Genomic DNA, 57072 nt, shown 5'->3' with positions numbered 1-57072 from the left:
AGGGCCGACGTCCGGGGCGGGGGTCGGGTCAGACGACCGTGACGCCGAGCGACCGCCCCGCGAGCCCGCGCGGACGGCGCGCGAGGCCGGTCGCGACGTCGCGCAGCGCGGCCGCGGCGGGAGAACCCGGGTCGGAGAGCACGACCGGGGTGCCGCCGTCGCCCGCCTCGCGCAGCGACACGTCGAGCGGGACCTGGCCGAGGAGGGGGACCGTGGTCCCCGTCGCGCGCGACAGGTTCGCCGCGACGCGCTCGCCGCCGCCCGCCCCGAACACCTCGAGGCGCGACCCGTCGGGCTGCTCGAGCCACGACATGTTCTCGACCACGCCGACGACGCCCTGCTGGGTCTGCGTCGCGACCGACCCGGCCCGCTCCGCGACCTCCGCGGCGGCGACCTGCGGCGTCGTGACGACGACGATCTCGCTGCCGGGCAGGAGCTGCGCGACCGAGATGGCGATGTCGCCCGTGCCGGGCGGCAGGTCGAGGAGCAGCACGTCGAGGTCGCCCCAGAACACGTCCGCGAGGAACTGCTGGAGGGCGCGGTGCAGCATCGGTCCCCGCCACACGACGGGCTGGCCCGGGGGCACGAACATGCCGATCGAGACGACCTTCACCCCGTGCGCGATCGGCGGCAGGAGCATGTTGTCGACGCGCGTGGGCTGCCGGTCGACGCCGAGCATGCGCGGGATCGAGAACCCGTAGATGTCCGCGTCGACGACGCCGACCTCGAGGCCCTGCGCGGCGAGCGCGACCGCGAGGTTCGCCGTGACCGACGACTTGCCCACCCCGCCCTTGCCCGACGCGATCGCGTACACCTTCGTCAGCGACCCCGGCTTGGCGAAGGGGATCTCGGGCTCGCCCACGCCGCCGCGCAGCATCGTGCGCAGCTCGGCCCGCTGCTCCGCGCTCATCACGCCGAGGTCGACCCGGACGTCCGCCACGCCGTCGACCGCGCGCACCGCGGCGTCGACGTCGCGCGCGAGCGTGTCGCGCATCGGGCACGTGGCGACCGTGAGGTCGACGCCGACCGTCACGACGGCGCCCGGCGCACCGGGCTCGACCTCGACCGAGCGGATCATGCCGAGGTCCGTGACGGGGCGGCGGATCTCCGGGTCCAGGACCGTGGTGAGGGCCTGCCGGACGGCGTGCTCGAGCAGGTCTGCGGCGGGGTCGGGCATGCCCCCATCGTAGGCGGGGCCGACACCCGGTCGGCCGGGCCGTAGGTCCCGGGCCGGACGTGAGCCCCGTCGCACGACGAGCGTCGCGGATCGGGGCTACCGTGCACGGATGGACGCCCTGGCCTCCCTCGCGCGGGACAGCGAGCTGTTCGGCGACGCCGTGCGCAGCGCCCCGCCCGACGCGCGCGTCCCCGCGTGCCCCGAGTGGACGGGCGCCGACCTGCTCTACCACCTCGCCGAGGTGCAGGACTTCTGGGCGCGCGTCGTCGGCCCGGCTCCCGGGGAGGGGGTCGACGGCGACGAGGTCGAGCCGCTCGCGCGGCCGGCGTCCGACGCCGAGCTGCCCGCGCTGCTCCAGCGCTCGACGAGCCGGCTCGTCGCGGCGCTCACCGGTCGCGACCCCGACGAGCCGTGCTGGTCGTGGCACGACGACGGCCGGCACGTCGGCTGGGTGCTGCGACGCCAGGCGCACGAGGCGCTCGTCCACCGCGCCGACGCGGAGCTCACGGCCGGTCGCGACGTCACGCCCGCCGACCCGGCCGTCGCGGCGGACGGCGTCGACGAGGTGCTGTCCGTCATGGTGGACGGGGCGCCTGGCTGGGGCGTCTTCACGCCCGACGGCGCGACGGTGTCGGTCGTCGTCGACGGCCCGGGGGAGCGCCCGCGGAGCTGGGAGCTCGCGTTCGGGCGCTTCACGGGGACCGGTCCGGAGTCGGGGACGGCGTACGACCTCGACGTCGCGCAGCTCGTCGACCTGCCCGGCTCGACGACGACGCAGGTCTTCGGCCCGGCCTGGGCGCTCGACCTGTGGCTCTGGGGCCGTGGCCCGGCGGACGGGCTCGCCGTGGCGGGCGATCCCGCCCTCGCCGAGCGGCTGCGCCGGATCGCGGCGGAGGGCACGCAGTAGCGCTCGCGACGTCGACCCGAGCGGCCGAGGTCGGCCCTCGGGAGGTCGACGCGGGGACGGGCGGGCCGATCTCGGCTCAGCGGTCGGCGACCTCGTCGTCGGGCTGACGGGCCGTCTTCTCCTCCAGCTCCTCGAGCAGGTTGCGGATCTCGGACCGCACGAAGTCGCGCGTGGCGACCTCGCTCAGCGCGATGCGCAGCGCGGCCATCTCGCGCGCGAGGTACTCGGTGTCCGCGAGGTTGCGCTCCGCGCGCTGACGGTCCTGCTCCGCGGTGACGCGGTCGCGGTCGTCCTGACGGTTCTGGGCGAGCAGGATGAGCGGCGCGGCGTAAGACGCCTGGAGCGAGAGCATGAGCGTGAGCGCGGTGAACCCGAACTCGGCGGAGTCGAACCGCAACCCCTCCGGGCCCCACGAGTTCCACGCGATCCACAGCGCGCAGAACACGGTGAGGTAGACGAGGAACCGCGGCGTGCCGAGGAAGCGTGCGATGCCCTCCGTCGAGCGGCCGACGGCGTCCTGGTCGACCCTGACCCGCGGGAAGAAGCTGCGGCGCGCGGTCTTCGGCGTGTCGAGGCGGTCAGCCACGGGCCACCCCCGTGGTGCCCGGCCGTCCGGGCGCGGCGGTGCGCGCGCGCCCGCTCGCGACGGCACGGCGCGCGGCCTCGGTGTCCTCGTCGTCGGTCTCGCGCCAGTCGTCGGGCAGCATGTGGTCGAGCACGTCGTCCACGCTGATCGCGCCGAGCAGGCGTTTCTCCGCGTCGAGCACGGGCACGCACAGCAGGTCGTAGGTCGCGAGGATGCGGGTCACGCGCCCGAGCGGCGCATCGGGCGTCACGCCCTCGACGTCGGAGTCGAGCACCGAGCCGACGGCCGCGTGCGGGGGCTCGCGCAGCAGGCGCTGGAAGTGCGCGACGCCGAGGAACCGGCCCGTGGGCGTCTCGAGCGGCGGGCGCGCGACGAACACCATCGACGCGAGCGCGGGCGCGAGGTCCTTGCGGCGGATCTGCGCGAGCGCGGTCGCGATGGTGGTCTCCGGGCCGAGCACGACCGGGTCGGACGTCATGAGGCCGCCCGCGGTGTCCTCCGCGTAGGAGAGGAGGCGGCGCACGTCGCGCGCCTCGTCGGGCTCCATGAGCTCGAGGAGCTGGGCGGCCTGGGCCTCGGGGAGCTCGTGCAGGAGGTCGGCCGCGTCGTCGGGCTGCATCGCCTCCAGGACGTCGGCGGCGCGGTCGGTGTCGAGCCCGGAGAGGATCGCGACCTGGTCGTCCTCGGGCAGCTCCTCCAGGACGTCGGCGAGCCGCTCGTTGTCGAGCGCGCCCGCGACCTCGAGCCGGCGCGTGTCGCCGAGGTCGTGGATGACGTCGGCGAGGTCGGCGGGCTTGAGGTCGTCGTACGCGGCGAGGAGCATCGCGGCGCCCTGCGCCTCCGTGCTCCCGGCGAGCCCGGTCACGGCGTCGACGTCGACGACGAGCGCGTCGCCCCGCCGGCGCAGCCCGAGCGTGCCCTTGTGCTGCGCCTGGCGGCGCACGTACAGCTTGGTGACGAGCCAGTCGCCGGTCCGCTGGCGCTCGATCGCGAGGTCCTCGACCGTCGCCGAGCCCGACCCGTCGACGAACTGCACCGTGCGCTCCAGGAGCTCGCTCACGGCCAGCGTCTCCATGGCGCGCTGCTCGAACCGCCGCATGTTGACGAGCCCGGTGGAGATGACCTGGCCCGCGTCGATGCTCGTCACGCGCGTCAGGGGCAGGAAGACACGGCGTCGGCCGGGCACCTCGACCACGAGGCCCACCGCGCGCGGCGCCCCCTTCGGCCTGATGAGCACGACGACGTCCCGCACCCGCCCGACCTGGTCGCCGATGGGGTCGAACACGCTGGTCCCGGCCAGGCGCGCGACGAAGACGGTGGTGGCTGCACTCACGCCGCCAGCCTACGCACGCGCCCCGGTCGCCGCGCTCCGTCCCGACAGGTGGCGGGCGTCCCGAGCCGTCTCCCGGCCGCCTCCCCGTCGTCGTCGGCCGGTCGGGGCGGGGAGCGGCCCTCGCGCGCTCCGCCCGGGTAGGACAGACTGGGCGAATGAGCATGTCACGCCCGGGTGCCGTCCCCCGTGTCCCCACCCCGCCGCGCGGCGAGGAGGTGGCGTCGTACGCGACCTACCTCGAGGCGCAGAAGGCGGTCGACTTCCTCTCGGACAACAAGTTCGCGGTCGAGCTCGTGACGATCGTCGGCACCGACCTCAAGATGGTCGAGCGCGTGACGGGCCGCCTCACCTACGGTCGCGTCGCGATCGCGGGCGCCGCGTCCGGCGCGTGGTTCGGCCTCTTCGTCGGCCTGCTGCTCTTCATGTTCTCCGGCCAGGGCGGGTTCGTGCTCACCGCCGTCGGGATCGGTGCCGGGTTCGGCCTGCTCTTCTCGGTCCTGTCGTACGCGCTGACGCAGGGCAAGCGCGACTTCACGTCGCAGAGCCAGATCGTCGCCTCGTCCTACGGCATCCTCTGCGCGCCCGAGCGCGCGGGCGAGGCACGCCAGCTCCTGGGCCGCATGCCCGAGGGCGCGGGCGGCGTCCGCGCGCCCGCCGCGCCGGCCAACCCCGGCTGGGGCACCCCCGGCACCACGCCCCCCGCCGCGCCGCCCGCCTCGGTCCCGGAGCCCTCGGCGGGAGCCCCTGCCCCGGCCCCTCCGGCCGCGCCCCCGGCCCGCACGCCCGACCCGCGCTGGACGACGCCGACCGGCGAGCCGCGCTACGGCGCCATGCGTCCGACGTCGGACCAGCCGACCGACGCGCCGGCACCCGACGCGGGCCCCGGGTCGGCGCCCGCCCCCGGCACGCACCCGGACCAGCCCGAGCGCCCTGCCTGACCGAGCAGGCGTCCCCGGACCGGTGGGACGACGAAGGCCGACCGTCGGACGTCGTCGTCCGTCGGCCGGCCCTCGGCGGAAGCGCCGCTAGCGCTTCCGCGACTTCACCGCGGTCTCGGCAGCCCTCTCGCGCTTCTGGGCGCGCTTCTCCTTGATGGACATCGACGCTTCCTTCTTGATGCTCTTCGCCACGTGAGTTCACCTCCCCTCACCGGTGGATGAACGGGCCACCATAGCCCAGTTCCTCCGCCGGTGAGCCGGGCGCGACTCAGCCGCGCAGCCGCGCCATCCAGGCCTCGACGTCCTCGGGCCGACGGGGCAGCGCGGCCGACAGGTTCTCGTTGCCGTCGGCCGTGACGAGGACGTCGTCCTCGATGCGGACGCCGATGCCGCGGTACTCCGCCGGGACGGCCAGGTCGTCCGCCTTGAAGTACAGACCCGGCTCGATCGTGAAGACCATGCCCGGCTCGAGCACCCCGTCGAGGTAGAGCTCGCGCCGCGCCTGCGCGCAGTCGTGCACGTCGAGGCCGAGGTGGTGGCTCGTGCCGTGCACCATCCAGCGGCGGTGCTGCTGCCCCTCGGGGGAGAGCGACTCGGCGGCGCTCACCGGGAGCAGACCCCACTCCTCGAGGCGCGCGGCGATGACCTCCATCGCGGCGGCGTGCACGTCGCGGAAGCGCGCGCCCGGCACCGCGACGGCGAACGCGGCGTCCGCGGCGTCGAGCACGGCCTGGTACACGCGGCGCTGGACGTCGGTGAACTCGCCGTCGACGGGCAGCGTGCGCGTCACGTCGGCCGTGTAGAGCGAGTCGACCTCGACGCCCGCGTCGAGCAGCACGAGCTCGCCGGTCCGCACGACGCCGTCGTTGCGGATCCAGTGCAGCGTCGTCGCGTGCTCGCCGGCTGCGGCGATCGTCTCGTAGCCGACCGTGTTGCCCTCGAGGCGCGCGTGGGCGTCGAACGTCGTCTCGATGACGCGCTCGCCGCGACGGTGCCCGACGGCGCGCGGCAGGCTCCGCACGACCTCCTCGAAGCCCGCGATCGTCGCCGCGACGGCCTCGCGCATCTGCTCGACCTCGTGCGCGTCCTTGACCAGGCGCAGCTCGGAGACCGCCTCGACGAGCGCGGCGTCCGTGCGGCGGTACGCGGCCTCGGCGCGCGCGAGCCACTCGGCCTCGCTGAGCTGCTGGTCCTCGGCGGCCCCGGCGGCCTCGTCGACGCCCGCCTCCGCGCGGATCGCCTCGACGAGCGCCTCGACGGCCTCGTCCGCGCCCGCGACGACGAGGAGCATCACCCCGCCGGCGCCGACGTCCTTCGCGAGCGCGTCACGCAGCTCGTCGACGTGCCGCGCCTCCACGCCGGTCGCGGTCGTGACGTCGTCGAGCGACGGACGCGCGCCGACCCAGAACTCGCCGTACCGCGCGTCCGCGTAGAACTCCTCGGTGTCGCGCGCCGCGAGCGGGCGGACGTAGAGCACGGCGTGGTGGTCGGACCCGGCGTCCCCGGTGCCCGGCTCCACGGGGTGCAGCACGAGCACCGCGTCGGGCTCCTGGTCCGTGCCGTAGCCCGTGAGGTGCGCGAACGCCGAGTGCGGGCGGAAGCGGTAGTCCGTGTCGTTCGACCGCGTCTTGAGCGGGCCGGCGGGCACGACGAGGCGCGCGCCCGGGAACCGGGCCGACAGCGCGGCGCGGCGCGCGACGGTGAACGGGGCGGCCGGCAGCGGCTCGACGTCGAGCGCGGCGCGCGGCGCCCAGCCGCTCGTGATGAAGGCCTTGAACGCGTCGGAGTCCGGGCGCTGGGAGCGGTTGCTCCCGCGCGCGGCCAGGTCCTGGGTCTCGCCGGGACCGGCGTGCTCGGTGGCCTGGTCGGGCGTCTCGGACGGGGGCGCGGGCGTGACGGGGGTGGCGTCGGTCATGCCCCCAGTCTCGCACCGCGCACGCGGCCGAAGTCCGCGAGCGCGCGCCCGAGCACGCGGTTGAAGGCCTCGGGGGCCTCGCTGTTGACGTCGTGGCCGGCGCGCGGCACGACGACGAGCGCCGCGTCCGCGGCCGCCGCGAGGTAGCGCTGCTCGTCGAGGCGCATGTGGTCGCGCGCGCCGTTGACGAGCCACACCGGGACGTCGACGTCGCGCACGTGGGCGAGCCACGAGCGGCCCGCGAGCTGGGTGAGCGCGTCGGTGACGACGTGCCAGCCGGGCGCGACCGGCGTGGGGGGCCCGGCGTCGGCCGGCCCGGCCAGCGCGTACGAGGACGCGGCACCGCCCGGCAGGCCGCGCCCGCCGCGGGCGATCGTGCCCCACGCGGTCGCGGTCGTGCGCGCGGCCCAGCGGGCGCCGCGGCCGACGGCGCCGCCCCCGGCGACGACGAGGCGCGCGACGTCGCGGTACAGCGCGACCGGCTTGCCCTTGGGGTCGGACGTGCAGGCCGCGGCGACCACACCCGCGAGGTTGGCGGGGCGGCGGGCCGCCCAGGCGAGCGACGTGTAGCCGCCGAGCGAGAGGCCGACGAGCGCGACGCGGCGGTCGGGGCCGAACGACGCGGCCGCCTCGTCGAGCACCTCGAAGGAGCGGTCGAGCGTGAAGCGCTCGTGCGCGCGGGCGCCGTGCGCGGGCAGGTCGACCGCGACGGTGTCGTGGCCGAGTGCGCGCACGTGCTCGACCTGGTGGTCCCAGATCGCGCCCGAGGTGCGCATGCCGTGGACGAAGACCACCGCGGGCGGAGCCTGCGCGGGGTCGGGGGACGTCGGCGTCGAGGGGGTCGTGGGGGAGGTCGTCGCGGGGGCTGCCGTGGGGGGCGTCGTGAGGGTCATCGCTCCTGACCATGGCACCCGAGCCTGGGACGGCCGTGGTGAGGCGCCGGGCCCCGTGTGGACATCGTGTGGGGGTCCGGTGCCGTCCTGCCCGGGCGTCGTCACTATCCTGGACCCGTGCGCATCGACCTCCACACCCACTCGACCGTGTCCGACGGCACGGACGCACCGGGAGGGGTCGTCGAGGCCGCCGCCGCGGCCGGTCTCGACGTCGTCGCGCTCACCGACCACGACACGACGGCGGGCTGGGCGCAGGCGACGGACGCGGCGCTCGCGCACGGGGTCGCGCTCGTGCGCGGTGCGGAGATCTCGGCCCGCTCCGGCGGCATCAGCGTGCACGTGCTGTCCTACCTGCACGACCCGGCGCACGCCGCCCTCCTGGCCGAGCTCGACCGCACGCGCGACGCGCGCACGAGCCGGGCCCGGCGGATGGTCGACCTCATCGCCGAGGACTACCCGATCACGTGGGAGGATGTGCTCGCCCAGACCGTCGCGGGGACGACGATCGGGCGACCGCACATCGCCGACGCGCTCGTCGCGGCCGGGCTCGCGCCCGACCGCTCCGCCGCGTTCGCGACCATCCTCGCCACGGACACCCCGTACTACGTGCCCCACTACGCGCCCGACGCCGTCGTGGCCGTGCGCGGGATCCGCGCCGCGGGCGGCGTGCCCGTCTTCGCCCACCCGGGCGCGGACGGTCGCGGCCGCGTCGTGGCCGACGCCGTGATCGAGGAGATGGCCGAGGCGGGGCTCGCCGGGCTCGAGGTGTTCCACCGCGACCACGACGAGCGTCAGCGTGCACGGCTCGAGGACCTGGCCCGGACCCTGGGCCTGTTCGTCACCGGGTCGAGCGACTACCACGGGGCCGGCAAACCGAACCGGCTCGGGGAGAACACGACAGCACCGACCGTGCTGGAGCAGATCGAGGAGCTGGGACAGTTGGACGTGATCCGATGATCGGACGATGAGCGAGTTCTTCGACGTCCGGCTCTTCACGGAGGTCTTCGTCACCCTGTTCGTCATCATGGACCCGCCCGGCACGGTGCCGGTGTTCCTGGGCCTGACGAGCGCGATGGGTGCCAAGCAGCGCAACCAGGCGGCGCGCACCGCGATCCTCGTGGCGTTCGGCGTGATCGTCGCGTTCGCGGTGTTCGGCCAGCAGATCCTCAACTACATGCACATCTCGCTGCCCGCGCTCCAGACGGCGGGCGGCCTGCTGCTGCTCCTCGTGGCGATGGAGCTGCTCACCGGGAAGATGGAGGAGCCGCAGCCGTCGGGCAACAAGGGCGTCAACGTCGCGCTCGTGCCGCTCGGGACGCCGCTGCTCGCCGGCCCGGGTGCGATCGTCGCGACGATGGTCTTCGTGCAGCGCGCGGGGGAGCGCGGCGGGGGCGTCGCCGAGTGGGTCGCCATCGCAGCGGGCGTCGTCGCGGTGCACGTGTGCCTGTGGCTCTCGATGCGCTTCGCGAACGTCATCAACCGCGTCCTCGGCGACTCGGGCACGATCCTCGTGACGCGGATCGCCGGTCTGCTCCTCGCGGCCATCGCCGTCCAGCTCGTGGCCGACGCCGTCATCGAGTTCGTCCAGACCGCCTGACCCGCGGCCCGTCGTCGCGGACGACCGGCGTCCGGGGCGGTGGCCCCGGACGCCGGTCGCCGTTCGCGGTCGCGCGCTCGTGGTCGGTCAGGGCCAGTACGCGTCGAAGGCCCGGGAGAACTCTCCGCCGTTGAAGCGGTCCCAGTTGATCGACCACGTCATGAGGCCGCGCAGCCCCGGCCAGCGCCCGTGGGTCCGGTACGACCCGCAGCCCGTGCCCTTCGTGAGGCAGTCCAGGGCCTGGGTGACCTGCGCGGGCGGGGTGTGGCCGTTGCCCGCCTGCGTGCTGGCCGGCAGGCCGATCGCGACCTGGTCGGGGCGGAGCGGGGGGAACATCTTCGTCGTGTCGCGCGCGACCGGGAAGCCGGTGAGCAGCATGTCCGTCAGCGCGACGTGGAAGTCCGCCCCGCCCATCGAGTGGTACTGGTCGTCGAGCCCCATGATCGGCCCCGAGTTGTAGTGCTGGACGTGGAGCAGCGTCAGGTCGTCGCGCAGGGCGTGGATCACCGGCAGGTAGGCGCCGCAGCGCGGGTCCTGGCCGCCCCACGGGCCGGAGCCGTAGAACTGGTAGCCGTTCTGGACGAAGAAGGTCTCCGGCGCCATCGTCAGCACGAAGTCGTCGCCGTAGCGCGCGGTGAGCGACTTGAGCGCGGAGACGAGGTTGACGATCACGGGGGTGGTCGGGGCGCGGAAGTCCGTGTCGCCCGGGTTCAGGTACAGCGAGTGCCCCTCGAAGTCGATGTCGACCCCGTCCAGCCCGTAGGTGTCGATGATCGAGCTCACGGAGGCGACGAACGCGTCGCGCGCGGCGGTCGTCGTGAGCTGGACCTGGCCGTTCTGCCCGCCGATCGAGAGGAGCACCTTCTTCCCGGCCGCGCGCTTCGCGGCGACGGCGGCCTTGAACTCCGCGACCGACTCCACGTTCGGGCACTCGGTCCGCGGGCAGAGGCTGAACCGGATGTCGCCGGACGTGACGCTCGTCGGCTCGCCGAACGCGAGGTTGATGACGTCCCACGAGTCCGGGACGTCCGCCATGCGGACGTAGCCCGACCCGTTGGCGAACGACGTGTGCAGGTAGCCGACGAGCGCGTGCGCCGGCAGCCCGGCGCCGGGTCCGCCACCGGTGCCGCCGGTCGCCGTGGTGACGGCGACGGCGGCGGAGCGGGGTGACTCGCCCGCGGCGTTGGTCGCGGTGACCTGGAAGGAGTAGGCGGTGGCGGCGGTGAGCCCGGAGACGGTGGTGGACGGGGCCGCGGTCGCGGCGACGCGGGTGCCGTCGCGGTAGACGGCGTAGCCGGTGGCGCCGGCCACGGCACCCCAGGTGAGGGGCACGCTCGTGGCGGTGGGCGTCCCGGCGGTCAGACCGGTGGGGGTCGCGGGCGGCTGCGCCGTGCCGCCGCCCGGACCCACGAGGCTGACGTCGTCCACGAGGTGGGCGGGCTGGCCGTACCAGCCGTGCACGAAGACCGTCGCGGTCGTCGCCGTCGCGGTCGTCGTGAAGGTCACGCTGAGCCGTTGCCAGGTCGGGGCCGAGGGCGTCCAGGTGGTGACGTCCTGCGCCGTCGCGCCGCTCGCCCCGAGGTACGCGTAGGAGCCCTGGACCCACGCGCTGAGCGTGTAAGTCGACGAGGGTCGGACGGCGACGGTCTGCGAGCAGCGCGCGTTGTCCGTCCCGGCGGGCGTGGCCCGGAGCGCCCCGCCGCCGGTGCGGACCGGGCTCGTGGCCGGCTGCCCCGTGGAGCCGGAGCAGGTCCACCCGGACAGCCCGGACTCGAACCCGCCGTTGACGGCGAGCTCGGTGTCCGCGGCCGCGGCGGTCGTGGTGCCGGTGAGGAGCGTCCCGACGAGCGTGGCGGAGGCGACCAGGGCGAGGAGGCTGCGCAGCCGTCGTCGGGGTCGTGACGCGGTGGGGTCCATGGTGGTCTCGCTTTCGTCGTCGAAGGAGCGGTCGTGTCGCAAGGTCCTCGCGGTGCCGCGCGCTGGTCAACCCCCGTACGCGGGACCCCGTACGCCCGCTGCGCCGCCCGCGCCAAACAGGGGATGTTAGGTTCTTTCGGTGAACCAGCCGATCATGCCTCCCCGCAAGGTGTCGGAGCTCGTCGTCGAACGGCTCATGGAACGCGTCGAGCGCGGGGAGTGGCCCGTCGGCACCCGTATCCCGCCGGAGCCCGAGCTCGTCGCCGAGCTCGGCGTCGGGCGCAACACGGTGCGCGAGGCCGTGCGCGCGCTCGAGCACGCCGGGATCCTCGAGCCGCGCCGCGGCGACGGCACCTACGTGCGCGCGGCCGACGGGCTCGACGCCGCACTGACCCGACGGGCCCGGACCACGGACGCGCTCCACGTGCTCGAGGTGCGCGAGATCCTCGAGCGCGGTGCGGCGCGCGCCGCTGCCGGGCGGGCCGACGCCGTCGCCCTCCGCCGCCTCGACGCGGCCCTCGCCGCCCAGGTCGCGGCACGCGACGGGGACGAGCAGGCCTTCCAGGCCGCCGACGTCGCCTTCCACGGCGAGGTCGTGCGCGCCGGGGGCAACCCCCTGCTCGCCGACCTCTACGGAGGCCTCGACCACGCGCTCGTCCGCACGCTCCCCTCCGGCGGGCAGCGTCGGCACCACCGCGACGTCCCCGGTCACGAGGAGGTCGTCGCGGCGATCCGGGCGGCCGACGCCGACGCGGCCGAGGCCGCCGTCGTCGCGACGATCGACGCCGTGCGGGCGCAGCTCGTCGAGGCCGCCGCGGACCGTCCCGGTCGCAGCGACGCCGGGGAGGCCGAGGCGTGAGCGGGCTGCGCAGGCCGCTGGGGCTGGCCGCCGTCGTCGCGATCGTCCTCGCGGCGCTCAACCTCCGCCCCGCCGTCGTCGCGATCTCGCCCGTGCTCGGCGAGATCCGCACGGACCTGGGCCTCAGCGCGACGGCGGCGGGCGTGCTCACGACGCTCCCCGTCCTGTGCTTCGGGCTCCTCGCGCCGCTCGCGCCCGTGCTCGCGCGGCGCTGGGGGCTCGAGCGGGCGCTCTTCGTGAGCCTCGTCCTGCTGTGCGTCGGGTTCGCGCTGCGTCTCGTGCCCTCGACCGCGGGGCTGTTCGCCGGGACGGTGGTCGCCGGGTGCGCGATCGGGCTCGGGAACGTGCTGCTGCCCGCGCTCATCAAGCGCGACTTCGCCGACCGCATCGGCCTCATGACCGGCCTCTACTCGATGGCGCTCTCCGGCGGGGCGGCGCTCGCGGCGGGCCTGACCCTGCCGGTCGCGTCGGCGGCCGGTCTCGACTGGCGCGGCGCGCTCGCGACCTGGGGCGTCCTCGCCGTGCTCGGGGCGCTCGTGTGGGTGCCGCGCGCGCTGCGGCCCGACCCCTCCGGCACGGTGGCGTTCGGACCCGGCGCGGGGCCGGCCGCCGCGCGGTCGGCGGTGTGGCGCAGCCCGCTCGCCTGGGCGGTCACCGTCGTCATGGGCATGCAGTCGCTGTCGTTCTACGCGGTCAACGCCTGGCTGCCCGAGATCATGGTCGCGCTCGGCCGGACGCCGGAGGTGGGCGGCTGGCTCCTCGCGCTGTGCAACCTCGCGGGGATCGTCGGCTCGTTCGTCACCCCGGTCCTCGCCGGGCGCATGCCGCGCCAGCGCGGCATCGGCCTCGTGCTCGTGGTCCTCGTCGGCTCAGGGCTGCTCGGGCTCGCCGTCGCGCCCGGCGGCGCGGCGCTCTGGGTCCTGCTGGTCGGCCTCGGGCAGGGTGGCGGGATCAGCCTCGCGCTCACTCTCATGGCGCTGCGGGCGCGCGACGCCGCGCACACGTCCGAGCTCTCCGGCATGGCGCAGAGCGCCGGCTACCTGCTCGCCGCGACCGGTCCGCTCGGCCTCGGGCTCGCGCACGACGTCACGGGCGCGTGGACGCTCCCGCTCCTGCTCCTCGTCGCCGCGGCGGCCGTCCAGGGCGTCGCGGTGTGGTTCGCCGGGCGTGACGCGCACGTGCACTGACCCGGACGCGACGAACCCCGGGCCGCGTCCCCACGGCCTGGTGACCGTGGGGCGCGACCCGGGGTTCGTCGTCGGGCTCGGGAACCGCCGGGAGCGACTACTCCGCGGGCTGGGCGGTCGCCTCGGCGGCGCCGCCCTGCTGCTCGACCGGACGGCCGCCGCGCGTGCGGCGGCGGCTGCGGGACCGACGACGGCGCTCGCCGCCCTCGGTCGCCGGGGCGCCCTCGGTCGCCTCGGTGCGCTCGCCCTCGGCACGAGCGCTCGTGCGCTCGGTCTCGCCGCGACGCCCGCCGGAGCGGCCCTGGCCGCCGGACCGGCCCCGCTCGCCGTCGGACCGGCCGCGGCCGCCGTCGGACCGGTCGCCCTGGCGCCCGCGCGACCCGCCCGCGGGCGTGTGCCGCTTGCCGGTCTCGCCGAGGTCCTCGATCTCCTCCGCCTCGAGCCCGGCGAGCGTGCGCCGCTCCTTGGGGAGACGGCCCTTCGTGCCCTCGGGGATGTGCAGGTCGGTGTACAGGTGCGGCGAGCTCGAGTACGTCTCGACCGGCTCGGGGATGCCGAGGTCGAGGGCCTTGTCGATGAGCGACCAGCGGGGGATGTCGTCCCAGTCGACGAACGTCACCGCGGTGCCCTTGTTGCCCGCGCGGCCGGTGCGGCCGGTGCGGTGCAGGTACGTCTTCTCGTCCTCCGGGCACTGGTAGTTCACGACGTGGGTGACGTCCTCGACGTCGATGCCGCGCGCCGCGACGTCCGTCGCGACGAGCACGTCGATCTTGCCGTTGCGGAACGCGCGCAGCGCCTGCTCGCGCGCGCCCTGCCCGAGGTCGCCGTGGATCGAGCCGGCCGCGAACCCGCGGTCGACGAGCTCGTCCGCCACCTTCGCGGCGGTCCGCTTGGTCCGGGCGAACACGATGGTGCGCCCGCGGCCCTCGGCCTGGAGGATGCGCGCGAGCATCTCGACCTTGTCCAGCGCGTGCGCGCGGTAGACGACCTGCTCGATGTTCTTGACCGTCTGGCCGCCGTCGTCGGGGTCGTTCGCGCGGATGTGCGTCGGCTGCTTCATGTAGCGGCGCGCCATCGAGACGACGGCGCCCGGCATGGTCGCCGAGAAGAGCATCGTGTGGCGCTGCGCGGGCGTGCGCGCCAGGATCTTCTCGACGTCCGGGAGGAACCCGAGGTCGAGCATCTCGTCCGCCTCGTCGAGGACCACGGTCGCGGCGCGCGTGAGGTTGAGGTGGCCCTGGTTCATCAGGTCGATCATGCGGCCGGGCGTGCCGACGACGACCTCGACGCCGCGCGTCAGCGCCTCGACCTGCGGCTCGTAGGCGCGACCGCCGTAGAGCTGGACGATGCGCACCGAGCGGCGCTTCGAGGCCGTGGTGAGGTCGTTCGCGACCTGGACGGCGAGCTCGCGCGTCGGGACGACGACGAGCGCCTGCGGCTTGCCGGGGGAGGGCAGCTCGTCGAAGCCTGGCTCGCCCGGGGCGACGACGCGGTGCAGCAGCGGCACGCCGAAGCCGAGGGTCTTGCCGGTACCGGTCTTGGCCTGGCCGATGATGTCGTGGCCGGACATGGCGACCGGGAGGGTCATCGCCTGGATGGGGAACGGCTGGACGATGCCCGCGTCGGAGAGCGCGTCGACGATCTCCTGGCGGACGCCGAAGTCCGCGAAGGTCGTGTTGTCCGCGTGGACGCTGGCGGCGACGGACGTCGCGTCCGCGCTCACGTCCGGCGTCGCGTCGGTGGTGGCGTCTGTGGTGGTCACTGGTGCCTCTGTCTCGTTCGGGCACGCGCGACCGTCGGCGGGCCCGTCGGGGCCCGGAGCCGGGGAGGTTCCCGGTCGCGGTCGTGCGCACCTCGTGGCCGGCAGCCGATCGTGGGATGTCGTGGCCAGGCCCGCGCTGCGGACCGTGCCGTGCCGTCGTCGTACGCGTGACGAGCGTGAGGTCTGGACGACCGGGCAACCGATGTACGTCGGCCATGATATCGGAGAACTATCCTGGCCCGATGAGCGACGCCGAGCACGCGAGCCCCACGACCCTGCCCCCGGCGGACCACACCGACGCGGTGGAGCTGCTCGGCCTCGTCGCGTACACCGAGCTCGCGAGCTTCGGGCGCCTCGCGGGCGACGCCGCGCACGCCCCCACGCTGCGCCAGCGCCAGGCCCTGTCCCGCCTCGCGGCCGCGATGCTCGACCGGCAGGAGCGCGTGCTCGTGCGCGTCGAGGAGCTGGGCGGTGACCCGGCGGACTGCATGACCCCGTTCGACGGCCTGTTCGACGACTTCGACGCGCGCACGAAGCCCAGCACGTGGTGGGAGGGCATCCTCAAGGGCTACGTGGGCCAGGGCGTCGCGGACGACTTCTGCCTCCTCGCGGCCCAGGGTCTCGACGAGCGCTCGCGCGACGTCGTCGTGGAGGCGCTCACGCACGACACCCCCTCGCAGCGCTACGCCCCGGTCATCGCCGAGGTCGCCGCCGAGGACCCGGTGCTCGCGTCGCGCCTCGCGCTGTGGGGGCGGCGGCTCGTCGGCGAGGCGCTTGGCGTCGTCGGCGACGTGCTGTCGCGGCGTCCCGCGCTCGCCCGGCTCGTGGCGGCGGGGGCCGAGCCGGTCGCCGCGGGCGGCGGCAGCGGGCCCGCGCCCGCGACCCAGTCCTGGGTGTTCGCGCGCCTCACGGCGGAGCACTCCCGGCGGATGGACCGGCTGGGCCTGGCGGCATGACGAGACCGCCGCCGCGCCCAGGGGGCGCGGCGGCGGCACGTGGCGGTCGGGTCCCGACGCTCGGGGCCCGGCGCTCAGACCTTGCGGCTCAGAGGGAGCCGAAACCGACCCGGCGCTGCTCCTCGGTGCCGATCTCGACGTAGCCGAGCGACGCCGTCGGGACGATCACGCGGCGACCGCGCGAGTCGGTGAGCTCGAGGGCGGGGGCGCCGCCAAGCGCGTCGGCGACCGCGGTGGCCACGGCCTCGGCGGTCAGGTCCGTGTCGACGACGATCTCACGGGCCAGGTTCTGCACACCGATCGTGACTTCCACTCAGCTCTCCTCACAGCGGCTGCGCCAGGCGCAGCGACGACGGGCCTCGGGCCGCCGGTGGGCGTCCCACCGGCGACAACGCGATCGATAGTAGTCAGATTCCCGTCGCCGACCCGTCGGGCGCGCTGAGGGAGCCCGACGGTGGCCGCCGCAGCATGCCGCGCACCCCGCGCCACACGAGGCGCGGCACGAGCCGGGTGACGTCGTCGGCCGTCGCGCCGCCGTCGGGGCGTACGACCTCCGTCGCGGCGGCCCGCCCGACGGCGGTGCACGTCCGGGCGACGACGAGCGCCTCGTCGGCGTCGAGGTCCGTGATGCGCACGAGGACGTCGGCGAACGCGCCGGCGATCGTCGTGTCGGGCGCGAGCACGCGCGCCCGGACGACCGGGTCCCGCATGACGTCGGACTCGAAGAGCAGCGCGGCCGAGCGGCCCGCCGCGCGCGCGTACGCGACGTAGGCCCGCACGATGCCCTCGATCACGGCGAGGCCGTCGACCGCCAGGGCGTCGGGGTCGCCCGCGGGCGTCCCGGGCGCCGGGTCGCGGAAGGGGTCCAGGGTCGCGTGCACGGCGCCCACGAGGCGGTCGCCCTGGTCGTCGACGATCGCGAGGTAGAGGTCGAGCTTCGACGGGAAGTGCCGGTACAGCACGGGCTTGCCGACCCCGGCGCGGTCGGCGATGTCGTCCATCGAGATGTGGTGGTAGCCGTGGGAGGCGAAGAGCTCCTCGGCGATGGTGAGGAGCTGCGCGCGGCGCTCGTCGCGCGGCATCCGGGTGCGCAGCCCGGGGGGAGCCGCGGCCGCGCCGCGCGTGCGTCCCTCGGTGGCTCCCATGGGGGGAGGATACGGAAACCGCGCTTCGTGTCGACCGTGCGTCACGAGGAGTGGGACGATGGGCGGGTGCCCGACAGACATACCCCCCCGAACCGCCTCTCGAGCGCCCGTGCGGGGCGCCGTACGACGGGTCTGCGGCACGGCGCCGCCGTGGCCGCGTGCCTCGTCGTCGGCCTGGGCGGCGGTGCGGCGACGGCGGAGGTCTGGGACCTGGGCGGGGCGGCGAGCACCGAGGCCGCTCCCGCCGCCGACGCCCGGGTGGATCCACCGGTCCCCGAGCGCGACGAGACCGCGGCGGTGAGCCGGTCGTCCGTGGAGCGCGCGGGCGCCGTCGAGCAGGGCCCGGGCCTCCTCGGCCCGATCGCGCCGCGCCCGGACGCGATCACCGCGCCCGAGCCCGCGCCCGCCCCGACGACCACGCCGGAGCCCGTCGTGGAACCGGCACCGGTCGAGGCGCCCGAGGCTCCGGTCGCGGAGCCCGGCTCCGGTCTGCTCGGGACGGTCGTCGTCGCGCCGGACCTCGGCGGCTCGCTCGTCGTCGTGCCGGGGGAGAGCCCGGCGCCCGGGAGCGGCACGGTCCGCTCCGTCCGGGTGGAGGTCGAGGCCGGGCTCCCCGTCGACGGCGAGGTGTTCGCCGCCGCGGTGCTCGCCACGCTCAACGACCCGCGCGGCTGGTCGGTCCCCGACGGCGTGACGTTCTCCCGGACGGCCGCCGACGACGCGTCCATCCGGGTCGTGCTCGCGAGCCCCGCCACGACCGACCGCCTGTGCGCCCCGCTCGCGACCGAGGGCCGCTACTCGTGCGGGAACTCGGTCACGGGTGCTGCCGTGCTGAACTTCGAGCGCTGGGTCCTCGGGGCGCCGGACTTCGGCGACGACCTCGCCACGTACCGGCAGTACCTCGTCAACCACGAGGTCGGGCACGTGCTCGGCCACGGCCACGAGGACTGCCCCGCGCCGGGCGCCGTGGCCCCGGTGATGGTCCAGCAGTCCATCTCGGCCCAGGGCTGCCTGACCAACGGCTGGCCCGTCCCGTAGTCCCGCGCGTCGCGCGCCCGCCCGGCGGTGTGGGTGGCGCGTGATGGGATCGGGTCCGTGCCCCGGACGACGACCGCCCCCCGCCTCGTCGCGCGGCCTCGCGAGCTCGAGGCCGACGCGGTGCTCGACGACTCCCAGCGCGCGGCGATCACCGCCGCGGCCGGGCCCGGGGCGACCCTCGTGGTGGGCGCGCCGGGCACGGGCAAGACCCTCGTCGCGCAGGAGGTCGTGCTCGCGGCCCTGCGCGACGGCGTCGCGCCCGAGCGCGTGCTCCTCCTCGCCGCGTCGCGCCGTGCCGCGGCCGCGCTCCGCGACCGCCTGTCGGACCGCGCGCGCCGCACCGTCGGCGCGCCCCTCGTGCGCACCGCCGCGTCCGCGGCCTTCGCCGTCCTGCGGGAGCGCGCGGCCGCGCTCGGCGAGCCCGTCCCGACGCTGATCTCCGGGCCGGAGCAGGACCTCGTGCTCGCCGAGCTCCTGGAGGGCCACCTCGACGGCGGGCTCGCGCACCTCGGCACCCCGCTCGCGCTGCCCGCGGGCCTGCCGGAGGAGGCGCTCGGCCTCCGCGGGCTGCGCCAGGAGCTCCGCGACCTCCTCATGCGCGCGGCGGAGCGCGGCCTGACCCCGGCCGACCTCGCCGCGCTCGGCGAGCGCTACGAGCGCCCGGAGTGGTCGCTCGGTGCCCAGCTCTACGCGGAGTACCTCGACGTCACCGCGCTGCGCACCGGGACACCCGACTCCGGGTCGCGGTTCGACCCGGCGATCGTGGTCGACGAGGCGGCGGAGGCGCTGCTCGCGTGGGACGACGAGGTGCCCGACGCCGCCCGGCCGCGCTGGGACCTCGTCGTCGTCGACGACTACCAGGAGGCGACGGTCGCCACCGCGCGCCTCCTGCACGTGCTGCACGACGACGGCGCGCGCCTCGTGCTGCTCGGGGACCCGGACGCGGCGGTGCAGACGTTCCGCGGCGCGAGCCCGGGGCTCGTGGGCCGCGCGTCCGCCCCCGCCCGCCGGGACGGCGCGCGCCGGGGCGAGCTGGGCGCGCGCGTCGCCGTCCTGGGCACGGCGTGGCGCCAGGGCGCTGCGCTGCGCGAGGTGACGCGGCGCGTGACCGCGCAGGTCGGCACCGTCGCCGGGGCCGTGCACCGTGGTGCCGCACCGCGGGACGCCGGCGAGCAGGTGGGCGAGGAGGCCGACGGCGGTCCCGGTGCCCCGCCCGTGCAGGTGGCGGTGCTCTCGGCCGTCGCGCAGGAGGCAGCGTTCGTCGCTCGGGAGCTGCGCGCGGAGCACCTGCTGCACGGCACTCCCTGGCACCGGATGGCCGTCGTCGCGCGCACGGGGACGCGGCTCGCGGCGCTGCGCCGCGAGCTCGTCGCCGCCTCGGTCCCCGTGACGCTGCTCGGCTCCGACGTCCCGCTGCGCGACGAGCCGGCGGTCGCGCCGCTCCTCGCCGCGGTCCGCGTGTGCGTCGCCGACGCGGAGGACCCCGAGGCCCTCGACCCGTTCACGGCGGCGGCGCTGCTCACGTCGCCCGTCGGCGCGCTCGACGTCGTCGCGCTGCGTCGCCTGCGCCGGGCGCTGCGGGCCGAGGAGCTCGAGGGCGGGGGCGGGCGCTCGTCCGACGCGCTGCTCGTCGAGCTGCTCCTCGACCCGGCGCGCGCCGCGACGCTGCCGCCCACGGTGCGCCGCGGGCCGGTCGCGGTCGCGCGCGCTCTCGCCGCAGGACGCGCGGCGGCCGCCGAGCCCGGCGCGACCGCGCAGACGGTGCTGTGGGCGGTGTGGGCCGCGACCGGTCTCGCGGAGCGGTGGCGGTCGGCGGCGCTCGACGGCGGTCCCGCCGGGGCGCGCGCGGACCGTGACCTCGACGCGGTGCTCGCGCTGTTCCGCGCCGCGGAGACGTTCGTCGACCGCATGCCGGGCGCCCCCGCCGGAGCGTTCGTCGAGTACCTCGCCTCGCAGGACCTGCCCGCCGACTCGCTCGCGGCGAGCGCGAGCGGGGCCGACGCCGTGGCGGCGCTCACCCCCGCCGGTGCTGCCGGGCGCGAGTGGGACGTCGTCGTGGTGGCGGGCGTCCAGGACGGCGTGTGGCCCGACCTCCGGCTGCGCGACTCGCTACTCGGCTCGCAGGCGCTCGTCGAGCTCCTCGCCGGCCGCGCGCAGGACGCGCACGGGGTCGGCTCGCAGGCGCGCGCCCAGGTGCTCGCGGACGAGCTGCGGGCGTTCGTCGTCGCGACGTCGCGCGCGACGCGTCGCCTCGTCGTGACGGCCGTGCAGGACGCGGAGGAGGCGCCGTCGGTGTTCTGCGACCTCGTCGTGCCGCCGTCGGCACCCGAGGGTCCCGGGGGCACGGACGGCTCGGGAGGCCCGGACGGCGCCGACGGTCCCGGCGGGCGTGGTGGTCCGCAGGACGGGCCGGTCGAGCCCGCCGAGCGGCGGCACGTGCGCGTCGGTGCCCCGCTCGACCTGCGCGGGCTGGTCGCCGCGGCCCGTGGCGTCCTCGTCGAGACGGCGGCGCGCGAGGCAGGCGGGGCCGGGGCCCCCGGGCCGGACGAGCGCGCGGTCGCGGCGGCGACGCTCCTGGCGGACCTCGGGGCGCTCGGCGTCGCGGAGGCCCGCCCGGAGACGTGGTACGGCGTCGCGGGGGTGTCGAGCACGGCACCGCTGCGCGGTGCGGAGGAGACGGTCACCGTGTCGCCGTCGAAGGTCGAGACGGTCTCGACGTGCCCGCTGCGCTGGTCGCTCGAGGCGGCCGGCGGGACGGCGCCCGACGCGACGCACCAGAGCCTCGGCACGCTCGTCCACTCCATCGCCGAGAGCCACCCGTCCGGGTCGCTCGCCGAGCTGCGCGCGGAGCTCGACCGCCGGTGGGCGGAGCTCGCGCTGCCCGACGGCTGGCCCGCGCGCCAGCTCCGTCGCCGCGCCGAGCGCATGGTCGAGAAGCTCGCGGCCTACGTCGCGCAGGCGGGCGAGCCGCTCCTCGTCGAGCCGTCGTTCGACGTCACCGTCGGCCGCGCCCGGCTGCGCGGCACGATCGACCGCGTCGAGGCGGCGGGGGACGGCAAGGTCCGCGTCGTCGACCTCAAGACCGGTCGGCGCACCGCGACGAAGGCGGAGGGCGCGGAGCACCCCCAGCTCGGGGCCTACCAGCTCGCGGTCGAGGCGGGTGCGCTCGACGTGCCGGAGGGCACGCGCAGCGCGGGCGCGCAGCTCGTGTACGTCGGGAGCACCCACGTGGGCCCGGCCGTCGTGGCGCAGCCGGCGCTCGAGCCGGAGCCCGACGGGTCGAGCTGGGCGCGCGACCTCGTCGACGAGGCCGCCGGCACCATGTCGGCGGCGACGTTCACCGCCCGCCAGAACGGGCTGTGCGAGATGTGCCCCGTGCGCCGGGCGTGCCCGGTGCAGCCCGAGGGCAGGAGGGTGGTGGCGTGAGCAGCGAGCTGTTCGAGCTCCCGGAGGCGGGCGCGAGCGGGTCGACGGTGCGCCTGGTCGCGGCCGACGGGCTCCCGGTCGAGAGCGAGGACGCGGGGGGCGACGAGCACCGGGCGGCGGAGCCGCCACGGCCGACGCTCTCCGCGACCCGGATCGCCGACCTCCTCGGACGTCCCCGCCCGACCCCGGAGCAGGTCGAGGTGATCGAGGCGCCGCTCGAGCCGACGCTCGTCGTCGCCGGGGCCGGCTCGGGCAAGACGGAGACGATGGCGGCGCGCGTCGTCTGGCTCATCGCGAACGAGCTCGTCCCCCCGGACGCGGTGCTGGGCCTCACGTTCACGCGCAAGGCGGCGGGCGAGCTCGCGGAGCGCGTCCAGGTGCGGCTCGCCCAGCTCGCGCGCGCCCGGGGCGGCGCGGCCTCGGCGCTCTCGCTGCTCGACCGGCCGACCGTCGCGACGTACAACGCGTACGCCGCGTCGCTCGTCGGCGACCACGGGCTGCGCGTCGGCGTCGAGCCGGGGGCCCGCCTGCTCGGTGAGGCGCAGCAGTGGCAGCTCGCGTCGGAGGTCGTGGAGTCCTGGGACGACGACCTGGGCACCGACCGCGCCCTGAGCACGGTCGTCGCGGCGGTGCTCGGGCTCTCCGGCGCGCTCGGCGAGCACCTCCTCGACCCCGCCGAGGCGCGGGACCGCCTGGCCGAGATCGTCGAGCAGCTCGACGCGCTCCCGCTCGGGCCGCGGCAGAGGGCCCGGACGAAGGAGGTCGAGAAGCTCGTCGGCGACGTCGCGGAACGGGTCCGGCTGCTCGACGTCGTCGCGGAGTACCGCCGCCGCAAGCGCGCGACCGACTCCCTCGACTTCGGCGACCAGGTGGCGCTCGCGGCGCGGCTCGCGCGCGAGGTGCCGGTCGTGGGGGAGACCGAGCGGGCCCGGTTCCGCGTCGTGCTCCTCGACGAGTACCAGGACACGTCGCACGCGCAGGTCGAGCTCCTCGCGGGGCTGTTCGGCGGCGGGCACCCCGTGACGGCCGTGGGCGACCCGCACCAGTCGATCTACGGGTGGCGCGGCGCGAGCGCGGGCGGCCTCGCGCGGTTCCCCGACCGCTTCCCGCGCGCGGGGGGCGACCGCTCGGCCGTGCGCTTCCTCTCGACGTCGTGGCGCAACGACGCCGCCGTCCTCGCGGCGGCGAACGTCACCGCCGGCCCGCTGCGCGGTGCCGTCGCGGGTGGGCGGGGCGACCGGGTCGAGGTGCCGCCGCTCGCGCTGCGCCCTGACGCGGGCCCGGGCGCGGTGGCTGCGCACGTGGCGGCCACCGCCGAGGAGGAGGCCGCGGCCGTGGCCGAACGCGTCGCCGCGCGGTGGCGCCCGGCGAGCGCGCCCGGGGGACGCGTCACCGCGGCCGTGCTGTGCCGCAAGCGCAGCCAGTTCGCGGCGGTCGAGGTCGCGCTGCGGCGGCGCGGGCTGCCCGTGGAGGTCGTCGGCCTCGGTGGGCTGCTCACGACGCCCGAGGTCGTCGACGTCGTCGCTCTGCTCGAGGCCGTGCACGACCCCTCGCGCGGCGACGCGCTCGTGCGGCTCCTCACCGGGCCGCGGCTCAACCTCGGTGCGGCCGACCTGCACGCGCTCGGGAGCCGCGCGGCGGACCTCGCGCGGCTCGAGGGCGCGCTGGGCTCGCGCCGTCGCGCCTCCGCCGCGGAGGACACCGAGTCGGGGCTCGTGGTGGTCGAGGGGGACGTCGCCGACCACCGCTCGATCGTCGACGCGCTCGACGACCTGCCGGACCCGGGCGAGCCTGCCGCGGACGGGCGCACGCTCTCCGCCCAGGGTCACGCACGGCTCTCGGCGCTCTCGCGGACCCTGCGCGCGCTGCGCGGTCTCACGTACCTGTCGCTCCCGGAGCTCGTCGTCGAGGCGGAGCGGGCCCTCGGCCTCGACGTCGAGGCCGTGACGAACGAGGCGTTGCTCGCGTCGCGGCGGCTCGTCGACCCGGAGGCCGTGAGCGACCGGGCCCGCGAGCACCTCGACGCGTTCCGCGACGTCGCCGCGACGTTCACGCAGACGGCGGACGTCGTGACGCTCGGGGCGTTCCTCGCGTGGCTCGGGGTCGCCTCGACGCGGGAGAACGGCCTCGACCTGCCCGTGCGGGAACCCGACCCGGACGCGGTGCAGGTCATCACCGCGCACGCCGCGAAGGGCCTCGAGTGGGACGTCGTCGTCGTGCCCGGTCTCGTGGACGGCGTGTTCCCCACGACGGCCGAGTCGTCGTCGGGCGTGCGCGCGGACAGCGGCTGGCTCACCGACGTGAGCCAGCTCCCGTACCCGCTGCGCGGCGACGCCGCCGACCTGCCCGGTTTCCGCTTCGACCTCGCGGCGGACACGAAGGAGCTCGTGGCGCGGCGCGACGAGTTCCGCGCGGCGAGCGGCGAGCACCAGCTCGCCGAGGAGCGACGCCTCGCCTACGTGGCCTTCACGCGGGCGCGCCGCGAGCTGTACCTCACGGCGTCCTGGTGGCAGACGGGGTCGCGCCCGCGCGCGCTGTCGCCGTTCCTCGTCGAGCTCGTCGAGGCGGGGGTCGTGACGGCCGACGGGTGGTCGGCCCCGCCCGGTCCCGACGACTCCAACCCGCTCGAGGACGTCGAGGTGACCGGCACGTGGCCCGTGCCCGACGACGCTCCCGGCGGGTCGGCGCGGTCCGTCCTGCGGGACACCGCGGCGGCCGTCGAACGCGCGGCGGTCGAGCGTGCGGCGGTCGAGCGGGCCGCGGCGGAGCGCGCCGCGTCGGTCGGGGCAGAGGCGTCCGACACCGCGCGAGGTCAGAGGACCGCCGACGACGCGAGCGGCCCCGCCGGGCTCACGGCGCCCTCGGGAGTCCTCGTCGACGCCGAGGGTCGCGACCTCGTGGCGCTGGCACGCGTCCTGCTCGCGGAGCGTGCCGAGCGCTCGGGCCGGGAGGTCGAGCTGCCGGCGCACGTCTCGGCGTCGAGCCTCGTCCGGCTCGCGGCGGACCGCGACGAGTACGCGCTGCACCTGCGCCGCCCGGTCCCGGTGGAGCCCACGGTCCACGCGCGCCGGGGCACCCGGTTCCACCTGTGGGCCGAGCGCTACTTCACGACGTCGTCCCTGCTCGACGTCGAGGACCTCCCCGGGGCGGACGACGACGACCTCGACCCCGACGCCGACCTCGAGACGCTCCAGCGGACGTTCCTGGCCTCGGAGTGGGCGACGCGCACGCCCGTCGCCGTCGAGGTCGACGTCGAGACGCCCGTCGGGTCGACGGTCCTGCGGTCGCGCATCGACGCGGTGTTCCCCGAGCTCCCCGAGCACGCGAGCGGGGCGCGTGACGCCGTCGTGGTCGTCGACTGGAAGACGGGGCGCGCGCCGTCGGACCCGGAGGCGCGCAGCGTGCGCGAGGTGCAGCTCGCCGTCTACCGGCTCGCGTGGTCGCGCTGGACGGGGGTGCCGCTCGAGAAGGTGAACGCCGCGTTCTACTACGTCGCCTCCGACGAGACCGTGCGTCCGCGCCGCCTGCTGGGCGAGGCCGAGATCGAGGCGCTGCTGGTCGCCGACTGAGCCGGCGGGACCTCAGTCGTCGGCGTCCTGCGTCGCCTCGTCGAGGTCGGCGAGCATGTCGAGCGCGTCGGCGACCACGTCGTCGAGGCCGTTGCGCACGCCGTGCAGCAGCCAGCGCGCGAGGGCGAGCTCGCCGACGAGGAGCGCGCGGTCCAGCAGGTGCTTGTCCGTGAGCTCGGTGCGGCGCAGCTGGTAGGCCTCCATGATCGAGTCGACGACCTCGGGCGGCGCCGAGACCAGCAGCCACGCGAGGTCGTCCGCGGGGTCCGCGACGCGCGCGCCCGCCCAGTCCGTCACGGCGACGACGCGCCCGCGGGCGACGAGCACCTGCTCCGGGCCGAGGTCGCCGTGCACGACGACCGGCTGGAACCGCCACAGCGAGACGTCCTCGAGCGCGGTCTCCCAGCGGCGCAGCAGCGTCGGCGGCACCTTGCCCGTGGCCGCGGCCTCGTCGAGCTCCGCCATGCGGCGCGCGCGGTACTCCTCGACCTCGTAGCCCGGCAGGCCGGCGTCGTCGACGATCGTGCGCGGCAGCTCGTGGACCGACGCGAGCACACGGCCCAGGTCGGCCGCGAGGCCCGGTCCGGGCCGCAGGCCGTCGACGTCGAGCGGCTCGCCCTCGAGCGCCGGGTGCACGACGGCGCGCCCGCCCTCCGGGAGGAGCGCGGTGCCGCTGACGCGCGGCACGGCGAACGACAGCACCCCCGACTCGGCGTAGTGCTGCAGCGAGCCCAGCAGCTCCGCCTCGGCCTCGAGCGCGGCGCCCGCCTGGAGGCTGCGGGGTGCGCGCACGGTCCAGCGGGTGCCGTCGGCGTCGGTGACGACGGCGGTGTCGTAGTCGCCCGGATCCTCGACGGGCCGTGCGCTGCGGGCGTCCAGGCCGGGCACGGCGGCGGTCGCGAGCGCGGCGAGGGTCAACGGAGAACGAGGCACGCGACCACGGTAGTCGGTCTCTGCACGCGCCCGGTCGACCCACGCCGTCCCCGGCGCCGCACCCCCGCGAGGCGGCGCCCCCTGCAGGGCGGGTGGCCCGGTCCCCGGTGGCCTACGGTCGGGGGGTGAGCACCCCTGCCGCCCGGCCGTCGTCGGGCACGAGCGACCCTGCCGTGACCCCGGACCGACCCGGCACCGCGCCGGTCGACGCCCGGACCGGCACCCGGACCGGCACGCCGACGGGCGCGCCCCCCGGGCCGGGCGCGCTGCCGCGCACGCCGCTCGACCACCTCCCGCTGCCGCTCGACGGCGCGTTCGTCGACCGCTCGGAGCACCGGCGCGCGGAGCCGGACCTCGTGCGCACGCTGCGGTCGCAGCCGACGACGCGCGTCCTGCTCGTCCACCGCGGCCGGCTCGCGCTCGGCGGCCCCGGCGTGGCCAGTGGCGTCGCCCTGCTGGACCCGGCCGAGCTCCGCGACGTGGACCCGGCGACCGACGACGACCCCGCGCGCTGGCTCTTCCTCGGCGAGGACGACGGCACGGCGTACCTCGCGCTCGTGCTCCCCGAGGACGCGGACGCCGAGGAGGTCGACATCGAGGGCGTCGACGCGTCGGAGCCGTTCGCGGTCCTCGCGCGCGATCACGCGTGGTCCGGGCTGCGCGACCTCGTCGGCGCGGTCCCTGCGCCGGTCGCCGGGCTGGCGACGGAGGCGGTGGCGCTCGCGGCGTGGCACGCGAACCACCCGCGCTGCCCGCGCTGCGGCGGCCGGACGACCGTCGAGAAGGGCGGGTGGACGCGCCGCTGCGTGGCGCAGGGCGTCGAGCTGTACCCGCGCACCGACCCGGCGGTGATCATGACCGTGGTGCACGGCGAGGGGCCCGACGAGCGATTGCTGCTCGGGCACGCGGCCCACTGGCCGGAGCGGCGGTTCTCGACCCTCGCGGGCTACGTCGAGCCCGGCGAGTCGCTCGAGAACGCGGTGCGGCGGGAGGTCGCGGAGGAGGCGGGCGTCGTCGTCGGCGACGTGGCCTACCGGGGGAGCCAGCCGTGGCCGTTCCCCGCGTCGCTCATGCTCGGCTTCTCGGCCCGCGCCTTGACGACGGAGCTGCACGTGGACGGCGTCGAGCTCACCGACGCGCGCTGGTTCACGCGGGCCGAGCTCGCCGAGGCCGTCCGGTCGCGCGAGGTGCTGCTGCCGGGCCGGTCGTCGATCGCGCGGGCGCTCCTCGAGGACTGGTTCGGCGCGAGCCTCGCCGACGGCTGAGGGCGGCTCAGGGCGGGAGCGGTGCGAGGCGCCGTCGTCGGGCCGCCCGCGCCGGGTGCGCGAAGGGCCCGGTCCGGATTCCCGGATCGGGCCCTCGTGCGTGCCGCGTCAGGCGGCGAGGCGCTTCTTGACCTCCGCGAGGGACGGGTTCGTCGCGGCGGAGCCGTCGGGGAAGACGACGGTCGGCACGGTGCGGTTGCCGTCGTTGACGGACTCCACGAACTCTGCGGTGCCGGGCGTCTCCTCGATGTTGACCTCGGTGTAGCCGATGCCCTCGGAGTCGAGCTGCGTCTTGAGGCGGCGGCAGTACCCGCACCACGTCGTCGAGTACATGACGACCGAGCCGGTGTCGGGAAGGGTCGGGGCGGTGCTCATCGAGGGCTCTCCTGCTGCGGTTCCGGGCGGCGCGTGCCGCGGGCGGTCGGGTCGTGACGGTAACACCGGGGGAGCGCGGGCTGTTCCCGGCCCGCGTGTCAGCCGGGCCTGCGAGAATCGCGGGTGATGTCCACGCCACCGGTCTCACGCCCGCTCGCCCACCGCTCCGCCGACGAGATCCTCGACGCCCTCGACCCCGACCAGCGCGACGTCGCGGTCGCGCTGCGCGGGCCCGTGTGCGTGCTCGCCGGCGCGGGGACGGGCAAGACGCGCGCGATCACGCACCGCATCGCGTACGGGGTCCGCACGGGCGTGTACGTGCCGACGAGCGTGCTCGCCGTGACCTTCACGGCGCGCGCGGCGGGGGAGATGCGCACGCGCCTGCGCGAGCTCGGTGCGACGGGAGTCCAGGCGCGCACGTTCCACGCGGCCGCGCTGCGCCAGCTCGGCTACTTCTGGCCCAAGGTCGTCGGCGGGGCGCCGCCGCGCATCCTCGAGCACAAGGCACCCGTCGTGGCGGAGTCGGCGCGCCGGCTCGGCGTCGGGGTGGACCGCGTCGCGGTGCGGGACCTGTCGTCCGAGATCGAGTGGGCCAAGGTCTCGCTCGTCACCGCCGACGACTACGTCCGCGCGTGCGAGGCGATCGACCGCGAGCCCCCCGCCGGGTACGACCACCAGACCGTCGCGCGACTCCTCACGGCCTACGAGGACGTGAAGACCGAGCGGTCGGTCATCGACTTCGAGGACGTGCTCCTCATGCTCGGCGACATGCTCGCCACGCAGGGCGCGGTGGCCGACGAGGTGCGGCGCCAGTACCGCCACTTCGTCGTCGACGAGTACCAGGACGTCTCGCCCCTGCAGCAGTTCGTCCTCGACCAGTGGCTCGGGGGACGCGACGAGCTGTGCGTCGTCGGCGACCCGTCGCAGACGATCTACTCGTTCACCGGCGCGACGCCGCACCACCTCCTCACGTTCTCGCGCACCCACCCGAAGGCTCAGGTGATCCGCCTCGTGCGCGACTACCGCTCGACGCCGCAGGTGGTGAACCTCGCGAACCAGCTCCTCGCGCGCGCGGGCCGTGCGGGCGGCGCGCACCAGGCGCTCGAGCTCGTCGCCCAGCGGCCGGCGGGGCCGCCCGTCGCCTTCACCGCGTACGACGACGACGAGGCGGAGGCGAGCGGGATCGCGCAGCGCATCGGGCGGCTCCTCGCCGCGGGCACGCGCGCGAGCGAGATCGCGGTGCTCTACCGGACCAACGCGCAGTCGGAGGCGTTCGAGTCGGCGCTCGCGGACGCGGGCATCGGCTACCTCGTGCGGGGCGGGGAGCGCTTCTTCCAGCGCAAGGAGGTCCGCGACGCGATCGTTCTGCTGCGCGGGGCGGCCCGCTCCGCCGACCCGGACGTCCCCATGCCGGAGACGGTGCGCGACGTCCTGGCCGCCGCGGGCTGGGCCCCCGCGCCGCCGGCCGCGCGCGGCGCGGCGCGGGAGCGCTGGGAGTCCACGCAGGCTCTCGTCGCGCTCGCCGACGACGTCGCCGGGCTCGCCGCGGCGTCCGACGCCCCGGCCCCGACCGTCGCGACCTTCGTCGCCGAGCTCGACGAGCGCGCCGCGGCCCAGCACGCCCCGACGGTCGAGGGAGTGACCCTGGCGTCGCTGCACGCGGCGAAGGGCCTGGAGTGGGACGCCGTCTTCCTCGCCGGGATGAGCGAGGGGCTCATGCCGATCTCCCTCGCGGAGACGGACGAGGCGGTCGCGGAGGAGCGCCGGCTGCTCTACGTCGGCATCACGCGGGCACGCGAGCACCTCGAGCTCTCGTTCGCGCGCTCGCGCAACCCCGGCGGCCGGGCGACGCGCCGGCGCACGCGGTTCCTCGACGGGCTCTGGCCCGACGAGCCGGGCGTGCGCGGGACGCGACGTGCGCGCGCGGGGCAGTCCAAGGTCCGGCTCACGGGGGAGTACGACCAGGCGCTGTTCGAGGAGCTGCGCGAGTGGCGTCGCCAGGTCGCGCAGGAGACGGACAAGCCGGCGTTCACCGTGCTCGTGGACTCGGCGCTCGCGGCCGTCGCCGAGACGCGGCCGACGAGCCAGGCCGACCTCGCACGCATCAACGGTCTGGGGCCCGCGAAGATCGAGCGGTACGGGGCCACGATCCTCGAGATCGTGCGCCGCGCGGAGGGCTGACGAGCCCCCGTCCGTGCCTCTCGACGAGGGCCGGGTGAACTCGTCGAAGAATTTCTCGTAAATAAGTTGTGCCTCCTGTGAGGGGCGGCATATGGTCGACGAGTCCTGTTGGGAAGGGGCGCGCCGAGAGGCGGGCGCCTGATGGAGAGAGGGGGTGGGAGAGCTGATGAACAACCAGATCGCCATGGCGAACCTGCTGGATCACGCGTCCGCGTACACGGGCACGCCAGGAGAGCTCCGTCCGCGTGCCATCGCGCACCGCGGCGGCACCTTCATCGCCCGCCCCGCTCCCGACTCCGCCACCAGGACGAACCCGGTCTGACCGACCGGAACCTTCCAGGCCGCGGAGTCCCTCTAGGACCCGCGGCCTTCGTGTTCTCCGAGCACGTCCGCCGATGAGGATCACCGGCCCCACCCGTCTCCACGAGACGGGGCCGCTGTCCTCAGGGTCCTGTGACGACGACGTTCACACCCACGACAGGACATCACTGGAGGACATCGTGCGGCTCACCGCGCTGCTCGACAACATCACCGCTCAGGGGGGATCCGGCCCCTGGGTCCCTCACCAACCGCTGGCCACGCCGCTCGGCGAGAACGACTCCGCGGAGTTCGACCGCCTTCTCGCGGGCCTGCTGCCCTGCCGCACCAACGACCCGGAGCTCTGGTTCGCCGAGCGCACCGCCGAGGTCGAGGAGGCCAAGGCCCTGTGCCGCACCTGCCCGCTCGTCGAGGGCTGCCTCGCCGGTGCGGTCGAGCGTCGCGAGCCCTGGGGCGTCTGGGGCGGCGAGGTCTTCGTGGACGGCGTCGTGGTCGCGCGCAAGCGCGGCCGCGGCCGTCCGAGCAAGGCCGAGGTGCTCGCCCGCGAGGCCGAGCGCCAGGCCCAGGAGGCCGCACGGACCGAGGCGTCAGTCGGCGCCTCGACGGCGGCCTGACATGGGCAGCGGCGCCCCGTCCGGGGGCGTGCGCGCCAGCTCGCCGCACCCGCAGCGCGGGTGGCGGCTCGACCCGCGCAGCCGCGGCACGGCATCGGGAGCAGGAATCTCGATGCAGGCCGTGGCTGCGCGGGGCACCAGCCCGTCCAGGGCTGCCAGGACCTGACCGAGCGCGACGGCCGCGGCCGACGCCGCGAGCAGCGTCTCCTCGCTCCGGTGCGCGGACGCCTCGCGCAGCTGTCGAGCGACCTGCGGCCAGCAGGGGTCCACGTCCGCGCGGTGCAGGTCCGCGCACGTCAGGCACGGGTCGAGCCCCGGCCGGACGAACGGCCCGACCACGACGTCGGCCTCGCGCACCACGACCGACAGGTGCGCGACCCCCGCACCCACCAACCTCCGGACCCGGACCGGGTCCGCGGCTCCGTGCTCGACCACGACGACGACGTCGGGCGCGGGGGCCCGTGCCTCCTCCGGCGTGACCGGGGTCGAGGCCGTCACGACGCCCGGGGCGACCTCCTCGACGATCCGCCGCACCGCACCCTCGCGCGGCGACCCGACGTCCCGCAGCCGGTAGGCCCCACCGCCGACGTCCGTGGTGAGCACCGTGCCCGGGTCGTCGAGGACGAGCGCGCCCACCCCTGCCGTCGCGAGGTGGACGGCGAGCGCGGCACCCACCCGCCCGAGCCCGACGACCGCGACGGTCGCCCGGGCGCGCGCCGCGAGCACGCGGTGCCCCGCGCCGTCGGGCAGCAACGCCGACAGCACCGCGAGGTCCGCCGCGCCGTGCCCCGGGGCGGGCGACGCCGGCCGGCGTCGGCGCGCCGTGACGAGGAGGTGCGCCTCGTCGAGCAGGCGGACGAGCGCGGCGCGGCGCGTGCGCTGCGCGGGGGAGCCGGGGACGTCGGGTGCGCCGCCGCGCCGCGCGGGCGCGGCGAGCGCGCGCAGCCAGCGCTCCTCGTCCGCGTCGAGCCCGGTGAGCCGCACCGACCACCGCGGGTCGGTGCCGACCTGGACCTCGCCGGGGCCGCGCCGCAGGAGCGGCGCCTCGGGTCGCAGCACGCGTCGTCGCTGCACGGCTCCTCCGTCCGTCGTCGTGCGGGGTCCGGCCGGACGCCCGACGTCAGCCTGGCACGGGCCCGAGAGCCGCCGACGGTTGTCCACAGGCTCCGCCCCGATGGTCCGGCGGGGAGGAACTCTTTGCCGTCACCACAGGTCTCCACGTCGTCCGCTCGACCGAACTCCGCGGGAGAGCGCGCCACTCCGCGCGCGCCCCTGCCATTTCGTGGCAAGAACCACTACGGTCTGAGGCGTGGTCCGGGAGACGATCGTGGAGGTTCGGCGCAGCCGCCGACGCAAGAGCACGGTGAGCGCCTACCGCGACGGCGAGCGCACGATCGTCGCGATCCCGGCGCGGTTCACGCGCGCGCAGGAGCGCGAGTGGGTCCAGCGCATGCTCGACCGCCTCGCCGACTCCGAGCGCCGGCGGCGGCCGTCGGACGCGGAGCTGGAGCGCCGCGCCCTCGAGCTGTCGGACAAGTACCTGGACGGCCGCGCGCGGCCCACGAGCGTGCGGTGGGCGGGGAACCAGGACCGCCGGTGGGGCTCGTGCACGCTCATCGACGGCACGATCCGCATCTCGACGCGCGTCCGGGGGATGCCGTCCTGGGTGCTCGACTACGTGCTCCTGCACGAGCTCGCGCACCTGCTCCACGCCGGTCACGGCCCGGGGTTCTGGAAGCTGCTCGACGCCTACCCGCGCACGGAGCGGGCGCGGGGGTTCCTGGAGGGCGTGTCGTTCTCGCGGGACGCGGACCTCGAGCCGGACGACGCGGACGTCGAGCCGCGGGACGGCGCCGCGGGGACCACGGCACCGCCCGCGGAGACGGCGAGCTGACCCGGAGGGGACCAGGTCAGCGCGGCGCCCCGCCCTGGCCGGCCGCGTCGTCCGTCCCACCGTCGTCCGTCGGTCCGTCTGCGGCCGGGCCGTCCGTCGGCGTGTCGGCAGCCGGGGCGCCACCCTCGTCGGAGCCCTCGCGCGACGGTCCGGCGTTCGGCGAACCCTCCGCGGCGCGGAAGATCTCCTCGAGCGCGCGGTCGACGTCCGCCTCCTCCGCGCGGGTCGCGGCGCGCCGCCCCTCGTAGCCGGACGGGTCGTCGAGGTCGGTCCCGTCGGGCAGCAGGTCGGGGTGGTCCCACACGGCGTCGCGCGCACCGGCGCCGGACTGCGCCGCGATGAGCGCCCACAGGGCGGCCGCGTCGCGCGAGCGCCGGGGGCGCAGCTCGAGGCCGACGAGCGTCGCGAACGTGTGCTCCGCGGGCCCGCCCGCCGCACGACGACGGCGCAGCATCTCGCGCAGCGGGACGGCGTGGGGCAGGTGGGGGAGCGCCGCGACGGCGGTCACCTCGTCGACCCAGCCCTCGACGAGCGCGAGCGTCGTCTCGAGGCGCGCCAGGGTCGTCTGCTGCTCGGGCGTGCTCTGCAGGCCGAAGACACCACCCGACAGCGCGCGCTGGAGCGCGTCCGTGTCCGCGAGGTCGACGTCGGCGAGCTGGGACTCGAGCGCGGAGAGGTCGATGGTGATGCCGCGCGCGTAGGCGTCGACGAGCCCGCGCAGGTGCCCGCGCAGCCACGAGACGTGCGTGAACAGGCGCGCGTGGGCGGCTTCGCGCAGGGCGAGGAAGAGGCGGACCTCCTCCGCGGGGGCGTCGAGGCCCTCGGCGAACGCCGCGACGTTCGTGGGCAGGAGGACCGTCGCGGGCCGGTCGAGCAGCGGCAGCCCGACGTCGGTCGCGCCGAAGACCTCGCGCGAGAGCGTCCCGGCCGCCTGGCCCACCTGCATGCCGAACACCGCGGAGCCGAGGCGTCGCATGAGCGCGGCCGGGTCGCCCGCGGGCAGCCCGAGCGCACCGGCCGGCAGGCCGGGCAGCGTGAACCCCACGCCCGGCAGGGCGGAGGTGTCGTCCCCCATGCCCTCGGGGAGCTGGTCGCGCAGGACCGTGGCGAGCGCGTCCGCGACGGACGCGGCGACCGGGGCGACGAGCTCGTTCCACGCGGGGAGCGTGTGCTCGACCCACTCGGACCGGCTCCACGCCTGGCTCTTCCCGCCCGACGGCGGCAGGTCGGTGACGGCGTCGAGCCAGAGCTCGGCGACCGACAGCGCCTCGGTGACGGCGCGCTGCTGCGCCGGCGAGATCGACGGGTCGCCCTCGGCGACGGCGACCTGGCGCGCGACGTCGTGCGAGACGTCCGTGTTGACCGGGCCGTCGCTCGGCGTCGACAGCATCCGCTGGACCTGCGCGAGGACGTGCTGGAACAGCTGTGGGTCGGCCGCGCCGCCCGCGGCGAGCGCCTGCGGGTCGAGCCCGCGGGCGCGCAGCTCGCGCAGCGCCTCGTCGGCGTCGGGCCCGAGCATCGAGCGGAGCAGCTCCTCGAACCGCGGGTCGAAGGGCGTGTCGTCGTCCGGTCCGGGCGTACGGTCGGGGGGAAGGCTGCTCATGGCGACTCCTCACGGTAGCGTCGGTGATCACCGTAACCACGATCGAGCGCCGAGAACGGGGGCTGGGCCATGTCCGAGGGCCGGGTTCGCTCACGGCGCAGCGAGGCGCTTCCCGCGACGGGCGAGCCCCCGGTCGCGCCGGGGGAGGACCCCACCGCGAGCGCGGCGATCACCCCGGCGGACGACGTCGCCGACCGCGACCCGGTGGTGGTCGTCGGCGTCGGGCAGGTGGCGGACGCGGTGCGCGCGGGCCTGGGCGCCGCCGAGGCGTCGCCCGTGGACGCGCTCGTCTGGCCCGTCGGGGCGCGACGTCTCGTCGTGGTGGCGCCCGCGGGCGAGTTCGGGACGCCGCGCGCCCGGACGGACGCGGAGCAGCGCGCCCGCCTCGCGCTCCTGGGCCGTCGCGCGGGGGAGGCGGCGGTCGCGGCGGGGATCGAGCACGTCGTCGCCGTGTCGTCCGCCGCGGTGCACGGCGCGTCGCCCGAGCGGGGCGTCATCGACGACGACGACCCCGTGGCCCCCGACGACGGGCCCGGCTTCGCGGGCGACCTCGTGGCGTTCGAGGACGCGCTGCGGGAGGCGCTCGGCGGGGTGCCGCTCGCGCTCGTGCGGCCGGCGGTCGTCGTCGGGCCGGGCGTGGACACCGTGCTCACGCGGCACTTCGAGGCCCCGCGCCTGCTCACGGTGCGCGGCGGCGGCCGCACGTGGCAGCTCGTGCACGTCGACGACGTGGTGGGGGCGGTGCGCGTCGCGCTGGACCAGGGCCTCGTCGGCGGTCTGACGGCCGGACCGGTGCGCGACGGCGAGCCCGACGCGCTCGACTCGGAGACGGTGGCCGCAGCGGCCGGGATGCGCACGGTGCAGCTCCCGCCCGCGACGGCGTTCGGGACCGCCGAGCGGCTGCACCGGGTCGGTGCGCTGCCGTCACCGGCGAACGACCTCGCGTTCGTCGTGCACCCGTGGTCGGTCTCGGCGCGGCGCCTGCACGACGCCGGGTGGCGGCCGGAGTGGTCGGGCGCCGCGGCGCTCGAGGTGCTCCTCGCCGAGGTGCGAGGCCGCACGGGCGTCGGCGGTCGACGGTTCGGTGGTCGGGACGCCGCGGCGCTCGGCGCGGCGGGGGCGGCCGTCGCGGTCCTGGGCACGGCCGCCGTCTGGCGGCAGGCCCGCTCGCGCCGCCCGTAGGGGCGGCTCCCGGGCGGCGTCCACGTCGTCGGCAGGGAGATCCCAGCAACCTCGGGGATGATGTCCCGGTGAGCGACGCCCCCTCCTTCGACGCCCTCCTCGCCGAGGACGAGCACGACCCGCCGCCCGTGACCCGGCGGTCGCTGACGTTCGGCATCTCCCTGCTCGCGACGACCCTGCTCGTCGCGGGTCTCGCGATCCTGCCCGCGCCGTACGCGGTGCGGTCGCCCGGACCGACGGAGGACACGCTCGGCCAGCAGGACGGCACGCCCCTCATCTCGATCACCGGCGCCGAGACGTACGACTCGACGGGCGAGCTGCTCCTGACGACCGTGTCCGTCGCCGGCGGCCCGGGCTACCCGGTGAACCTCGGCCAGGTGGTGCAGGGGTGGTTCGACCGGTCGCGCAGCGTGCGCCCGGTCGAGGAGGTCTTCCCGACGGGCCGCACCAAGGAGGAGACCGAGCAGCAGGGCCAGGCGGAGATGATCAGCTCGCAGGAGAACGCGACGGTCGCCGCGCTCACCGAGCTGGGGTACGACGTGCCCGCGACGCTCACGGTCGAGGGCACGGTGCCGGACAGCGGGTCCGACGGCGTCGTCGAGCCGGGCGACGTCATCGTGGCGCTCGACGGCACGCCCGTGCGGACGTACCAGGACCTCATCGACGGCCTGGCCGCGGTCGACCCGGGCGACGACGTGACGCTGCGCGTGCAGCGCGACGGCGCGGAGACGGACCTCACGGTCGCGACGACGGACGGCGGCGACACCGCGCTGCTCGGCGTGTTCATCGACCCCGCGTTCGACTTCCCGGTGGACGTCGAGATCCAGATCGAGGACATCGGCGGCCCGAGCGCGGGCACCATGTTCGCGCTCGGGATCGTCGACCAGCTCACGCCCGAGGACGAGGCGAACGGCGTCGTCATCGCGGGCACGGGCACCATGAGCGTCGAGGGCGACGTGGGTCCGATCGGCGGCATCCAGCAGAAGCTCTACGGCGCGCTGCGCGACGGCGCGACGTGGTTCCTCGCCCCGCAGGCCAACTGCCCCGAGGTCGTGGGCAACGTGCCCGACGGCCTGCACGTGGCGGCGGTCTCGACGCTCGCCGACGCGCGCGCGGCGATGGAGGCGATCGGCGCGGGCGAGGGCGACTCCCTGCCCACGTGCGAGGCGCGCGGCTGACGCCGCCCGCGCGCGTCAGTCCTCGAGCGTCGCGCGCAGCGCCTCGACCAGCCCGGGCACCAGGTCGGGGCCGCCCGCGACGTCGGTCGCCGAGTCGTGGGCGCGCGACCGGACGGCGCACCACGCGGTGCCGTCGCGCAGCACGCCGACGGCGAGGCGCACGTCCTGCCGGCCGGGGTGGTTCGTGAGGTAGGCGAGCGCGGCGTCCGGGTCGTCGGGGACGCCCTCCTCGGCGGCCGGCGGCAGCACGATCCGCTCGACGACGAGCGCGGCACCGTCGACGGTCTCCGGCCACGCGACGCGGGCGAGCCCGTCCTCCAGGTCGCCGTCCACGGCGAAGCCCTCCTGCTCGATCGACAGCAGGTGGTGCGGGTCGGCCTCGGCCGCGGCCACGACGTCGGGCGGGAGCCGGTCGGCGAGCGTCGGGTCGGCGCCGAGGGCGCCCGCCGTCCCGACGAGCGCGAAGAGCCGCGGCGGGACGTCCCAGCCCGCGTCGGCCGCGTGCGTCTCGATCTCGTGGACCGCGAGCGCGAGCGCGTGCTGCGGGGTGGGGCCGCCGGGCGCGACGGGGTCGGGACCGGCGTCGGGTCCGGGCGCGGGGGTCGTGGCGTCGGGGCCGGGGGCGGCGTCGTCAGGCTGGGGCATGCCCCCATCGTCCCTCATCGCTGCCGGCCCGCGACGCCCCGCGCCGCCGCGGGCCGGGTGCCCGGCCGTCCCCCACGCGGCGCCGGACCGTGGGAACCTTGGGGGAGGACCGGGCGTTGACCCCGGTGCACGCCCGAGCCACGACCGAAGAGGTATACCCACCGTGTCATTCGCCGCAGCGCCCCGCCGGCCGTCCTCCGGGGGGCGGCCCTCCCGGCGCCGGAGCCCGATCGGGATCGCGATCGCCGTCGTCGGCGCCCTCGTCGTCCTCCTGCTCCTGCTCGCCCAGTTCTGGACCGAGGTGCTGTGGTTCCAGCAGCTCGACTTCGCGAACGTCCTGTGGACCCAGTGGGGCGCCCGCATCGCCCTGTTCGTCGCGGGCTTCCTCGTCATGGGCGGGCTCGTCTTCCTGTCGTTCTCGCTCGCGTACCGGTCGCGGCCCATCTACGCGCCGTCCACCCCCGAGCAGGCGACCCTCGACCAGTACCGCGAGGCGATCGAGCCGCTGCGCAAGGTCGTCATGATCGTGGCCCCGGCGCTCGTCGGCTTCTTCGCCGGCGCGGCGGCGTCCTCGCAGTGGCAGACGGTCCTCCTGGCGCTGAACTCGGTCCCGTTCGGCACGACGGACCCGCAGTGGGGCATCGACCTGTCCTTCTACGTGTTCACGCTGCCCGCCCTCCGGTTCGTCGTGAGCTTCCTCATGGCGGTCGTCATCATCGCGGGCATCGCCGCCGTCGCGACGCACTACCTCTACGGCGGCCTGCGGATCGGTGGCGGCTCCGACGCGGGCCCCCGCACGACGACCGCCGCGCGCGTCCAGCTCTCGGTGATCGCCGCGCTGCTGCTCGTCCTCATCGGTGCGAACTACTGGCTCGACCGGTACTCGATCCTCACCTCGGGCGGCGCGAAGTTCGACGGCGCGTCGTACGCGGACGTGCACGCGGTGATCCCGTCCAAGGCGATCCTCACCGTAGTCGCGCTCTTCGTCGCGGCCCTGTTCGTGGTGACCGCGGTGCGCGGCAACTGGCGCCTGCCCGCCATCGGCGTGGGCCTCATGGTGGTCTCGGCCATCGCGATCGGCGGGATCTACCCGGCCGTCGTCCAGCGCTTCCAGGTCACGCCGAACGCGCAGGACTTCGAGGAGGAGTACATCCAGCGCAACATCGACGCGACGAAGGCCGCCTACGGCATCGACGACGTCCAGACCGAGCAGTACAACGCCAAGACGGAGGCCGAGGCCGGCGCGCTGCGCGAGGACGCGGACACGACGGCGTCGATCCGCCTCCTGGACCCCGAGATCGTCAGCCCGTCGTTCAGCCAGCTCCAGCAGAACAAGCAGTACTACCAGTTCTCGAGCTCGCTGTCGGTGGACCGCTACACGATCGACGACGAGAGCCGCGACACGGTCATCGCCGTGCGCGAGCTCAACCAGGACGGCCTCGGCGCCGACCAGCGCAACTGGGTCAACGACCACACGGTCTACACGCACGGCTTCGGCGTCGTGGCGGCGTACGGCAACCAGATCGGCCCCGACGGCCGCCCGGCGTTCTACGAAGGCTCGATCCCGTCGACGGGCGCCTTCACGGACGCGGGCGGCTACGAGCCGCGCATCTACTTCTCGCCCGAGGCGCCCGAGTACTCGATCGTCGGCGCGCCCGAGGGTCGCGAGCCCTGGGAGCTCGACTACCCGGTGGACGACGCGGGCGGCCAGGTCAACAACACGTTCCCGACGGGGGAGATCGAGGCGGGCCCGAGCGTCGGGTCGTTCGTCAACAAGGTGCTCTACGCCCTGAAGTTCGGGTCCGAGCAGATCCTGTTCTCGGACCGCGTGACGGACGAGTCGCAGATCCTCTACGACCGCAGCCCGCGCGACCGCGTCGCGAAGGTCGCGCCGTACCTCACGCTCGACGGGCGCGTGTACCCCGCGGTCGTCGACGGCCGCGTGAAGTGGATCGTGGACGGCTACACGACGTCGAACGCCTACCCGTACTCCACGTCGGAGTCGCTCGAGGACTCGACGCGCGACTCGCTCGTCGCGGCCAACTCGGTCGAGGCGCTCGCCCCTCAGCAGGTGAACTACATCCGCAACTCGGTCAAGGCGACCGTCGACGCGTACGACGGCTCGGTCGACCTGTACGCGTGGGACACGGAGGACCCGGTCCTCCAGGCCTGGTCGAACGTCTTCCCGAGCTCCGTGCAGCCGCTGTCCGAGATCTCGGGCGACCTCATGAGCCACCTGCGCTACCCCGAGGACCTGTTCAAGGTGCAGCGCACGCTCCTCGCGAGCTACCACGTGGACGACGCGAACGAGTTCTTCTCGGGCCAGGACTTCTGGCGCAGCCCGGAGGACCCGACGGCGAGCGGGAACGTCAAGCCGCTCCAGCCGCCGTACTACCTCACGCTGCAGATGCCGAGCCAGGAGGCGCCGACCTTCTCGCTCATGTCGACGTACATCCCGGGCGGTGGCTCGGACCGCAACATCCTCACCGGCTTCCTCGCGGTCGACGCGGAACCGGGCAGCGAGGCGGGCGTGCGGTCGGAGGACTACGGCACGCTGCGGCTCCTCGAGCTGCCGCGCAACGCGACGGTGCCCGGTCCGGGTCAGGTGCAGAACAACTTCAACACCGACCCGACGGCGGCCGACGGCCTGCTGGCGCTGCGCCGTGGTGACTCGACGGTCATCAACGGCAACCTGCTGACGCTGCCGGTCGGCGGCGGCCTGCTCTACGTCCAGCCGGTGTACGTCCAGTCGACCGAGGGCACGCGGTTCCCGCTGCTGCGCAAGGTCCTCGTCTCCTTCGGTGACGAGATCGGCTTCGCCGACACGCTCGACGAGGCGCTGGACCAGGTGTTCGGCGGCGACTCGGGCGCGAACGCCGGCGACGCGGACGGCGGCGTCGAGACCGAGGTCCCGGACCAGCCGGCCGACGGCGAGTCGCCGGACGCGGGCACGACCGACCCGGGCACGACGGACCCCGGCACCGAGCCCCCGGCCACCGAGGAGCCGGCCCCGCCGGCCGACGGCGGCACGGTCGACGGCGGTGCGCGCGCCGAGCTCGACCAGGCGCTGCGCCAGGCGCAGCAGGCCATCGAGGACGGCCAGGCGGCGCTCGCCGAGGGCGACTTCGCGGCCTACGGCGAGGCGCAGGACCGCCTCCAGCAGGCGCTCGAGTCGGCCCTCGCGGCCGAGCAGGCGCTCGACACGGAGTCGTCGGCGGGCTGACGTACCCGTCGCGCGAGCGACGCACCGCCACGGACGGGCGGGGACACCAGCGGGTGTCCCCGCCCGTCCGTCGTCTGCGGCGGACCGGGACGGAGTTGTCATTTCCCGCCCCGGGCGGGAGGATCGCTCCTCGTGACTTCTGCAACGGTTTGCAGCAACGCTTTCAGCGCGGCGGGCGACGACACCACGACCGTACCGGCGGTGCGGCTGCACCACACGTCCGGCGCCGAGCTCGTCGTCGCGCTGCGGGGCGCGGCCGTCCTCGCGTGGCGCGCCCCCTGGCGCGGCGCCGACGGCCTCGAGCGCGTCGAGGACCTCGTCGACGGGTACGCCGACGAGGCGGAGGTCGCCGCGCACGACGCCGCACGGTCGGCGCTCATGGCGCCGTTCGTCAACCGCCTCGCGGGCGGGGAGTACGTGTTCGACGGCGTCCGGCACCACGTGCCCCCGGTGCTCCCCTGGGAGCCGCTCACCATGCACGGGTTCGCGCGCACGCTCGACTGGACGGTCGTCGAGGATGCGGGGGAGGGCGGGGTCGCCGCGCGCGACACGGCGGCCGCCGACGGAGCGGAGCGGGAGTTCGTGACGCTCCGGACGGTCGTCCACGCCGACGCGCACGCGGGCTACCCGTTCGCGCTCGTGCTGGAGGTCCGGTACGTCCTCGGCGCCGGCTCCCTCGACGTCACGCTGCGCGCCCGCAACGTCGGGACGACGGCGGCCCCCGTCTCGCTCGGCTGGCACCCCTACCTCCGGGTCCCCGGGCACGGCGCGGTCGACGCGCTGGAGCTCACGGTGCCGGCCCGTCGCGCCGTCGTGACGGATGCCGGCATGCTCCCGCTCGCGGGGGAGGCCGCGTTCGGGGCGATCGACGGCGTCGGTCCCCTCCCGCTCGCGGGCGCGAGCCTCGACCACGCGTTCGCCGACCTCCGGGCCGACGCCGACGGCCGCGCGCGCACGGTCGTGCGCGACCCCGCCACGGGGCAGGGGCTCGCCGTCTGGCAGGAGCGTGGCCTCGTGCACGTCTACACGGGGGACGGTCTGGCGCGGCGCGGCCGCGCCGCGATCGCGGTCGAGCCGGTGGAGACGCTGACCGACGCGTTCAACCGGCCGGACTGCGCCGCCGACGTGCGGCTCGAGCCGGGGGCCGTCCGCGAGTTCGCGTTCGGGGTCGAGGTCCTGGCGTGACCCACGTCTCGTCCACCCGATTTGGCCTGGTCCGGAACCTCACGTAGAGTAGTGATCACCGACGCGGGGTGGAGCAGCTCGGTAGCTCGCTGGGCTCATAACCCAGAGGTCGCAGGTTCAAATCCTGCCCCCGCTACTCCTGAGAGGCCCTCGGTCAGCAGACATGCTGACCGAGGGCCTCTCGCTTTCTCCCGTACAGAGTCGGTGTCCTCGTGCTGTGACGCGCCCCACCCGGCCGAGGCGCGGGCGGGGGAAGCCACGGCCCACGGCCCGGCGTTATCGTCAGTGGCCGGCGCCCACCACTCCCGCGGGCGCCCGACACCCGGAAGGTCACCATGCGCCGTCTGCGTCCCCGTCCCGCCGTCCTGACCGCCGTCACGGCGGTCGCCGCGCTCACGCTGGCGGCCTGTTCGTCGGGTGCCGACGACGGCGGCGACGCCGCGAGCCCGAGCGAGAGCGCGTCGGGCGACGCGCAGTGTGAGCCGGGTGCGCTCCCGACGCTCACCGACGGCGTGCTGACCGTCGGCGCCGGCGAGCCGTACTCCCCGTGGTACGTAGGGGAGCAGGACTCGGGCGAGGGCTTCGAGTCGGCGCTCATCTACGCCGTCGCGGACCGCCTGGGCTACGCGGCCGACGACGTCGTGTGGGAGACCGTGACGTTCGAGCAGATCATCAGCCCGGCCGTGAAGCCGTTCGACGTGGCCGCCTACCAGACGTCGATCACGGACGAGCGCAAGCAGGCCGTCGACTTCTCGAGCCCGTACCTCACGACGCGCCAGGGCGTCATCGTCATGGAGGACGGCCCGTACGCGGGCGCGACGACGCTGGCCGAGCTCGACGGCGCGCGCATCGGGGTCACCGCCGCCCAGACGAGCCTCACGCTCGCCGAGGCCGCGTGGGGCGAGGACGCCGACATCTCGCCGTACAGCGCCGCCGGTGACGGCATGCAGGCGCTGCAGTCCGGCACGATCGACGCGATGGTCATGGACGTCGACCAGGGCGTCGCCGCCTCGACCGAGTACTTCCCGGACTCCGTCGTCATCGGCACCCTGCCCGACGAGGGCGTGGTCGAGCAGTACGGCCTCGTGCTGGACCTCGGCTCGGAGCTCACGGGCTGCGTGTCGCAGGCCGTCGACGACCTGGAGGCGGACGGCACGCTGGCCGAGCTGCGCACGACGTGGCTCAAGTCGGACGACATCCCCGTCCTCCAGTGACCCGGCCATGACCGTGCCCGACGACGCGCGCCCGCCCGGAGGCGTCGGGTCGCCCGACGCGGTCCCGGCCGCCGCGTGGTCACCCTCGCCGCTCGCGCTCGACCGGGCCGCGTTCCGACGCGCGCAGCGGCGGCGGTCGCTCCTCGTCGCGCTCGTGAGCACGGTGCTCGTCGTCGCGGCGGTGGTGCTCGTCGTCGTCAACGCGCCGGGCTGGGAGCGGGCGCGGACCGCGTTCTTCGACCCGGCGATGGCGTGGGAGTCGCTGCCCGCGATCCTCGAGGGCCTGTGGCTCAACCTGCGCGTGTGGGTCGTCGCGGGCGTCGTCGGCACGGTGCTCGGCCTCGGCCTCGCGGTCGCGCGCACGAGCCGCATCCCGGCGCTGTTCCCGCTGCGCGCGTTCGCGACGGTGTACGTCGACCTGTTCCGCGGCGTGCCGCTCCTCCTCGTGCTGCTGCTCGTCGGGTTCGGGCTGCCGGCGCTGCGGCTGGAGTGGCTGCCGACGTCGGGCGCGTTCCTCGGCGCGCTCGCGATCGTCCTCACGTACACCGCGTACCTCGCGGAGGTGTTCCGCGCGGGCATCGAGTCGGTGCACCCGTCGCAGGTCGCGGCGGCGCGCTCGCTCGGCCTCACGCGCGCGCAGACGACGCGGCGCGTCGTGCTGCCGCAGGCGGTCCGCAACGTCACCGCGCCGCTCGCGAACAACCTCGTCTCGCTGCAGAAGGACTCGGGCCTCATCTCCGTCCTCGGCGCCGTCGACGCGATCCGCGCCGCGCAGATCGCGACGACCGGCAGCTACAACTTCACGCCCTACGTCGTCGCGGGGATCCTGTTCTTCCTCGTGTCGTTCCCGCTGACGCGCGCGGTCGACGCGTACCAGGCGCGTCGCGGCTGGGGCCGGTCGCTCGCGACGGTGAGCGGGGCGGGGGACATCCGATGAGCGCGTCCGCGACGTCGTCCGGCGCGAGCCCCCGGGACGGGCGTCACCTGCTGTCCCTGCGGGGCGTGCGCAAGACGTACCCGGCCGCGGGCGCCCCGGGCGGGCGGCGGGTCGTGCTCGACGGCATCGACCTCGACGTCGACGCACACCGGTGCGTCGTGCTCGTCGGGTCGTCCGGCTCGGGCAAGTCGACGCTGCTGAGGGTCGTCAACCTGCTCGACGAGGTCGACGACGGCCAGATCCTGCTCGACGGCGAGGACGTCGCCGACCCGCGCCTCGACGCCGACCGGGTCCGCGCCCGTATGGGCATGGTCTTCCAGGCGTACAACCTCTTCCCGCACCTCACGGTGCTCGACAACGTGACCCTCGCGCCCCGGCTCGTGCACCGGCGCTCGCGCGACGAGGCGGAGGCGGCGGCGGTCGAGATGCTGGGCCGCGTCGGGCTCGGGCACAAGGTGACGTCCTATCCCGACCAGCTCTCGGGCGGCGAGCAGCAGCGCGCGGCGATCGCGCGCGCCCTCGTCAACGGCCCCGAGCTGCTCCTGCTCGACGAGGTGACGTCCGCGCTCGACCCCCAGCTCGTGGGCGAGGTGCTCGACCTGCTCGCCGAGCTGCGCGCGGAGGGCCGCACGATGCTCGTCGCGACGCACGAGATGGGGTTCGCGCGCCGCGTCGCCGACGAGGTCTGCTTCCTCCACGAGGGCCGCGTCCACGAGCGCGGCACGCCCGAGCAGGTGCTCGGCGACCCGCAGCGCGAGCGGACCCGCGCGTTCCTGCGCCGTCTGCACGCCTGACCGCGCCCTCGGGACCGCGCCGAGCACCGCCCGGGCCGACCCGGACCCCGGTCAGCCTCGCAGCACGAGCACGACCGTGGCAGCGACCGACGCGCAGGCGACGAGGACGTACGGCCACGTCCACGTGCGCTGCCCGGCGACACGCAGCACCAGGGCCACCGCGAGCGCGGCCAGGGCGAGCACGGGACCGTCGACGAGCGGGGCCAGGTCGACCGAGACGCGCAGGGTCTCCAGGAGCTGGGGCGGCAGGGGGACGAACGGTTGGCTCTGGCGGGCCGCGCCGTCGGGCACGAGCCACAGCGTGCGCAGGACCGCCAGGACCGCGAGGACGCTCGGAAGAGCCCGCAGGAGCGCGCCGCCGACCCGCGAACGGTCCCGGGACGACGACGCGGCAGGTCGGACGGGCCGTGCGGACCGCGTGGCGGACGCCGGGGCCGCCTCCTGGTGCGGCGGCGTCGTGGCTGCGGACGGGCCGGCGGCGCGCGGGGCCGGGGTGCTCGTGACCGCCGCGCCGGCGATCCGTGGCCGGGCGGACCCCGGACGCGCGGAGGGCGACGACGGCGTCGGGCCGAGGTGCTGGACGGGGCTCCGGCGCGGCGGGACCGACGGCGGGACCGGCCGGCCGACCTGCGTGGCGACGAGGTCGGGGGAGTCCATGACGCGGGTCCGTCCGACAGCGGGCGGGACCGGCTCCGGCCGGGGCAGCGCCGACGGACCGCGGCCCAGCGTGGAGACGCGCTGCACGGGCACCGGCCAGGGACGTGGGTCCGGGGAGCCGGACGCCGGCACGGGGACGGGGCCGTCCGTCCGCAACCGCGCGGCCCGGGCCGCGGGCTCGGCGCCGGAGCCCGGCACGAGGAGCATCGGGGGCGTCGGGCGACGGTACTCGCGCCACCCGCGCAGGGTGTCGGCGTGCCCCGCGGGCGGTGCCGCGGCCTGCCACCGCATTGCCTGCCAGAGCCAGTCCTTGAGCTCCGCCGGGGTCCGGCCGTCGGCCACGTGGGCGCCGATGCTCGCGACGTGGTCGGCGATCACCTCGGCGGCCGCGCCGTCGAACCCGTCGCCGTGCACCTCGGCCAGCACGCTCATCAGCGTCGCGTCGTAGACCAGGGCGTGCCACGGCTCCCGGACGCGGGCCGCGTCGGCCGCCCTGCCGACCGAGGGGACCTCCGCCGCCCGCTCGGTCCGGACGGGTGCGCCGGTGGCAGCGGCCAGCCCGGCGACCGGGCCCAGCGCGCGCTCGGCCGCGGTGGCGCCGTCGGCCACGATCCGTGACGTGAGGAGCAGGGTGTTGTCGGCGGCCTCCCCGGCGAGCCGGGCGCGCAGCACCGCGACGACGCTCTCGAGCGCGGGGCGGTGGTTCGGCTGGTAGCGGGTCATCGACAGGATCAGGTCCTGCAGGTGGGGGTCGATCTCGGGCAGCTCGGCGGGGGACCGGGCCGGTTCCGTCCCGGCCGGCACCCCGACCAGGTCGTCCGGGACCTCCCGCACGAGGTCGTCGGCCTCGAGGTCGCGGCCGAGGAAGTTGAGGTCCGCCGGCACGACTCCCGTGGCGGCGAAGATCAGGAGCAGACCGAGCGCGTACACGTCCGAGCGGGGGTGCACGCGGCGGGCGAACAGCTCCGGCGCCATGTACGCGAGCGTTCCGACCGGCTGGGTGGACGTCGCCGTGTCGAACAGCTTGGCGATGCCGAGGTCGATGAGGACCGCCCGGTCGCCGTCGACCATGATGTTGGCGGGCTTCAGGTCGCGGTGCACGCAGTGCTGCTCCTGCAGCACGAGCAGGGCCTCCGCGACGTGCGACGCCAGCCGCAGCGCCTGTCGTCCGTCCAGCGGGCCCGACGCGCGGACCTGCTCGCGCAGCGTGGCGCCGGGGACCAGCTCCATGGCGAACCACGGCTGGTCGTCATCCAGGCCCGAGCGCACGAACGCGGGGAAGCCGCGCCCGCCCACGGCCCGCAGCAGCCTCGCCTCCTGCGTGAAGCGCTCGCGGGAACCCTCCTGGAGACCCGTGAGCACCTTCACGGCGACCTCCGCGCCGTCCGCGTCCGTCGCGCGGTAGACGTGCGCGAACCCGCCGTGCCCGAGCACGTCGGCGAGGGTGAACGGGCCCTTGCGGTCACCGCTCGCCGGCACCTGGCGGACGGGCCGGCGGGGCAGGGGCGCGGGGCCCGGCCCGGCCTCCGGTGCGGCAGCAGGTCGCGCGGAGACGTCGGGCGCGGCGGACGTCGGCCCGGCGTGGTCGGCGGGGGCCCGCGTGGTCAGGCGGGTGTCGTCGTCGGTCGCCACCGCGAGGGGGGACTGCTCGGGGCCGGGCATGGGCGCAACGTTACAAGCGCGCCGCTCCTGGCCGGAGCAGACGACTCCGACGGTCCGAGCCGCGAGCGGCGCGTCGACCTGGGAGGCTGGACGTCATGGTCAACCGCCTCGCCGCCGCCGTGAGCCCGTACCTGCGCCAGCACGCGGGCAACCCGGTCGACTGGTACCCGTGGGGCGCCGAGGCGTTCGCGGAGGCGCGCCGCCGAGACGTGCCGGTCATGGTGTCGGTGGGGTACGCCACGTGCCACTGGTGCCACGTCATGGCGCGCGAGAGCTTCTCCGACCCGGACATCGGTGCGCTGCTCGCGCGCGGGTTCGTCGCGGTGAAGGTCGACCGCGAGGAGCACCCCGACGTCGACGCGAGCCTCCTCGCCGCGGCGAGCGCGTTCACCCCGGACCTGGGCTGGCCGCTCACGGTGTTCACGACGCCCGACGGCGCCCCGTTCTACGCGGGCACGTACTGGCCGCCCGTCCCCGTCGCCGGGCGACCTGCGTTCCGGGACGTGCTCGACGCCGTCGCGCAGGCCTGGGAGCAGCGGCGCGACCAGGCGGTCGAGACCGGGGACGCGATCCGCGCCGCGCTGCGCGACGCGGCGGCGGGCCGCCGGACGGGCGTGCCGCGCGCGGCCGCCACGGCGGTCGACGGCTCAGGGACGTCCGCCGCCGCCGACAGCGGGCTCGTGGCCGACCTGGCCGAGCACGCCCGGCGGGTCGTCGACCGGCTGGAGGCGGCGGAGGACCGCGTGCACGGCGGCTTCGGCGGCGCGCCCAAGTTCCCCGTCGCCCCGACGCTCGAGCTCCTGCTCGACGTCGCCGCGTCGTCCGTCGTGGACCCGGAGGTCGCGCGGCGCGCGCTCGTCCTCGCGGGGCGCACGATCGACGCGATGGCGGCGAGCCCGCTGCGCGACGTCGACGGCGGGTTCTTCCGGTACGCGACCCGGCCGGACTGGTCCGAGCCGCACTACGAGCGGATGCTCTACGACAACGCCCAGCTGCTCTCGGCGGCGACGACGCTCGCCGTGCTGCGCCGCACCGGACCCGTGGACGGACCCCTGCGCACGCCCGCCGAGGCGCCCGGCACGCCGGACCCGGGCGAGGTGACCGCCGAGGTGGCGGGCGACGTCGGCCGCTTCCTCCTGCGCGTGCTGCGCCTGGCCGACGGCGCGTTCGCGAGCGCGCAGGATTCGGAGTCCGTCGTGGACGGCGAGCGCCTCGAGGGCGGGTACTACCTGCTCCCGCCGGGCGAGCGCGCGCACCACGAGCCGCCCCCGCTCGACACGAAGGTGCTCACGGGGTGGAACGGGCTCGCGGTCGAGGCGCTCGCGCGCGCCGGGCACCACCTGGCGCTGCCCGACCTCACGGACGCCGCGCGCGCGGCCGCCGACCGGCTGCTCGCGACGCACGTCCGGGCCGACGGGTCGCTCGTGCGGGCGTCGGAGGGCGGCGTCGTCTCGGACGCCGTCGCGACGCTGGAGGACCACGGCGCGTTCGCGACGGCGCTCCTCGTGCTCGGGGGCCTCACCGGGGAGGCGCGGTACGTGCGCGAGGGCTTGCGCCTCGTCGACGCGTCCGTCGGCCCGGACGGCGACCTCACGCCCCCGCAGGGCACGGACCCGGTGCTCACCGAGCTCGGGCTGGCCGCCGGAGCGGCGGCGGACCCGTCGGAGGGCGCGGTGCCCTCGGGCACGACGGCGGCCGCCCGGGCCGCGCTGCTCGCGCACCTCGCGACGGGCGAGCCGCGGTACCGGGACGCCGCGCTCGCGCACGTCGCCGCGTCCGCCTCCGCGAGCGAGCACCCGCTCGGCGCGGCGGGCGTGCTGCGCGTCGCCGTCGGGCTCGCGGAGCCGCCCCACCAGCTCGTGGTCGTCGCCGACGCCGACCGGCGCGAGGGGTTCCTCGCCGCCGCGCGCGACTGGTACCACCCGGGCGGGCTGCTGCTCGCCGCGACGCCCGGCGACGCCGCGGCCCTCACCGCCGACGGCGTCGGTCTGCTCGCCGACCGCGGGCCGGGCGCCTACCTGTGCGCGGACTTCGTGTGCCGGCTCCCCGTGCACGACCCCGCGGCGCTGCGGGACCAGCTCGGGGCGTGACGTCCCCGGGCACCGGGGGTGCAGGGCACGGGCCACGGTCGCATGATGGAAGAGCGGTGCGGCACGAGGAGGAGCCATGAGGGCATCGGTCGGGGACAGGATCGTGACCGCCTCGGGCGTCGTCGGCGGGGCGGTGCGCGACGGGGTCGTGGTCGAGCTGCGGCACGAGGACGGCTCGCCGCCGTACCTCGTCGAGTGGGCCGACACGGGCGAGCGGACGCTCGTCTACCCGGGGTCGGACAGCTACGTCGAGCACGTCCCGGGTGCGGAGACGGGCGACGGCACGGACACCACGAAGGTGTGGCGCGTGCAGGTGAGCGTCGTCGAGTCGGAGGGCCGGACCACGGCGGAGGCGGTCCTCGTCGCGGAGACGCCCGAGCACGTGCGGACCGTCGGGCGGGCGCGGCGCGACCCGCACGACCGCGACGTCCCGCTCATCGGCGACGAGATCGCCGTCGGGCGGGCGCTGCGCCGGCTCGCGGACCGGCTGCTGGACGACGCCGAGTCGGACATCGCGTCGTCGACGGGCGCCCCGGCGCACGTGCACCAGTGACGCGCCCGGGCGAGGGCGCGGCACCCGGTACCGCGGACGCCGCGGTGCGGGCGCTCGTGCACGGGCGCGTGCAGGGCGTCGGCTTCCGCTGGGCGACGCGTGAGCGGCTCGCCGCCCTCGGCCTCGACGGCGCGGCGACCAACCGGCCCGACGGGACCGTCGAGGTCGTCGCGTCCGGGGCGCCGGACGCCGTCGACCGCCTCGTCGCCTGGCTGCGGGACGGCCCGACCCCGGGCGACGTCACGCACGTCGACGTCGAGCGGGCGCACGCCTCCTGAGGACTCGCGCCCGGCGCTCCCCGGCGTTCCCGGCGCGAGCGGCGCCGCGCTCAGCCGTCCGCGCGGGCCAGCACGGACTCCCAGTGCCAGGGCTCGGGCACGCGCCCGTCGGGCTCGGCGAAGTCGGGGTGCGTCCACCCGTAGGTCTCGGCGTTCTGCTTGAGCCACTCGTACTGGGGGGTGCCGAACGCCTGGACGCCGCCGCCCAGGTCGACGGCGAACCCCAGCCCGTGGTTCGAGCACCCGGGCGGCGCCGCGATGGGCGACGACGGGTCGTACAGGCCCTGCTGCTCCTCGAACGTGCGGTACGAGGAGTTGATCGTCAGGTGCACGCCGAACCGCTCGACGTACGCGGCGTCGAGGGCGACGAGCCCGTCCAGCACGTCGGCGCGCACCCGGTCGCCGGGCGACCACGGGATCGGCGCGAGGGCGGAGTCGGGCACCCGGCCGCCGTCGGGGTCCCACAGCTGGTCCGGCGCCGGGCACGAGACGGCGTCCTGCGCGACCGACGTCTCCTCCGTCGACGTGCTCACGACCCCCAGGCCTGCCCCCAGGTCGAGCACCGCCTGCTCGAGCGCCGCGAGGTCGTCGCCCGCGAGCCCCGCCTCCGCGGCGTCGTCGGCCGCGGCCGCGGTGTCCAGCGCGTCGCGCAGCCGGGCCCGGACCGCCTCGTCGGCGCCGAGGCCCTCCGTCGCGGCGTAGATCTTCTCGCCCAGCTCGCGGGCGGTCGCGAGGCTCGCGCGCGCCGCGCTCACCTCGCCGCGCGCGTGGTCGAGCATCGAGGCGTGCACGGCGTCCGACGCCGAGACGAGCGACCGGTCCGCCGCGTCCGTACCCGTGGTCATCCGGTCGAGGAACGGCGCCGTGAGCAGGGCGCGGGCGTCGTCCACCTCGGTCGTCAGCGCGGCCCGTACCGCCGGGTCGGCGACCTTCCCGTCCGACGCCGCGAGCAGGTCCTCGGCGGTCGCGGTCCGGTCGGCCAGCGCGTCGTACTCCGTGTCCCGGTACCAGGCGAACGCCCCGCCGCCCCCGCCGAGGACGAGGGCGAGCGCCACGACGGCCGCGATCCACGCGGCCCGGTGCCGGTGCGGCTCGCGCGCGTGCCGACGCTCCCGGCCACCCGGCGGGTGGTCCGCGGGGCCGGCGGGCGGGGCGGTGCTCGTGGCGGTCACACCGCCAGAACCTACGGCACGACGACGACCGCCCCGGACGGATCCGGGGGTGCGCACGGACACGCTCACGGCTTGCTCACGAACCCCGACCGGTCCGTGCGTCGGCGGGCGCCGTCGTGCATCAGCCGGGGCGCGACGACCCTCCCCAGATGGTGTCCCCGACGCGCCGCCGGGGGCGGATCGAGGAGGGACCATGAAGCGGCTGGTGCTGTGCTGCGACGGCACGTGGAACTCGCCGGTGAACGCGAGCGTGTCGAACATCGAGAAGATCGCGCGCTCGGTCCGCACCGGCATCGGACCGGACGGCGTCCAGCAGATGGTGTTCTCCGTCGAGGGGGTCGGGGCGCAGGGCTACCTCGTCGACCGGCTCCTCGGCGGGGCGTTCGGGTACGGCCTGACGCGCAACGTCGTCGCGGGGTACCGGCACCTCGCGCTCAACTACGAGCCCGGCGACGAGATCTACGTCTTCGGGTTCAGCCGCGGCGCGTACACGGCGCGCAGCGTCGTCGGCATGGTCGCGACCGTCGGGCTGCTCACCCAGGACGCGCTCGCGCGCGACCACCTGTGCGAGGCCGAGGACGTCTACCGCGACCGCGACGCCGCTCACCGGGCCGAGCGCGCCCGCACGTTCCGCGCCGCGTACTGCCACGACCACGTGCCCGTCGCGTTCCTCGGGGTGTTCGACACGGTGGGTGCGCTCGGCGTCCCCGGGCTGTCGCGCCGCCGCAGCCGGTTCCACGACCTGCGTCTGTCGACCGACGTCCGGTGCGCCCGCCAGGCGCTCGCCATCGACGACCGCCGCATCACGTTCGAGCCGTGCCTCTGGGACGTGCCCGTGGTCATGGCGTCCCGGGTCAAGCAGGTCTGGTTCCCCGGCGGGCACAGCGACGTCGGGGGCGGCGCGCGGGCGCGCGCCCTCTCGGACACCGCCCTGCTGTGGATGCTCGGCGAGGCCGTCGCGCGCGGTCTCGTCGTCGACGAGGAGCGGCTGCGCGCGCAGCTCCACCGCGACGACGAGCTCGTCTGCCGCGTCCGCCCCGGGCTGCTCTTCGGCGCGCTCAACCTCGTCAAGCGCCTGCACCACCGCCCGCGCTTCCGCGGCGCGCTGCGGGTCCTCGCGGGCGTCCCGACCCCGCCCGAGACCGTCGACGCCGTCTTCCTCGCCGAGACGGCCGTGACGCTCAGCGCCGACCCCGCGTCGGTCTACGCGCGCCACGCGCGGAACCTCGGCTGGTGGCGCGACAGCGCGGGCCCGGACCTCGCACGCGTCGTCGAGCCGGTGCCGGGCGCCGCCCAGGAGACCCGGCCCCTCGCCCTCGCCTGACCACGCGCGCCGCCCCGTGCCATGCTGGGCAGCGTGAGCGAGCAGACCCCCGACCGCGTCCCGGCCGCGCAGCTCGTCCCCGCCGACGCGCACGTCCTCGGGGACCCCGCCGCGCCCGTCACCATCGTCGAGTTCGGCGACCTCGAGTGCCCGTACTGCGCCGCCGCCGCCCCGGTGCTGCGGCAGGTCGTCGAGTCCTCCGACGGCCGGGTGCGCCTCGTGTTCCGCCACTTCCCGCTGTTCGAGATCCACCCGCACGCGCTGTCGGCCGCGCTCGCCGTCGAGGCGGCCGCCGCGCAGGGCAGGTTCTGGGAGATGCAGGCCGCGCTGTTCGCGCACCAGGACCAGCTCGGCGAGGCCGGGCTCGCCGAGCGGGCCGAGGAGCTCGGGCTCGACGGCGCGTCGGTCGTCGGGGACGCGGCCCAGCAGCACGCCGCCCCGGTGCAGCGCGACTACGCCGACGCGCTCGCGGTCGGGGTGCAGGGCACCCCGACGCTCTTCGTCGACGGCGTCCGCTACCGCGGCCGCGTCACCGCCGAGGGCCTGCGGGCCGCGATCGCCGCCGCGCGGTCGTAGGTCACCTCGCGGGCCCGAGCGCCCGGTCGGCGGGAACCGGCCCGTGCCGTGCCGCGCCGACCCGTGCGACGCGCCGTGCGGTCACGTGGTCGCGGGCGGGTGCCAGGGGAGCGGTGGGAGCTCCGGTGGCGGGCCGCCCGCGCCGGGCGAGCACAGGGGCCAGCGCTCGCCGAAGAGCCGCAGCGCCACGGAGCCGAGCACGGCGGCGACGAGCGAGCCCGCGAGGATGCCGATCTTGGCCTGCTCGACGAGCGCCTCGTCGTCGAACGCGAGCTCGGCGATGAAGAGCGAGATGGTGAACCCGATGCCGGCGAGGATCGCCCCGCCGAGCAGGTGGGAGTACCGCACCCGCCCCGGGAGGTCGCCGAGGCCGAGCCGCAGGGCCAGCGTCGCGGCCCCGAAGATGCCGACGGCGTTGCCCACGACGAGCGCGACGGCGACGCCGATCGTCACGGGCGACGTGGCGGCGGCGCGCAGCGACTCGCCGTCGAGCCGCACGCCCGCGTTCGCGAGGCCGAAGACGGGCACGACGACGTACGCGCTCCACGGGTGCAGCACGCGCTGGAGGCGCTCGCTGGTGGGCACGGCCGCGCGCGCGGCGAGCTCGGTGAGGTGCTCACGCTCCGCCGTCGTCTCCTGCGCGAGCCGCTTGGCGTACTTCGGCACGACGGCGACGTCCACGGGGCGCGACGAGCGCGACGGCACGAGCAGGCCCACGAGCACGCCCGCGAGCGTCGCGTGCACGCCCGAGGCGTACACCGCGCCCCACAGCGCGATCCCGGCGAGCGCGTACGGCGTGAGGCGCCAGACGCCGAGCCAGCGCAGCACGAGGATCACGGCGACGAGCACGGCGGCGACGCCGAGCCCCGGGAGCCACAGGTCGTCGGTGTAGAAGAGCGCCATGACGGAGATGGCGCCGATGTCGTCGACGACGGCGAGCGTGAGGAGGAAGAGCCGGAGCTGGTCGGGGCAGCGCGGCCCGAACAGCGCGAGGATGCCGACGAGGAACGCGGTGTCCGTCGACATGACGATGCCCCAGCCGTGCTGAGCGGAGGACCCCACGTTGAACGCGAGGTAGATCAGCGCGGGCACGGCGAGGCCGCCCAGCGCGCCCAGCGCCGGGACGGCGACGGTGCGGCGGTTGCGGAGCTCGCCGCTCGTCACCTCGCGGTTGATCTCGAGGCCGATGACGAGGAAGAACACGGCCATCGCGGCGTCGTTGACCCAGTGGTGCAGGTCCATCTCGAACGTCCACGGCCCGACGCGCCAGCCCGCCTCCGTGGACCAGAGCGCGTCGTGGGCGCCGGACCACGCGGAGTTCGCCCACACGAGCGCGACGACCGTGGCGGCGAGGAGCAGGACGGCGCCGCCCGCCTCGGTCGCGAGGAACGAGCGGAGCGAGGGCGCCACGGGGCGGAGCTGGAAGCGCAGCGGCGGGCCCGGTCGGGCGGGGACGCGGACGACGGGGAGGGACGACGGCGGAGCGGGCTCGGTCACTGGGCCTCCGGGTGGGTCGGGACGGGGCGACGCCCCGGGCGTCGGACCTGCGCTGGGACAACTCTTCCGGGCGGCAGATCCTTCCGCAACAGACCTCACGGGAGCATCGAGGCGGGGGCTCTGCCCGACGCGGAAATCCGTATCTCGGAAAAGTTCTTCCGAAACCCTTGTGACGTCCGCCACGCGCTGCTACCGTCGAGAGTGCCAACGGCGGGCCCGGGCCGAGCGACACGCTCGGTGGTCGACACGATCGATCCGACACCGGCAGCTACCTACCAGGCGGACGTGACAACTCGCCTGCAGCGGCCCGCCGGCCGCCTCCTCCCGGCTCACCGACGAGCCCGGACGCCGGAGGCGGAGCACCCGGCGTCGCTGCCCGAACCGTGGAGACTCACCATGGACACTCTTGTCGTGGACACATCACACCTGGACCGAGCCGTCGCCCTCGCGGTCGACAGCGTCGCGCACGCCGGAGGACCCTTCGGCGCCGTCGTCGTCACCGCCGACGGGCAGGTGTTCGAGGGCAACAACCGGGTCACGCAGGACAACGACCCCACCGCGCACGCCGAGGTCACCGCGATCCGGCGCGCGTGCGCCGCGCTCGGCACCTTCGACCTCACGGGCGCGACGCTCTACTCGAGCTGCGAGCCGTGCCCCATGTGCCTCGCGTCCGCCCTCTGGGCGCGCGTGCAGGCCGTGCACTACGCCGCCGACCGGTACGACGCCGCGCGCGCCGGCTTCGACGACGCCGCCTTCTACGACTTCTTCGACGCCGACCCGGCCGACCGGGTGATGCAGGTCGTGCACGAGCGCACGGCCACCGCCACCGCGCCGTTCGACGCCTGGCGCGCCCTCGACTCCCGGGTCGAGTACTGACCGGCCGCGCGGTCGATCGGTACCTCGGGAAAGGGCACAAGGACGTGACTCTCCTCGGCATGCGGCGGCAGACCGCCGGGAACGACGACGCACGCGGCACCGGACCGGCCACCGGCCGGCTCGACCGCTTCTTCCGGATCACCGAGCGCGGCTCGACCACGGGGCGCGAGCTCCGCGGCGGGCTGGTGACCTTCTTCGCGATGGCGTACATCGTCATCCTCAACCCCCTCATCCTCGGCGGGACGAGCGCCGAGAACGCGCCCGTCGACGTCGCGGGCGGGTGGCTCCAGACGGCGCAGGTCGGCGCGATGACCGGCCTCGCCGCCGGTGGCCTGACCATCCTGTTCGGGCTCGTCGCGAACCTCCCGTTCGCGCTCGCGGCCGGGCTGGGCATCAACTCGTTCCTCGCCGTCGCCGTCATCGGCGACGTCACGTGGCCCGAGGCGATGGGGCTCGTGCTCGTCAACGGCCTGCTCATCGTGCTGCTCGCCGTGACGGGCGCGCGGTCGGCGATCTTCAACGCCGTCCCGCGCCAGCTCAAGGCCGCGATCACGGTCGGCATCGGCCTGTTCATCGCGTTCATCGGGTTCGTCGACGCGGGGTTCGTCACGCGCACCCCGGGCGGGCCGCCGGTGCAGCTCGGCGACGGCGGGTCCATCACCTCGGTCCCGACGCTCGTGTTCGTCGTCGGGCTGCTCACCATGGGCGTCCTCGTGGCGCGCAAGGTCAAGGGCGGGCTGCTCATCGGGCTCGTCGCGACGACCGTCGTCGCGATCGTCGCCGAGTCCGTGCTGCACCTCGGCCCGGCGTCGGAGACGAACCCCGGCGGCTGGCACCTCACCGTGCCGGCGCTGCCCAGCTCGCTGGTGTCGGTGCCCGACCTCAGCCTGTTCGGGCAGCTCTCGTTCGGCGCGTTCGACCGGATCGGGGCGCTCGCGGCGACGATGCTCGTGTTCACGCTGTTCTTCACGAACTTCTTCGACGCGATGGGCACGATGACGGGGCTCGCCAAGCAGGGCGGCCTCGCCGACGCGGACGGCAACTTCCCGCGCATCAAGTCGGCGCTCGTCGTCGAGGGCGTGGGCGCGGTCGTCGGTGGGGCGACGTCGTCGTCGTCGAACACGGTGTTCGTCGACTCGGCGGCGGGCGTGGGCGAGGGTGCGCGGACGGGCCTCGCCTCGGTCGTCACGGGCGGGCTCTTCCTCGTCGCGATGTTCCTGACGCCGCTGACGGCGGTGGTGCCGATCGAGGTCGCGAGCGCGGTGCTCGTCGTCGTGGGCGCGATGATGATGGGCCAGATCAAGGAGATCGACCTCACCGACTTCACGGTGACGCTGCCGGTGTTCCTCACGATCGTGACGATGCCGCTCACGTACTCGATCGCGAACGGCATCGGTATCGGGTTCGTCACGTGGGTCCTGCTGCGGACCGCGTGCGGGCGGGCGCGCGACGTCCACCCGCTGCTGTGGGTGGTCGCGGCCGGGTTCGTCGTGTACTTCGTGCGCGGTCCGCTCACCGCGGTCGTGGGAGGCTGAGCCTCGACATCGACCGCACGGCCGACGGGTCGCCCGCTCCTCCGGGTGGCCCGTCGGCGTGCGAGGAACGGGGAGGGCGAGGCATGGCCGGGACAGCACGGGTGAG

At 75.9% G+C, this 57072-nt stretch carries 46 protein-coding genes, 1 tRNA gene and 1 pseudogene (1 of these 48 cut by a window edge); 31 read left to right on the top strand and 17 right to left on the bottom strand.

All coding sequences use genetic code 11. The annotated features are described in order from the left end of the window. Positions 1-28 precede the first annotated feature (28 nt). Positions 29-1177 carry a P-loop NTPase gene (locus tag ACZ4MO_RS04570; RefSeq protein ID WP_175007919.1) on the bottom strand — a complete coding sequence of 383 codons (1149 nt, stop codon included), beginning with the start codon at positions 1175-1177 and terminating at the stop codon, positions 29-31. A 109-nt stretch (positions 1178-1286) separates the two neighbouring features. Here ACZ4MO_RS04570 and ACZ4MO_RS04565 point away from each other — a divergent pair, with 109 nt between their 5' ends. Continuing rightward, a complete protein-coding gene (locus ACZ4MO_RS04565) occupies positions 1287-2084 on the top strand; it encodes a maleylpyruvate isomerase N-terminal domain-containing protein (RefSeq protein ID WP_175007920.1) in 798 nt (265 codons plus the stop codon). Between the two features lie 76 nt (positions 2085-2160). Here ACZ4MO_RS04565 and ACZ4MO_RS04560 read toward each other — a convergent pair whose 3' ends face one another. Beyond that, positions 2161-2670, bottom strand: a complete 510-nt coding sequence (locus ACZ4MO_RS04560) for a DUF1003 domain-containing protein (RefSeq protein ID WP_175007921.1) — start codon at positions 2668-2670, stop codon at positions 2161-2163. Continuing rightward, complete coding sequence (locus ACZ4MO_RS04555; protein WP_175007922.1) at positions 2663-4003, bottom strand: magnesium transporter MgtE N-terminal domain-containing protein; 1341 nt, start codon at positions 4001-4003, stop codon at positions 2663-2665. Before ACZ4MO_RS04555 ends, ACZ4MO_RS04560 begins: the two co-directional genes overlap by 8 nt. Positions 4004-4158: 155 nt before the next feature. Here ACZ4MO_RS04555 and ACZ4MO_RS04550 point away from each other — a divergent pair, with 155 nt between their 5' ends. Beyond that, entirely contained in the window at positions 4159-4941 is a 783-nt protein-coding gene (locus ACZ4MO_RS04550; protein WP_175007923.1) for a general stress protein, read from the top strand. Between the two features lie 268 nt (positions 4942-5209). Here the strand turns inward: ACZ4MO_RS04550 and ACZ4MO_RS04545 are convergent, their stop codons facing one another. Both ACZ4MO_RS04545 and ACZ4MO_RS04540 read right to left on the bottom strand, forming a co-directional pair. Then, positions 5210-6856, bottom strand: a complete 1647-nt coding sequence (locus ACZ4MO_RS04545; RefSeq protein ID WP_175007924.1) for an aminopeptidase P N-terminal domain-containing protein — start codon at positions 6854-6856, stop codon at positions 5210-5212. Continuing rightward, complete coding sequence (locus tag ACZ4MO_RS04540) at positions 6853-7749, bottom strand: alpha/beta fold hydrolase (RefSeq protein WP_175007925.1); 897 nt, start codon at positions 7747-7749, stop codon at positions 6853-6855. The genes ACZ4MO_RS04545 and ACZ4MO_RS04540 overlap by 4 nt, the downstream gene beginning before the upstream one ends. Before the next feature lie 117 nt (positions 7750-7866). Here ACZ4MO_RS04540 and ACZ4MO_RS04535 point away from each other — a divergent pair, with 117 nt between their 5' ends. Together ACZ4MO_RS04535 and ACZ4MO_RS04530 are read left to right on the top strand one after the other, a co-directional pair. Next, complete coding sequence (locus ACZ4MO_RS04535; protein WP_175007926.1) at positions 7867-8706, top strand: PHP domain-containing protein; 840 nt, start codon at positions 7867-7869, stop codon at positions 8704-8706. 7 nt (positions 8707-8713) lie between these two features. Continuing rightward, positions 8714-9346 carry a MarC family protein gene (locus ACZ4MO_RS04530; protein WP_061266900.1) on the top strand — a complete coding sequence of 211 codons (633 nt, stop codon included), beginning with the start codon at positions 8714-8716 and terminating at the stop codon, positions 9344-9346. An 87-nt stretch (positions 9347-9433) separates the two neighbouring features. Here ACZ4MO_RS04530 and ACZ4MO_RS04525 read toward each other — a convergent pair whose 3' ends face one another. Next, entirely contained in the window at positions 9434-11263 is a 1830-nt protein-coding gene (locus tag ACZ4MO_RS04525) for a carbohydrate binding domain-containing protein (RefSeq protein ID WP_175007927.1), read from the bottom strand. A gap of 139 nt (positions 11264-11402) precedes the next feature. Here ACZ4MO_RS04525 and ACZ4MO_RS04520 point away from each other — a divergent pair, with 139 nt between their 5' ends. Both ACZ4MO_RS04520 and ACZ4MO_RS04515 read left to right on the top strand, forming a co-directional pair. Further along, a complete protein-coding gene (locus ACZ4MO_RS04520) occupies positions 11403-12122 on the top strand; it encodes an FCD domain-containing protein (protein ID WP_175007928.1) in 720 nt (239 codons plus the stop codon). Beyond that, positions 12119-13309, top strand: a complete 1191-nt coding sequence (locus tag ACZ4MO_RS04515; protein WP_051028539.1) for a CynX/NimT family MFS transporter — start codon at positions 12119-12121, stop codon at positions 13307-13309. Before ACZ4MO_RS04520 ends, ACZ4MO_RS04515 begins: the two co-directional genes overlap by 4 nt. A gap of 97 nt (positions 13310-13406) precedes the next feature. On the opposite strand, the gene ACZ4MO_RS04510 is transcribed toward ACZ4MO_RS04515, so the two are convergent. Then, on the bottom strand, positions 13407-15071 hold the full coding sequence (locus ACZ4MO_RS04510) for a DEAD/DEAH box helicase (RefSeq protein ID WP_175007929.1): 1665 nt from the start codon (positions 15069-15071) through the stop codon (positions 13407-13409). Positions 15072-15313: 242 nt separating this feature from the next. On the opposite strand from ACZ4MO_RS04510, the gene ACZ4MO_RS04505 reads away from it, so the two are divergent. Beyond that, positions 15314-16027 (top strand): ferritin-like fold-containing protein, encoded by a 714-nt coding sequence (locus tag ACZ4MO_RS04505; RefSeq protein ID WP_051028611.1) that lies wholly within the window; start codon positions 15314-15316, stop codon positions 16025-16027. Between the two features lie 88 nt (positions 16028-16115). Here the strand turns inward: ACZ4MO_RS04505 and ACZ4MO_RS04500 are convergent, their stop codons facing one another. Together ACZ4MO_RS04500 and ACZ4MO_RS04495 are read right to left on the bottom strand one after the other, a co-directional pair. After that, complete coding sequence (locus tag ACZ4MO_RS04500) at positions 16116-16340, bottom strand: DUF3107 domain-containing protein (RefSeq protein WP_034654117.1); 225 nt, start codon at positions 16338-16340, stop codon at positions 16116-16118. A 94-nt stretch (positions 16341-16434) separates the two neighbouring features. Continuing rightward, positions 16435-17172 carry a TetR/AcrR family transcriptional regulator gene (locus ACZ4MO_RS04495; RefSeq protein WP_051028608.1) on the bottom strand — a complete coding sequence of 246 codons (738 nt, stop codon included), beginning with the start codon at positions 17170-17172 and terminating at the stop codon, positions 16435-16437. 66 nt (positions 17173-17238) lie between these two features. On the opposite strand from ACZ4MO_RS04495, the gene ACZ4MO_RS04490 reads away from it, so the two are divergent. The 3 genes from ACZ4MO_RS04490 to ACZ4MO_RS04480 are packed head-to-tail and all read left to right on the top strand — an operon-like array spanning position 17239 to position 25205. Beyond that, positions 17239-18210 (top strand): DUF3152 domain-containing protein, encoded by a 972-nt coding sequence (locus ACZ4MO_RS04490; protein WP_255437002.1) that lies wholly within the window; start codon positions 17239-17241, stop codon positions 18208-18210. A 57-nt stretch (positions 18211-18267) separates the two neighbouring features. Then, positions 18268-21636 (top strand): PD-(D/E)XK nuclease family protein, encoded by a 3369-nt coding sequence (locus ACZ4MO_RS04485; protein WP_342779532.1) that lies wholly within the window; start codon positions 18268-18270, stop codon positions 21634-21636. Further along, positions 21633-25205, top strand: a complete 3573-nt coding sequence (locus ACZ4MO_RS04480; RefSeq protein ID WP_175007930.1) for a UvrD-helicase domain-containing protein — start codon at positions 21633-21635, stop codon at positions 25203-25205. The genes ACZ4MO_RS04485 and ACZ4MO_RS04480 overlap by 4 nt, the downstream gene beginning before the upstream one ends. Before the next feature lie 12 nt (positions 25206-25217). Here the strand turns inward: ACZ4MO_RS04480 and ACZ4MO_RS04475 are convergent, their stop codons facing one another. After that, entirely contained in the window at positions 25218-26138 is a 921-nt protein-coding gene (locus tag ACZ4MO_RS04475; protein ID WP_108047431.1) for a phosphotransferase, read from the bottom strand. Between the two features lie 125 nt (positions 26139-26263). On the opposite strand from ACZ4MO_RS04475, the gene nudC reads away from it, so the two are divergent. Further along, positions 26264-27403, top strand: a complete 1140-nt coding sequence (nudC, locus tag ACZ4MO_RS04470; RefSeq protein ID WP_255437003.1) for an NAD(+) diphosphatase — start codon at positions 26264-26266, stop codon at positions 27401-27403. A gap of 108 nt (positions 27404-27511) precedes the next feature. Here the strand turns inward: nudC and ACZ4MO_RS04465 are convergent, their stop codons facing one another. Next, positions 27512-27778, bottom strand: a complete 267-nt coding sequence (locus ACZ4MO_RS04465) for a mycoredoxin (protein ID WP_043658319.1) — start codon at positions 27776-27778, stop codon at positions 27512-27514. Positions 27779-27904: 126 nt separating this feature from the next. Between ACZ4MO_RS04465 and ACZ4MO_RS04460 the strand changes: the two genes are divergently transcribed. From ACZ4MO_RS04460 to ACZ4MO_RS04450, 3 genes and pseudogenes are all read left to right on the top strand, one after another. Continuing rightward, positions 27905-29959, top strand: coding sequence for an ATP-dependent helicase (locus tag ACZ4MO_RS04460; RefSeq protein ID WP_043658322.1), 2055 nt, complete (start codon positions 27905-27907; stop codon positions 29957-29959). A 166-nt stretch (positions 29960-30125) separates the two neighbouring features. Then, complete coding sequence (locus tag ACZ4MO_RS04455; protein WP_167405678.1) at positions 30126-30281, top strand: hypothetical protein; 156 nt, start codon at positions 30126-30128, stop codon at positions 30279-30281. 307 nt (positions 30282-30588) lie between these two features. Then, a pseudogene (locus ACZ4MO_RS04450) lies at positions 30589-30804 on the top strand (WhiB family transcriptional regulator); the annotation flags it as partial. A 60-nt stretch (positions 30805-30864) separates the two neighbouring features. Here the strand turns inward: ACZ4MO_RS04450 and ACZ4MO_RS04445 are convergent. Continuing rightward, positions 30865-31965: a ThiF family adenylyltransferase gene (locus ACZ4MO_RS04445; RefSeq protein WP_175007931.1), complete on the bottom strand. Its 1101-nt coding sequence runs from the start codon at positions 31963-31965 to the stop codon at positions 30865-30867. Positions 31966-32200: 235 nt separating this feature from the next. Between ACZ4MO_RS04445 and ACZ4MO_RS04440 the strand changes: the two genes are divergently transcribed. Beyond that, positions 32201-32785, top strand: a complete 585-nt coding sequence (locus ACZ4MO_RS04440) for a YgjP-like metallopeptidase domain-containing protein (RefSeq protein WP_255437004.1) — start codon at positions 32201-32203, stop codon at positions 32783-32785. Positions 32786-32801: 16 nt separating this feature from the next. On the opposite strand, the gene ACZ4MO_RS04435 is transcribed toward ACZ4MO_RS04440, so the two are convergent. Continuing rightward, positions 32802-34388 (bottom strand): zinc-dependent metalloprotease, encoded by a 1587-nt coding sequence (locus ACZ4MO_RS04435; RefSeq protein WP_175007932.1) that lies wholly within the window; start codon positions 34386-34388, stop codon positions 32802-32804. A gap of 69 nt (positions 34389-34457) precedes the next feature. Here ACZ4MO_RS04435 and ACZ4MO_RS04430 point away from each other — a divergent pair, with 69 nt between their 5' ends. Then, complete coding sequence (locus ACZ4MO_RS04430; protein WP_499278619.1) at positions 34458-35570, top strand: NAD-dependent epimerase/dehydratase family protein; 1113 nt, start codon at positions 34458-34460, stop codon at positions 35568-35570. A 68-nt stretch (positions 35571-35638) separates the two neighbouring features. Next, positions 35639-36748: a PDZ domain-containing protein gene (locus ACZ4MO_RS04425; RefSeq protein ID WP_175007933.1), complete on the top strand. Its 1110-nt coding sequence runs from the start codon at positions 35639-35641 to the stop codon at positions 36746-36748. Between the two features lie 15 nt (positions 36749-36763). Here the strand turns inward: ACZ4MO_RS04425 and ACZ4MO_RS04420 are convergent, their stop codons facing one another. Further along, positions 36764-37393, bottom strand: a complete 630-nt coding sequence (locus tag ACZ4MO_RS04420; RefSeq protein WP_255437005.1) for a PPA1309 family protein — start codon at positions 37391-37393, stop codon at positions 36764-36766. 163 nt (positions 37394-37556) lie between these two features. Between ACZ4MO_RS04420 and ACZ4MO_RS04415 the strand changes: the two genes are divergently transcribed. The 6 genes from ACZ4MO_RS04415 to ACZ4MO_RS04390 all read left to right on the top strand — a co-directional run bounded on the left by ACZ4MO_RS04415 (position 37557) and on the right by ACZ4MO_RS04390 (position 44746). Then, entirely contained in the window at positions 37557-40616 is a 3060-nt protein-coding gene (locus ACZ4MO_RS04415; protein WP_175007934.1) for a UPF0182 family protein, read from the top strand. A 132-nt stretch (positions 40617-40748) separates the two neighbouring features. After that, entirely contained in the window at positions 40749-41801 is a 1053-nt protein-coding gene (locus ACZ4MO_RS04410; RefSeq protein WP_175007935.1) for an aldose epimerase family protein, read from the top strand. A gap of 62 nt (positions 41802-41863) precedes the next feature. Beyond that, positions 41864-41937: transfer RNA gene (locus ACZ4MO_RS04405), tRNA-Met, on the top strand. A 199-nt stretch (positions 41938-42136) separates the two neighbouring features. Then, positions 42137-43015, top strand: coding sequence for a transporter substrate-binding domain-containing protein (locus tag ACZ4MO_RS04400; protein WP_175007936.1), 879 nt, complete (start codon positions 42137-42139; stop codon positions 43013-43015). Positions 43016-43022: 7 nt separating this feature from the next. Next, positions 43023-43952, top strand: a complete 930-nt coding sequence (locus ACZ4MO_RS04395) for an amino acid ABC transporter permease (RefSeq protein WP_085388326.1) — start codon at positions 43023-43025, stop codon at positions 43950-43952. After that, positions 43949-44746 (top strand): amino acid ABC transporter ATP-binding protein, encoded by a 798-nt coding sequence (locus ACZ4MO_RS04390; RefSeq protein ID WP_499278618.1) that lies wholly within the window; start codon positions 43949-43951, stop codon positions 44744-44746. The genes ACZ4MO_RS04395 and ACZ4MO_RS04390 overlap by 4 nt, the downstream gene beginning before the upstream one ends. Positions 44747-44797: 51 nt before the next feature. On the opposite strand, the gene ACZ4MO_RS04385 is transcribed toward ACZ4MO_RS04390, so the two are convergent. Next, positions 44798-47065: a protein kinase domain-containing protein gene (locus tag ACZ4MO_RS04385; protein WP_175007938.1), complete on the bottom strand. Its 2268-nt coding sequence runs from the start codon at positions 47063-47065 to the stop codon at positions 44798-44800. A 95-nt stretch (positions 47066-47160) separates the two neighbouring features. Between ACZ4MO_RS04385 and ACZ4MO_RS04380 the strand changes: the two genes are divergently transcribed. The 3 genes from ACZ4MO_RS04380 (at position 47161) to ACZ4MO_RS04370 (ending at position 49986) form a co-directional block, all read left to right on the top strand. Then, the gene (locus ACZ4MO_RS04380) at positions 47161-49155 is read left to right on the top strand and encodes a DUF255 domain-containing protein (protein WP_175007939.1); all 1995 of its coding nucleotides are present in this window, start codon (positions 47161-47163) and stop codon (positions 49153-49155) included. 76 nt (positions 49156-49231) lie between these two features. Continuing rightward, positions 49232-49708: a dsRBD fold-containing protein gene (locus ACZ4MO_RS04375; RefSeq protein WP_061266925.1), complete on the top strand. Its 477-nt coding sequence runs from the start codon at positions 49232-49234 to the stop codon at positions 49706-49708. Beyond that, positions 49705-49986, top strand: a complete 282-nt coding sequence (locus ACZ4MO_RS04370; protein ID WP_175007940.1) for an acylphosphatase — start codon at positions 49705-49707, stop codon at positions 49984-49986. Before ACZ4MO_RS04375 ends, ACZ4MO_RS04370 begins: the two co-directional genes overlap by 4 nt. Positions 49987-50036: 50 nt before the next feature. Here the strand turns inward: ACZ4MO_RS04370 and ACZ4MO_RS04365 are convergent, their stop codons facing one another. Next, entirely contained in the window at positions 50037-51158 is a 1122-nt protein-coding gene (locus ACZ4MO_RS04365) for a D-alanyl-D-alanine carboxypeptidase family protein (RefSeq protein WP_175007941.1), read from the bottom strand. Positions 51159-51351: 193 nt separating this feature from the next. Between ACZ4MO_RS04365 and ACZ4MO_RS04360 the strand changes: the two genes are divergently transcribed. After that, positions 51352-52482, top strand: coding sequence for a phospholipase effector Tle1 domain-containing protein (locus tag ACZ4MO_RS04360; RefSeq protein ID WP_175007942.1), 1131 nt, complete (start codon positions 51352-51354; stop codon positions 52480-52482). Between the two features lie 33 nt (positions 52483-52515). Next, positions 52516-53058, top strand: a complete 543-nt coding sequence (locus ACZ4MO_RS04355; RefSeq protein ID WP_255437006.1) for a DsbA family protein — start codon at positions 52516-52518, stop codon at positions 53056-53058. A gap of 81 nt (positions 53059-53139) precedes the next feature. Here the strand turns inward: ACZ4MO_RS04355 and nhaA are convergent, their stop codons facing one another. Further along, complete coding sequence (gene nhaA / locus ACZ4MO_RS04350; protein ID WP_175007944.1) at positions 53140-54555, bottom strand: Na+/H+ antiporter NhaA; 1416 nt, start codon at positions 54553-54555, stop codon at positions 53140-53142. 411 nt (positions 54556-54966) lie between these two features. Between nhaA and ACZ4MO_RS04345 the strand changes: the two genes are divergently transcribed. The 3 genes from ACZ4MO_RS04345 to ACZ4MO_RS04335 all read left to right on the top strand — a co-directional run. Next, positions 54967-55431: a nucleoside deaminase gene (locus ACZ4MO_RS04345; RefSeq protein ID WP_499278617.1), complete on the top strand. Its 465-nt coding sequence runs from the start codon at positions 54967-54969 to the stop codon at positions 55429-55431. Between the two features lie 59 nt (positions 55432-55490). Then, positions 55491-56966 carry a solute carrier family 23 protein gene (locus ACZ4MO_RS04340; RefSeq protein WP_175007946.1) on the top strand — a complete coding sequence of 492 codons (1476 nt, stop codon included), beginning with the start codon at positions 55491-55493 and terminating at the stop codon, positions 56964-56966. A gap of 83 nt (positions 56967-57049) precedes the next feature. Then, positions 57050-57072, top strand: the beginning of a protein-coding gene (locus tag ACZ4MO_RS04335; RefSeq protein WP_175007947.1) for a molybdenum cofactor synthesis domain-containing protein. It continues 1297 nt past the right edge of the window; 23 of the gene's 1320 nt are visible here — the first part of the coding sequence; it begins with the start codon at positions 57050-57052; its stop codon lies beyond the right edge, outside the window.

The organism is Sphaerisporangium cinnabarinum (assembly GCF_055567015.1).
Note: the sequence above shows the minus strand (reverse complement) of the source record. Positions and strands in the feature narration are given on the sequence as shown.

Coding starts and splice junctions, on each gene's coding strand:
- ACZ4MO_RS04460 (WP_043658322.1), top strand. CDS start 27,905: ATGTCCACGCCACCGGTCTCACGCCCGCTCGCCCACCGCTCCGCCGAC.
- ACZ4MO_RS04465 (WP_043658319.1), bottom strand. CDS start 27,778: ATGAGCACCGCCCCGACCCTTCCCGACACCGGCTCGGTCGTCATGTAC.
- ACZ4MO_RS04390 (WP_499278618.1), top strand. CDS start 43,949: ATGAGCGCGTCCGCGACGTCGTCCGGCGCGAGCCCCCGGGACGGGCGT.
- ACZ4MO_RS04495 (WP_051028608.1), bottom strand. CDS start 17,172: ATGGGAGCCACCGAGGGACGCACGCGCGGCGCGGCCGCGGCTCCCCCC.
- ACZ4MO_RS04385 (WP_175007938.1), bottom strand. CDS start 47,065: ATGCCCGGCCCCGAGCAGTCCCCCCTCGCGGTGGCGACCGACGACGAC.
- ACZ4MO_RS04550 (WP_175007923.1), top strand. CDS start 4,159: ATGAGCATGTCACGCCCGGGTGCCGTCCCCCGTGTCCCCACCCCGCCG.
- ACZ4MO_RS04430 (WP_499278619.1), top strand. CDS start 34,458: ATGTCCGAGGGCCGGGTTCGCTCACGGCGCAGCGAGGCGCTTCCCGCG.
- ACZ4MO_RS04525 (WP_175007927.1), bottom strand. CDS start 11,263: ATGGACCCCACCGCGTCACGACCCCGACGACGGCTGCGCAGCCTCCTC.
- ACZ4MO_RS04400 (WP_175007936.1), top strand. CDS start 42,137: ATGCGCCGTCTGCGTCCCCGTCCCGCCGTCCTGACCGCCGTCACGGCG.
- ACZ4MO_RS04360 (WP_175007942.1), top strand. CDS start 51,352: ATGAAGCGGCTGGTGCTGTGCTGCGACGGCACGTGGAACTCGCCGGTG.
- ACZ4MO_RS04435 (WP_175007932.1), bottom strand. CDS start 34,388: ATGAGCAGCCTTCCCCCCGACCGTACGCCCGGACCGGACGACGACACG.
- ACZ4MO_RS04455 (WP_167405678.1), top strand. CDS start 30,126: ATGAACAACCAGATCGCCATGGCGAACCTGCTGGATCACGCGTCCGCG.
- ACZ4MO_RS04540 (WP_175007925.1), bottom strand. CDS start 7,749: ATGACCCTCACGACGCCCCCCACGGCAGCCCCCGCGACGACCTCCCCC.
- ACZ4MO_RS04380 (WP_175007939.1), top strand. CDS start 47,161: ATGGTCAACCGCCTCGCCGCCGCCGTGAGCCCGTACCTGCGCCAGCAC.
- ACZ4MO_RS04570 (WP_175007919.1), bottom strand. CDS start 1,177: ATGCCCGACCCCGCCGCAGACCTGCTCGAGCACGCCGTCCGGCAGGCC.
- ACZ4MO_RS04530 (WP_061266900.1), top strand. CDS start 8,714: ATGAGCGAGTTCTTCGACGTCCGGCTCTTCACGGAGGTCTTCGTCACC.
- ACZ4MO_RS04565 (WP_175007920.1), top strand. CDS start 1,287: ATGGACGCCCTGGCCTCCCTCGCGCGGGACAGCGAGCTGTTCGGCGAC.
- ACZ4MO_RS04420 (WP_255437005.1), bottom strand. CDS start 37,393: ATGCCCCAGCCTGACGACGCCGCCCCCGGCCCCGACGCCACGACCCCC.
- ACZ4MO_RS04340 (WP_175007946.1), top strand. CDS start 55,491: ATGCGGCGGCAGACCGCCGGGAACGACGACGCACGCGGCACCGGACCG.
- ACZ4MO_RS04395 (WP_085388326.1), top strand. CDS start 43,023: ATGACCGTGCCCGACGACGCGCGCCCGCCCGGAGGCGTCGGGTCGCCC.
- ACZ4MO_RS04545 (WP_175007924.1), bottom strand. CDS start 6,856: ATGACCGACGCCACCCCCGTCACGCCCGCGCCCCCGTCCGAGACGCCC.
- ACZ4MO_RS04375 (WP_061266925.1), top strand. CDS start 49,232: ATGAGGGCATCGGTCGGGGACAGGATCGTGACCGCCTCGGGCGTCGTC.
- ACZ4MO_RS04505 (WP_051028611.1), top strand. CDS start 15,314: ATGAGCGACGCCGAGCACGCGAGCCCCACGACCCTGCCCCCGGCGGAC.